The organism is Reyranella sp. CPCC 100927 (assembly GCF_007859315.1).
In the GTDB taxonomy this organism is placed as follows: Bacteria; Pseudomonadota; Alphaproteobacteria; order Reyranellales; family Reyranellaceae; genus Vineibacter.
Map to the genome: position 1 here is coordinate 57,672 of NZ_VOHA01000018.1, position 55,292 is coordinate 112,963.

56 protein-coding genes (2 of these 56 cut by a window edge) are annotated in these 55,292 nt (G+C 66.2%); 29 read left to right on the forward strand and 27 right to left on the reverse strand.

The genetic code is table 11. From position 1 onward, the window contains the following. Together FQU96_RS31810 and FQU96_RS31815 are read right to left on the reverse strand one after the other, a co-directional pair. Positions 1-106, reverse strand: the 5' end (the start) of a protein-coding gene (locus FQU96_RS31810; protein WP_146545420.1) for a hypothetical protein. 443 nt of this gene lie to the left of the window's left edge; only the first 106 of its 549 coding nucleotides appear in the window; it begins with the start codon at positions 104-106; the stop codon falls past the left edge of the window. Positions 107-255: 149 nt separating this feature from the next. After that, positions 256-783 carry a hypothetical protein gene (locus tag FQU96_RS31815; protein ID WP_146545421.1) on the reverse strand — a complete coding sequence of 176 codons (528 nt, stop codon included), beginning with the start codon at positions 781-783 and terminating at the stop codon, positions 256-258. 76 nt (positions 784-859) lie between these two features. Between FQU96_RS31815 and FQU96_RS42865 the strand changes: the two genes are divergently transcribed. After that, positions 860-991, forward strand: a complete 132-nt coding sequence (locus FQU96_RS42865) for a hypothetical protein (RefSeq protein ID WP_255468650.1) — start codon at positions 860-862, stop codon at positions 989-991. A gap of 142 nt (positions 992-1,133) precedes the next feature. Here FQU96_RS42865 and FQU96_RS31820 read toward each other — a convergent pair whose 3' ends face one another. From FQU96_RS31820 to FQU96_RS31830, 3 genes are all read right to left on the reverse strand, one after another. Then, on the reverse strand, positions 1,134-2,144 hold the full coding sequence (locus tag FQU96_RS31820; protein WP_146545422.1) for an AraC family transcriptional regulator: 1,011 nt from the start codon (positions 2,142-2,144) through the stop codon (positions 1,134-1,136). Between the two features lie 209 nt (positions 2,145-2,353). Beyond that, the gene (locus tag FQU96_RS31825) at positions 2,354-3,154 is read right to left on the reverse strand and encodes an MBL fold metallo-hydrolase (RefSeq protein WP_146545423.1); all 801 of its coding nucleotides are present in this window, start codon (positions 3,152-3,154) and stop codon (positions 2,354-2,356) included. 288 nt (positions 3,155-3,442) lie between these two features. After that, a complete protein-coding gene (locus FQU96_RS31830) occupies positions 3,443-4,813 on the reverse strand; it encodes a serine hydrolase (RefSeq protein WP_146545424.1) in 1,371 nt (456 codons plus the stop codon). 344 nt (positions 4,814-5,157) lie between these two features. On the opposite strand from FQU96_RS31830, the gene FQU96_RS31835 reads away from it, so the two are divergent. From FQU96_RS31835 to FQU96_RS31845, 3 genes are all read left to right on the forward strand, one after another. After that, the gene (locus tag FQU96_RS31835; protein WP_146545425.1) at positions 5,158-6,285 is read left to right on the forward strand and encodes a PcfJ domain-containing protein; all 1,128 of its coding nucleotides are present in this window, start codon (positions 5,158-5,160) and stop codon (positions 6,283-6,285) included. A 101-nt stretch (positions 6,286-6,386) separates the two neighbouring features. Then, complete coding sequence (locus FQU96_RS31840; RefSeq protein WP_146545426.1) at positions 6,387-6,716, forward strand: hypothetical protein; 330 nt, start codon at positions 6,387-6,389, stop codon at positions 6,714-6,716. Between the two features lie 102 nt (positions 6,717-6,818). Then, positions 6,819-7,772, forward strand: coding sequence for a hypothetical protein (locus FQU96_RS31845; protein ID WP_146545427.1), 954 nt, complete (start codon positions 6,819-6,821; stop codon positions 7,770-7,772). A gap of 55 nt (positions 7,773-7,827) precedes the next feature. On the opposite strand, the gene FQU96_RS31850 is transcribed toward FQU96_RS31845, so the two are convergent. Beyond that, on the reverse strand, positions 7,828-9,108 hold the full coding sequence (locus FQU96_RS31850; RefSeq protein WP_146545428.1) for an alkyl sulfatase dimerization domain-containing protein: 1,281 nt from the start codon (positions 9,106-9,108) through the stop codon (positions 7,828-7,830). A gap of 424 nt (positions 9,109-9,532) precedes the next feature. Beyond that, positions 9,533-10,219, reverse strand: coding sequence for a TetR/AcrR family transcriptional regulator (locus FQU96_RS31855; RefSeq protein ID WP_146545429.1), 687 nt, complete (start codon positions 10,217-10,219; stop codon positions 9,533-9,535). A gap of 81 nt (positions 10,220-10,300) precedes the next feature. Between FQU96_RS31855 and FQU96_RS31860 the strand changes: the two genes are divergently transcribed. From FQU96_RS31860 to FQU96_RS31875, 4 genes are all read left to right on the forward strand, one after another. After that, the gene (locus FQU96_RS31860; RefSeq protein ID WP_146545430.1) at positions 10,301-10,990 is read left to right on the forward strand and encodes an O-methyltransferase; all 690 of its coding nucleotides are present in this window, start codon (positions 10,301-10,303) and stop codon (positions 10,988-10,990) included. Between the two features lie 218 nt (positions 10,991-11,208). Then, positions 11,209-11,769, forward strand: a complete 561-nt coding sequence (locus FQU96_RS31865) for a hypothetical protein (RefSeq protein WP_146545431.1) — start codon at positions 11,209-11,211, stop codon at positions 11,767-11,769. A gap of 84 nt (positions 11,770-11,853) precedes the next feature. Beyond that, positions 11,854-12,846, forward strand: coding sequence for an OmpA family protein (locus FQU96_RS31870; RefSeq protein ID WP_146545432.1), 993 nt, complete (start codon positions 11,854-11,856; stop codon positions 12,844-12,846). An 18-nt stretch (positions 12,847-12,864) separates the two neighbouring features. Then, positions 12,865-13,380 carry a hypothetical protein gene (locus FQU96_RS31875; protein ID WP_146545433.1) on the forward strand — a complete coding sequence of 172 codons (516 nt, stop codon included), beginning with the start codon at positions 12,865-12,867 and terminating at the stop codon, positions 13,378-13,380. Positions 13,381-13,571: 191 nt separating this feature from the next. Here FQU96_RS31875 and FQU96_RS31880 read toward each other — a convergent pair whose 3' ends face one another. The 5 genes from FQU96_RS31880 to FQU96_RS31900 form a co-directional block, all read right to left on the reverse strand. After that, entirely contained in the window at positions 13,572-15,020 is a 1,449-nt protein-coding gene (locus FQU96_RS31880; protein ID WP_146545434.1) for a gamma-aminobutyraldehyde dehydrogenase, read from the reverse strand. A 29-nt stretch (positions 15,021-15,049) separates the two neighbouring features. After that, the gene (locus FQU96_RS31885; protein WP_146545435.1) at positions 15,050-15,871 is read right to left on the reverse strand and encodes an ABC transporter permease; all 822 of its coding nucleotides are present in this window, start codon (positions 15,869-15,871) and stop codon (positions 15,050-15,052) included. Next, positions 15,861-16,808, reverse strand: coding sequence for an ABC transporter permease (locus FQU96_RS31890; RefSeq protein ID WP_146545436.1), 948 nt, complete (start codon positions 16,806-16,808; stop codon positions 15,861-15,863). Before FQU96_RS31890 ends, FQU96_RS31885 begins: the two co-directional genes overlap by 11 nt. Further along, a complete protein-coding gene (locus FQU96_RS31895) occupies positions 16,805-17,809 on the reverse strand; it encodes an ABC transporter ATP-binding protein (RefSeq protein WP_146545437.1) in 1,005 nt (334 codons plus the stop codon). Before FQU96_RS31895 ends, FQU96_RS31890 begins: the two co-directional genes overlap by 4 nt. Before the next feature lie 180 nt (positions 17,810-17,989). Continuing rightward, entirely contained in the window at positions 17,990-19,150 is a 1,161-nt protein-coding gene (locus tag FQU96_RS31900; RefSeq protein ID WP_146545438.1) for an ABC transporter substrate-binding protein, read from the reverse strand. Positions 19,151-19,372: 222 nt separating this feature from the next. Here FQU96_RS31900 and FQU96_RS31905 point away from each other — a divergent pair, with 222 nt between their 5' ends. Both FQU96_RS31905 and FQU96_RS31910 read left to right on the forward strand, forming a co-directional pair. After that, positions 19,373-20,290, forward strand: coding sequence for a LysR family transcriptional regulator (locus tag FQU96_RS31905; protein WP_146545439.1), 918 nt, complete (start codon positions 19,373-19,375; stop codon positions 20,288-20,290). Between the two features lie 23 nt (positions 20,291-20,313). Beyond that, positions 20,314-21,219, forward strand: coding sequence for a phosphotransferase family protein (locus FQU96_RS31910; protein ID WP_146545440.1), 906 nt, complete (start codon positions 20,314-20,316; stop codon positions 21,217-21,219). Between the two features lie 7 nt (positions 21,220-21,226). Here the strand turns inward: FQU96_RS31910 and FQU96_RS31915 are convergent, their stop codons facing one another. Then, a complete protein-coding gene (locus FQU96_RS31915; RefSeq protein ID WP_146545441.1) occupies positions 21,227-22,867 on the reverse strand; it encodes an acetolactate synthase large subunit in 1,641 nt (546 codons plus the stop codon). 92 nt (positions 22,868-22,959) lie between these two features. Here FQU96_RS31915 and FQU96_RS31920 point away from each other — a divergent pair, with 92 nt between their 5' ends. After that, complete coding sequence (locus FQU96_RS31920; protein ID WP_146545442.1) at positions 22,960-23,463, forward strand: hypothetical protein; 504 nt, start codon at positions 22,960-22,962, stop codon at positions 23,461-23,463. Positions 23,464-23,647: 184 nt separating this feature from the next. Here FQU96_RS31920 and FQU96_RS31925 read toward each other — a convergent pair whose 3' ends face one another. Then, positions 23,648-24,769, reverse strand: coding sequence for a hypothetical protein (locus tag FQU96_RS31925; protein WP_146545443.1), 1,122 nt, complete (start codon positions 24,767-24,769; stop codon positions 23,648-23,650). Positions 24,770-25,064: 295 nt separating this feature from the next. On the opposite strand from FQU96_RS31925, the gene FQU96_RS31930 reads away from it, so the two are divergent. Together FQU96_RS31930 and FQU96_RS31935 are read left to right on the forward strand one after the other, a co-directional pair. Beyond that, positions 25,065-26,312 carry a sorbosone dehydrogenase family protein gene (locus tag FQU96_RS31930; protein ID WP_146545444.1) on the forward strand — a complete coding sequence of 416 codons (1,248 nt, stop codon included), beginning with the start codon at positions 25,065-25,067 and terminating at the stop codon, positions 26,310-26,312. 179 nt (positions 26,313-26,491) lie between these two features. Then, positions 26,492-27,088 carry a c-type cytochrome gene (locus FQU96_RS31935; RefSeq protein ID WP_146545445.1) on the forward strand — a complete coding sequence of 199 codons (597 nt, stop codon included), beginning with the start codon at positions 26,492-26,494 and terminating at the stop codon, positions 27,086-27,088. Positions 27,089-27,250: 162 nt separating this feature from the next. Here FQU96_RS31935 and FQU96_RS31940 read toward each other — a convergent pair whose 3' ends face one another. After that, positions 27,251-28,006: an SDR family NAD(P)-dependent oxidoreductase gene (locus FQU96_RS31940; protein ID WP_178130826.1), complete on the reverse strand. Its 756-nt coding sequence runs from the start codon at positions 28,004-28,006 to the stop codon at positions 27,251-27,253. Positions 28,007-28,153: 147 nt separating this feature from the next. Continuing rightward, on the reverse strand, positions 28,154-28,483 hold the full coding sequence (locus FQU96_RS31945; RefSeq protein ID WP_146545447.1) for an MmcQ/YjbR family DNA-binding protein: 330 nt from the start codon (positions 28,481-28,483) through the stop codon (positions 28,154-28,156). A gap of 66 nt (positions 28,484-28,549) precedes the next feature. Between FQU96_RS31945 and FQU96_RS31950 the strand changes: the two genes are divergently transcribed. Then, positions 28,550-29,356: a helix-turn-helix domain-containing protein gene (locus tag FQU96_RS31950; RefSeq protein WP_146545448.1), complete on the forward strand. Its 807-nt coding sequence runs from the start codon at positions 28,550-28,552 to the stop codon at positions 29,354-29,356. A gap of 53 nt (positions 29,357-29,409) precedes the next feature. Beyond that, positions 29,410-30,072, forward strand: coding sequence for a transglutaminase family protein (locus FQU96_RS31955; protein ID WP_146545449.1), 663 nt, complete (start codon positions 29,410-29,412; stop codon positions 30,070-30,072). A gap of 139 nt (positions 30,073-30,211) precedes the next feature. On the opposite strand, the gene FQU96_RS31960 is transcribed toward FQU96_RS31955, so the two are convergent. Both FQU96_RS31960 and FQU96_RS31965 read right to left on the reverse strand, forming a co-directional pair. After that, a complete protein-coding gene (locus FQU96_RS31960) occupies positions 30,212-30,622 on the reverse strand; it encodes a glyoxalase/bleomycin resistance/extradiol dioxygenase family protein (protein WP_146545450.1) in 411 nt (136 codons plus the stop codon). Between the two features lie 139 nt (positions 30,623-30,761). Next, positions 30,762-31,985, reverse strand: coding sequence for an MFS transporter (locus tag FQU96_RS31965; protein WP_146545451.1), 1,224 nt, complete (start codon positions 31,983-31,985; stop codon positions 30,762-30,764). Positions 31,986-32,085: 100 nt separating this feature from the next. Between FQU96_RS31965 and FQU96_RS31970 the strand changes: the two genes are divergently transcribed. Beyond that, entirely contained in the window at positions 32,086-32,817 is a 732-nt protein-coding gene (locus FQU96_RS31970) for a TetR/AcrR family transcriptional regulator (RefSeq protein ID WP_255468665.1), read from the forward strand. 49 nt (positions 32,818-32,866) lie between these two features. On the opposite strand, the gene FQU96_RS31975 is transcribed toward FQU96_RS31970, so the two are convergent. Further along, on the reverse strand, positions 32,867-33,844 hold the full coding sequence (locus tag FQU96_RS31975; RefSeq protein WP_146545452.1) for an NADPH:quinone oxidoreductase family protein: 978 nt from the start codon (positions 33,842-33,844) through the stop codon (positions 32,867-32,869). A 175-nt stretch (positions 33,845-34,019) separates the two neighbouring features. Here FQU96_RS31975 and cls point away from each other — a divergent pair, with 175 nt between their 5' ends. The 3 genes from cls to FQU96_RS31990 all read left to right on the forward strand — a co-directional run bounded on the left by cls (position 34,020) and on the right by FQU96_RS31990 (position 37,002). Next, the gene (gene cls / locus FQU96_RS31980) at positions 34,020-35,465 is read left to right on the forward strand and encodes a cardiolipin synthase (protein ID WP_218574956.1); all 1,446 of its coding nucleotides are present in this window, start codon (positions 34,020-34,022) and stop codon (positions 35,463-35,465) included. Continuing rightward, entirely contained in the window at positions 35,465-36,271 is an 807-nt protein-coding gene (locus tag FQU96_RS31985; protein WP_146545453.1) for an endonuclease/exonuclease/phosphatase family protein, read from the forward strand. Before cls ends, FQU96_RS31985 begins: the two co-directional genes overlap by 1 nt. A 77-nt stretch (positions 36,272-36,348) precedes the next feature. Beyond that, a complete protein-coding gene (locus FQU96_RS31990) occupies positions 36,349-37,002 on the forward strand; it encodes an exopolysaccharide biosynthesis protein (protein WP_178130827.1) in 654 nt (217 codons plus the stop codon). A gap of 6 nt (positions 37,003-37,008) precedes the next feature. Here the strand turns inward: FQU96_RS31990 and FQU96_RS31995 are convergent, their stop codons facing one another. Further along, positions 37,009-37,917 (reverse strand): alpha/beta fold hydrolase, encoded by a 909-nt coding sequence (locus FQU96_RS31995; protein ID WP_218574957.1) that lies wholly within the window; start codon positions 37,915-37,917, stop codon positions 37,009-37,011. 22 nt (positions 37,918-37,939) lie between these two features. Next, positions 37,940-38,329, reverse strand: a complete 390-nt coding sequence (locus FQU96_RS32000; protein WP_146545455.1) for a nuclear transport factor 2 family protein — start codon at positions 38,327-38,329, stop codon at positions 37,940-37,942. A 135-nt stretch (positions 38,330-38,464) separates the two neighbouring features. Between FQU96_RS32000 and FQU96_RS32005 the strand changes: the two genes are divergently transcribed. Next, the gene (locus tag FQU96_RS32005) at positions 38,465-39,085 is read left to right on the forward strand and encodes a TetR/AcrR family transcriptional regulator (protein WP_146545456.1); all 621 of its coding nucleotides are present in this window, start codon (positions 38,465-38,467) and stop codon (positions 39,083-39,085) included. Positions 39,086-39,093: 8 nt separating this feature from the next. On the opposite strand, the gene FQU96_RS32010 is transcribed toward FQU96_RS32005, so the two are convergent. Then, positions 39,094-39,291 carry a hypothetical protein gene (locus FQU96_RS32010; RefSeq protein WP_146545457.1) on the reverse strand — a complete coding sequence of 66 codons (198 nt, stop codon included), beginning with the start codon at positions 39,289-39,291 and terminating at the stop codon, positions 39,094-39,096. 99 nt (positions 39,292-39,390) lie between these two features. On the opposite strand from FQU96_RS32010, the gene FQU96_RS32015 reads away from it, so the two are divergent. From FQU96_RS32015 to FQU96_RS32030, 4 genes are all read left to right on the forward strand, one after another. Further along, complete coding sequence (locus tag FQU96_RS32015; RefSeq protein ID WP_146545458.1) at positions 39,391-39,972, forward strand: phosphoribosyltransferase; 582 nt, start codon at positions 39,391-39,393, stop codon at positions 39,970-39,972. Positions 39,973-40,099: 127 nt separating this feature from the next. Continuing rightward, positions 40,100-41,074, forward strand: a complete 975-nt coding sequence (locus FQU96_RS32020) for an aliphatic sulfonate ABC transporter substrate-binding protein (protein ID WP_255468666.1) — start codon at positions 40,100-40,102, stop codon at positions 41,072-41,074. Then, complete coding sequence (locus FQU96_RS32025; protein WP_146545459.1) at positions 41,071-41,904, forward strand: ABC transporter permease; 834 nt, start codon at positions 41,071-41,073, stop codon at positions 41,902-41,904. The genes FQU96_RS32020 and FQU96_RS32025 overlap by 4 nt, the downstream gene beginning before the upstream one ends. 2 nt (positions 41,905-41,906) lie before the next feature. Beyond that, positions 41,907-42,677: an ABC transporter ATP-binding protein gene (locus FQU96_RS32030; RefSeq protein WP_146545460.1), complete on the forward strand. Its 771-nt coding sequence runs from the start codon at positions 41,907-41,909 to the stop codon at positions 42,675-42,677. A 200-nt stretch (positions 42,678-42,877) separates the two neighbouring features. Here FQU96_RS32030 and FQU96_RS32035 read toward each other — a convergent pair whose 3' ends face one another. Continuing rightward, positions 42,878-44,065: an acyl-CoA dehydrogenase family protein gene (locus tag FQU96_RS32035; RefSeq protein WP_146545461.1), complete on the reverse strand. Its 1,188-nt coding sequence runs from the start codon at positions 44,063-44,065 to the stop codon at positions 42,878-42,880. Between the two features lie 89 nt (positions 44,066-44,154). After that, a complete protein-coding gene (locus FQU96_RS32040; protein WP_146545462.1) occupies positions 44,155-44,499 on the reverse strand; it encodes a helix-turn-helix domain-containing protein in 345 nt (114 codons plus the stop codon). A gap of 110 nt (positions 44,500-44,609) precedes the next feature. Here FQU96_RS32040 and FQU96_RS32045 point away from each other — a divergent pair, with 110 nt between their 5' ends. Next, complete coding sequence (locus FQU96_RS32045) at positions 44,610-45,326, forward strand: glutathione S-transferase family protein (RefSeq protein ID WP_146545463.1); 717 nt, start codon at positions 44,610-44,612, stop codon at positions 45,324-45,326. Between the two features lie 2 nt (positions 45,327-45,328). Here the strand turns inward: FQU96_RS32045 and FQU96_RS32050 are convergent, their stop codons facing one another. Both FQU96_RS32050 and FQU96_RS32055 read right to left on the reverse strand, forming a co-directional pair. Then, positions 45,329-46,255, reverse strand: coding sequence for a glutamate cyclase domain-containing protein (locus FQU96_RS32050; RefSeq protein WP_146545464.1), 927 nt, complete (start codon positions 46,253-46,255; stop codon positions 45,329-45,331). After that, positions 46,255-48,519, reverse strand: a complete 2,265-nt coding sequence (locus tag FQU96_RS32055) for a CHASE2 domain-containing protein (protein WP_178130828.1) — start codon at positions 48,517-48,519, stop codon at positions 46,255-46,257. The genes FQU96_RS32050 and FQU96_RS32055 overlap by 1 nt, the downstream gene beginning before the upstream one ends. A gap of 77 nt (positions 48,520-48,596) precedes the next feature. On the opposite strand from FQU96_RS32055, the gene FQU96_RS32060 reads away from it, so the two are divergent. From FQU96_RS32060 to FQU96_RS32070, 3 genes are all read left to right on the forward strand, one after another. Further along, positions 48,597-49,562 carry a DMT family transporter gene (locus FQU96_RS32060; protein ID WP_178130829.1) on the forward strand — a complete coding sequence of 322 codons (966 nt, stop codon included), beginning with the start codon at positions 48,597-48,599 and terminating at the stop codon, positions 49,560-49,562. Positions 49,563-49,964: 402 nt separating this feature from the next. After that, positions 49,965-51,263 carry a tetratricopeptide repeat protein gene (locus tag FQU96_RS32065; RefSeq protein ID WP_146545467.1) on the forward strand — a complete coding sequence of 433 codons (1,299 nt, stop codon included), beginning with the start codon at positions 49,965-49,967 and terminating at the stop codon, positions 51,261-51,263. Between the two features lie 26 nt (positions 51,264-51,289). Further along, complete coding sequence (locus FQU96_RS32070; RefSeq protein ID WP_146545468.1) at positions 51,290-54,118, forward strand: FecR domain-containing protein; 2,829 nt, start codon at positions 51,290-51,292, stop codon at positions 54,116-54,118. 43 nt (positions 54,119-54,161) lie between these two features. On the opposite strand, the gene FQU96_RS32075 is transcribed toward FQU96_RS32070, so the two are convergent. Further along, entirely contained in the window at positions 54,162-54,920 is a 759-nt protein-coding gene (locus FQU96_RS32075; RefSeq protein WP_218574958.1) for a SapC family protein, read from the reverse strand. A 187-nt stretch (positions 54,921-55,107) separates the two neighbouring features. On the opposite strand from FQU96_RS32075, the gene erpA reads away from it, so the two are divergent. Next, positions 55,108-55,292, forward strand: the 5' portion of a protein-coding gene (gene erpA / locus FQU96_RS32080) for an iron-sulfur cluster insertion protein ErpA (protein WP_146545469.1). Its footprint extends 163 nt past the window's final position; 185 of the gene's 348 nt are visible here — the first part of the coding sequence; its start codon is at positions 55,108-55,110; its stop codon lies off the right edge, out of view.

The window sequence follows — 55,292 nt, forward strand, 5'->3', positions numbered from 1 at the left end:
AGAGCAGAAAAGCGTCACACGCTGGGACGTAGTTCCCTTGCGCCGCCGGTGGCCCCCACTGCGCCTGACCAGAGCCAGCAAGGGTCATTGAAAGTGCGATTGCCAAGGAACGCACCGATCGACGTCGCATCTGTAACTCCCAGGGCAAGCAGCCTTGATCGTCTCAAAAGAGACGCTGCGGCTTGACCAGCACCAGGCTCGCCGCAACGCCGATGGCTTTTGTGGACAGCCGACGCTTCGCCTGAAGCCTTCAACTTAGGAAGGCTGCAGCGTGCTGGCTGGATAGACGGCGAAAAAGTAAGCAGAAAAGAAAAAGCTGTCCTTGATTTTCCAGTCATGCTTCGAGATTTCGGTCGACACAACCATCGACGCAACGACGGTTTCCACCGTCTGGTCGTTCACCGTATCCTGGGACTGCACGGATTGAATGTCGTTCGTACTGCCGATCGAACTTTCACCAATCACGCCCTTCAAGACGTCAATGGCGAGGCCGACGGCAGCAATGGCTGTTCTCGGATATTCACCGGCAATGGCGCTATTGATGGCGTCCTTGGCGCCTTCCTTGTACTCGTCCAGGACTGAATCGGACGCATACTGAACGGTCGTATCAAATTGAAAGTAGAGTGCTTCCTGTGCCGGTGGCATGTCTATTTTGAAATATGTTTTAAATGAATCAGTAATTTGCTGCTGGTATTTGGAAATCAGTTCATCAATCTTATGCTTGAGATCGTCCATTTTTGAAATTTCTTTTTCGATGTCTGCGTTCGAGTGCTTATCGGACATTGTCGGATCCTCCAACGAAGGTTGATGCGTTCTGAAGGGATCGATTGCCGAGAGACGACAGATTTGTGAAAGCTCGATGGACGTTCAGCGTTGGGCCAGTGCAGCAGCGCTGACCGTCGTGACCGCCCGTCTGTCGGGTCAGGTTGAGACCACCGGCGTTTCGCGCGACCTGCCGTCCATTCGCGAAGCCGCCGACACATCGTTATAAAAAATAAATGCGCGATTAAGTCGTTACGCGTCGTCAATAACACGCAACGTCTATTGGACGTTAGGCCGGCCGTCTCCGGAGACTGGTCTTAGCGTCTCAGGCAGCGGCGTGTCGGCGGTCGACCGAACATGTGAGTCTGCGCCTAAGAGGAGGCCCGCGCCCTCGCCATGTCGCGGCAGTCGCTCGGACTGATGCCAAAGCGGCGCCTGAATGCCTTGCCGAATGCGGACAAGTCGGTGTAGCCGGCATTGAAGGCAATCAGCCCGATCGGCTGTGACACCGCGGTCTCGAGCAGCATGCGGGCGCGCTGCAGGCGAACATCACGCAGAAAGCCAGCGACCGTCTGGCCGCGATGAGCAAACAGACGATAGAGATGCGCCCGCGAACACCCGATCGCAGAGGCAATCCTGTCCGCGGTCAGATCGTCTCGCCAGTAATGCGTTTCGACATAGTGTCGCGCCGAGTCGAAGAAACGGTCCTCGAGCCGCTCGCGCGCCTCGAGCGGCTTGCCCCCCAGTTTGGCCAGGAGCGTCATCGCGAGCGCGGTGGCGGCTTGCATGGCGGCCGCGCCCTCTCGTCGATCCAAAACCGAACCGTGTTTTGCCAGGGCACGCAGATACGCCAGCATGACTGGCGTCAGGCCGCCTTTCGGCAGGAGGCGCACCGGCATACCTGGCGCTGTGAGATCGCCGCTTCCCATCGCAGCCATCACTGTGGCGCGCGACAAGGCCAGATACGATATCTCCGTGACGGTAGAGGCGCAGGAGATCGCAGGACGGTCGCAATCAAACAGGACAAGGCCGCTGCGGGAGTCCAGGATGGTGGCCTCATCTCCATGGGAGAACTGGAAGGTGCCGCGGCGTATGCAGCCGACCAGGACGAGATCACTGTCGCGCTTGCCAAAGGTGCCTCGAACGGGGTCGTTGCGAAGGTTCGCGAAGACGGCGCCATGGCCGTCCGCGCAACCGACGATCTCGCCCCGGAAGTTCTGTCCCGCGTCCGACCCGGGCAGCCTGTCGATATAGGAGCCGACGAACAACTGCCGCCAGTAATCGAAGCGTTCTCCTGCCGCCACGGTGTCCGTTGTTATCCGGCTGAACTCAAGGGATTGCGGCGCCGGTTGCCGCGCCGGCTCTGGAGGAGAATGCTGCATGGCACTGTTCCCAAAGTCGGATGGTTGTCACCCAAACCTTGTGGTTGCCCCTGCCGCGAGGCGGCCGAAACGCGGCGCCCGCGGGTCGTCAACCACGGTCTTCTCCCCCGCCGGCCGTCGTTATAACAGATGCGCCGTGCGCCAGGAACGCTCCGGATACGGAACCGCCAGCACCGCCGCCAGCCATGGCCCGATTCGGGTACGGAAATTCAGATCGCCTGGAAGACGAACGCTTCGCCGTTGCGTGTCACCCGCCCTATGCCGGGAAAGTCCAGGTGCGCGCCCGCGACGAGATAGTTCGGCTGCACGGCACGCTCCATGAGCATCAACCGCGCTTCGCGCGCCTTCGACTGGTTGCTGTCGAACTCCCACGCGACTTCCGGACGTGCGAACTGAATGGAAGGGACATGCATGGTGTCGCCCCAGGCCAGCAGGCGTCCGGCGCCACTGTCGATCTCGTAGGCCGTATGTCCCGCCGAATGACCCGCGGCCTTGACCGCCGTGATGCGCGTGCTGACCTGAAACCTGTCGTCGATCGGCCGGGTGCGATCGCGCAGCGACGCCAATCGACCACGGAAAACCGACAGTTCTTCCTGCCCGACGAAGACGTGTTCCATGCGCGGAAACGCCGCCGAGCCGTCGGGGGCGATGAGTCCGTTCACATGGTCCTCATGCGTGTGGGTCAGCGCGACGTGCGTGACGCTGTGCCTGTCGATCCCCGCTTCCTGCATCGCCGCCAACAGCGCGCCCATGGTCGGCAGCCAGCTGTTCGACGCGCCGGTGTCGATCAGGACAGAGCGCTCCGCCTCGATGATCAGGAACGCATTGACCGACAGCCGCAGCTGGCCGCCCACCAGCGCAACCCCGGCCGGTACCGTCTTGAACGCCAGCCCGGACACCTGGCGCAGTCTCGTCGGGGGCATGTCCACGTAGCCATCGCGCAGCGCTACGACCTTCACGTCGCCGAACGCAAACGAGGCATGGTTAGGTCCGCTCGCAATCAATTTCATGGCGCCCTCGGTTTGAGACACGGCGAACCTGTCCGGCATAGCGCCGGCCATCATGGCGAGCCTCTGCGCGTGATGGCAACCTCTCCGCACAAAGCTGTAGAGCGCGTTGATGAAAGCGGGCTGCCGTCATCCTGAGCGCAGCGAAGGATCTTGCGGTGTTGGCATAATCGCCGTCGGCGCCGGTGATCACCAGAGCCGACGACCTTTGGACGGCCCACCGCGAGGTCCTTCGCTGCGCTCAGGACGACGGCAGCGGCGATTCCATTAAACGATGAACGTTCCTGCCGATCAGGGAACGCGCGGACAGTAGCGGTAACGCCCACCCTGGTGCCAGAGCAGGCGATCGACAACACCGTCCGTGTTGCGGAGAAAGGTGCCCTGCGCGTCGACGAAGCGCATGAAAAAGCGATTGTCGGCCTCGGCGAACAGTTCGTACTCGGGCTGTCCGCTGCCGCGCACGAACAACCGGCCCGCTTCGGCGCGGATCACCAGTGCGAATGCCGGGGTCATCCGGTAAGTGCCCTCGTACTGCGCGAGAAGGGCGGGATCGACGCTGACCTGAGGCGGGTATTCGGCGAGCGTGAAGGCCGGATTGGTCAGCCGCAGCCCGAGGTCGTTCACCGGGTTTGCGGCATTGGCGAGCACAATGGCACCGGCGCGACGACGCGTGGAGAACCCGGCGTAGGATGCGTAGCTGCCGGTGAGACCATCCTTCCAGACGATCTCGTCGCCATGGTCCGATGTCACCGCCCAGCCCAGGCCCGCCTTCGTGCTGGCGCGATCGGTTGCACGACGGGTCTGCAACAACAGATCGGCGGCGGCGCGCAGCGGGCTGGCGGCATCGGCAAAGCATGTTGCGCGCATGAACTTGAGAAGATCGTTCGCGGTCGAGCGCAGCGCACCGGCGCCGGCAAGGGCGGCGAAATCCCAGTTCGTTCCAGCCTTGAGATTGGAGAGATGCCCCCGGGCAAGGCGCTCCCGCATCGAACCCGTCAGCGTGATGCGCGTGTCGGCGAGCCCCAGCGGCACGCAGATGCGCGACACGACAAGATCCTCGTAGCGCGCGTTGGCCTTGAGCGACAGGACGTGGCCGAGCAGGCCGAAGCCCAGGTTGGAATATTCATAGTGCGCACCGGGATCGAAGCGCAGGGCATGCCCCGACAGGAAGGCATAGAGGTGCGCGGCCGCGTAGGCAGCATAGGGATTGCTGCCACCGTCCCGAAGGTTATCGGGGATGCGCGGCAAGCCTGACGTGTTCGTCGCGAGGTCCAGGAAGGTGATCTGCCTGCCGTTGCGGGTCGGCATCCTGACGTTGGCGGGAAGATCGTTTGCGACCGGATCGTCGAGCTTGACGTCGCCGCGCGTCACCATGTCGGCCAGCAACAGGGCCGTGAAGACCTTGGTGATCGAACCGATCTCGAACACGCTATCGCCATCCAGCGGGTGGCTGTCGGCGCCGCCGCCGGCACCATGGGCGACGATCTTGTGCTGGCTGGAATCGAATGAGCAGACGACCATGCCGACGCTCTGGCGGGCAAGGTCGATGCGATCCCGCAGGATCGCGCGCGTTTCATCCTCGGACACCGGATCGGCGTGCGCTTGCGTCGCGAACACCGCGCCGGCGGCCACTCCCAGAACAAGATCTCGACGGCGAAGCACGGGACAACCTGATGATCTGAACGGATCGGGCAACGCGTCGAGAGAGTAGGCAAGGTGCTTTTTGAAGACAAGCGCCGCTCCTGGATCCCCGTTACGCTCGCACGACCATTGCGACTCACGGTCCAGCGAGAGCCGGTATTGGTTGCGCCAACGCTGAAAATCAGCTATCAGCGCGCCCCCGCAACGCCATGATGGAGGCGGCCTTGTTTGCAACCGCGCGCTTCCCGGGTTCGATCCGCGACAACTGACGCGCGGCCCGGGGTTCGATCCCGGGCGAACCCACAACGCCCGACACCGCCTGCCCTGTCGCCAGGTCGCTGGACCTGCGTTTGCGGAATGCTGTCATGACCTCGTCTCTCTCGCGGGCCTCCCGCCCGGAGGCCGCGCGTTCGCGCCTGCTGGAACGCCAGCTCCGACGATACCAGAAGCCCTTTCAAAGTGCCGTGCGGGCGCTGGCCCGGCGGCACACGCGGCTGGCGGACCTTGCCGCAAGCTTTCCGGCGCTGCTGTTTGCGCTCGCCGTCCCGCGGCTGGGAGTCAAGCCCGAGCCCGCGATCGCGCGCGTGATCCAAGGTCAAAGCCTGGCCGAGATCGCCGCTGCGGCCGGCATACCGCTGTGGCTGCGCAAGCTGTCGCCCGAAGCGCTGGCCCGTCCGATCCGGAAACTGCCCGACGGCGCCCTGTTTCGCCGGCAGATCGTGAACCACCTACCACCCTCAACCAAGCTCGCGCCGGCGTGGCTGGAGGCCGTGACGGACGTGGCCACGTTCGCCCACGAGGCGGCGGCCGTGTGGATCGCACGCGAGTTCGTCCGCGAACCCAAGCACGTGGAACCGGCGCGACTGCGGCTCCTCAGTCTCTGGTTATGGTTTTCCTGCCAGCCGGAGACGTTCGGTTACACGTTGATCGACAAGCCATGGACCCTCGACATGCGCATCGGCACCGCATTTACCGCCGCGAATGCGTGGCACACGACCCTGGAGCTGCACCTCAACCTCGGCCACCAGCCGATTGCAGACGTATGGCTCCGCGCCGGCCGCGTGGGCGGGTACGACTTTCTGCCGCTGACCTCGATTGCGGCCATCATCGAAGAAGCCGCCGCCATGAGGAATTGCGTGCGCACCTATGGCAACAGCCTGGCGCACAATCGCTCACGGCTCTGGAGCCTGCGACGGGATGGCGAGCGCATCGCCACGCTATGCGTTGCCGCTCGCAACGAGCCGCTGCTGAACATCGTCGAGCTCAGAGGCCCGGGAAACGCCGAGGCGCCGATCGACTCGTGGTGGGCGGCACGTCAATGGTTGCACATGCACGATCTGCCCCAGATCAAGACGGGGCGACGTGAGTCGGCGCCGCTCGATCGCGCCACCTGGATCGCGCTGTGGCGCCCCTACTGGCTCGCCCAGCGCCGCATTCCGAACTGGCTGCCGATCGTGCCGTCGCGCACGGCGCTCGACGCGCTCGACGCGTGATCGGCGGCGCCTCAGGTGACGCTATCGTCGACCCGCCCTTGACAGTGAGTGTACACTCATATAATATGAGCGAACGATCACGATCGCGGACGGCTGTGCGCATGCGCTACACACCGAACGAGATTTCGCCGGGCAGACAGATCGCCGCCGTCGGCATGTCGGCCCTCTTCCTGGGCTGGGCGACGCATGGCGTGCTGATCGACGATCTGTTCATCCCCGCGGGGCGCGGCGGCGGCACGGGCTCGCACTTGCACGGCGGGGCCGCGTGGATCGTGTTCGCGGCCGTGGTGTGCGTTGCCGCGAAGTGGTTGTCCGTGGTGGTGGACCACTACGATACCCGTAACAACGAGGCCGCGTACCAGCGTTTCCAGACGTTCATGTGGGTCGCCGCCATTGGCCTGGTGGTCTTCGCGAGTCTGGCCCGCCGCTAGAGCGGAACCATGCTCCCGGAAGCGCGGGCGTTGCGCCGGCGCTGCCGCGGGTCCCACGCGCTTCGGGATCAACCCGTTGCCACACACAGGGAGATCGCCGTCATGATGCTTTCACTGTCGGTCGGAACCGTCGGACGCACGACGGTGGGTGCGGTGCGCATGGAGATCGACTGGGGCCGCCGGACCTGGTCGGTCGGCGCGCGGCAACCGGGCTGGACGCAGTCGCGGCTGCCGGAGCGCGGCCCGCTCGAAGTGCGGCCCACCGGCGCGCTGTGGCTGCTGGAGCCGATTGCCCGCGCGCTCATGATCACCATCGACAACGGACCGACGGGGCCGCTCGATAGCGCGCATCGGACCGGCAACGGGACCCTGTGCGATGTGACCAATCCCCAGTGGCCGGTGACCAAGCTGAGCTGGTCGCGCGAGGAAGCGAGCACGAGCGGTCCCGCCGCGTCCGCATCCGCGCCCATCCGCACGCAGGCCGTGGCCGTGTGCACGCGCAACCTGCCGGCATCAGGCGTGCAGGAGCCGGCGAACTGCGTCGAAAGCACGCCGGGCAAGAAGAAGGGTGCCGACGGCGCCACCGGTTGCGGCGGCTTTCCCGGCTGGATGATCAAGGAACTCGGCGCCGAGAAGTTCTCCAAGCAGACCATCACAGTCAAATGGACGGCGCCGGACGGTGCCCAGAAGCAGGCCACCATCGGCGTCACCTCGCCCACGATCGGTTGGGAACAGCTGGCGCTGGGAATCGAAAAGGCCCGCGGATCGCCGCCGGGCACATTGTGGAAGCTCTACACGCCGGGCGGCCCGCGTCCGCTGCCCGGCGACATCTACACCTTGAAGAAGCCCAGCGGCGCGTTCCGGCATGTCGGCGTGATCATCGACCCGACGGGATCGGCCTGGAAGACGGCCGACGGCGGCCAGGGCCTGGGCTTCGCGGTCGGCTTCCGCGCCCGCACGTTCGATCCCAGCACCGGGAAGCTGGAGGGCGAGGACAAACAGCCGGCGTTCCTCAAGGGCTGGGTCGACCTCGAAGCCCTGCTCGAAAAAACATGACAGGCGGAACAACGGAACGCTCACCTCTCGGCGTCGGGCGTCCCACAGTGCCGGCTCAGGTCGTCCGGGTCGATCGCCGCTGCCGCGCCTGCGCCTCGCGCTGATAGACGGCGAAGATCGCCCGTCCGATCAGCGACGTCTCGGCTTTCGCGCACTGTTCGTACACACGTGCCTGCGTCGCCTGGATCGCGTTGTCGCCTGGGGCTGCGGCACCGGCCAGCTCGGCAAGGTGGGCCGCCAGGCGCGTCCGGCCGCTGTCGGCCAGCGCCGCGGCGCGCGCCGCCAGCTTGCCGGCACCGCCCGCGAGCGCGGCAAGCTCGGCGGCCAGTTCGGCCTGCGGCGCCGGCTTGAGGTGCGCGGGATTGCCGTCGAACCAGCCGGCATGCAGATGCCACAGCGCGCGCACGACGAACTCCGGATCGTCGTACTTCGGCAACAGATAGGGCCTGGCGAGCAGATCGGCGGGCGCCGACACGGCCCGCAGGATCTCGTCCAGCGACCGGCCCTCGTTCATGAGGTTCAGGGTCTGACGGCTGAGGCTCTCCAGGACCAGGGCGCCATCGCCCAGGACCTGAGCCGCCCGGCTCTCGCCGAAGACGACGGGGCCGTGGCCGGGAATCAGCGCCGCCGGCTTCAACGCCTCCATACGACGCAGCGCTGCGGCCCAGTCCGGCGCGAAGCGCTGGACCTTGCGCGGATTGCCTGCGTTCGGGAACGCCCAGATCACGAAGTCGCCGCTGGCCAGCACGCGCTGCTGCGGCAGCCAGACGAAAGTGGCGTCGTCGGTCTCGCCGCGCCCGTGGAACAGCTCGATCCGTACGCCACCGATGGTGAGCACGAGGCTGTCGTCATAGACCGCATCGGGGCGACGGTGCTGGTCCGGGAAGGTGTAGCCCGGCTGGTTGAACTGGCGACCCATCACCAGGCTGTTCAGCCCATGCGTGGCATCGTAGCGGTCGAACCGGCGCAGCACGTTGCGGTGGGCGATGACATGCGGCCGCGCGATCCCTCTTGCGCTGGCCTCGTGATCAAAGAGCTTGGCACCCCAGCTGTGGTCGATATGGCCGTGCGTGTAGATCACGGTGTGAACCGGACTGTCGTCCCAGCGGCGCAGGGCGGCGAGCATCTGGTTCGCTGTCTCGCGGCTGCCGGTGTCGACGAGCACCAGACCTGAAGCGGTGCGAATCGCCGTCGTATTGCCGAAGAGATAGCCCGTATGGATGGCAATGACACCATCGGCAATCGGTATCGCGGCGCCGCCGGACACAGCCGCCGTCCATTCCTCCATCGCCGCGGTGCCGGCCCACAGCCGCTCGAACAGCTGGTCTTGATCCATGTGGTCGCCTCGTTGCTGCGGACTCGAGGCGTCTGTCTCCGCCTGGCGCGCAAGAGCCAGCTACACTAGCCCTCCTGACATCTGCTGTCAGGAGGATGGCGTGGCGTTTCAGTCGCCGCCACAAGCCCCTTCGCCGCGTTTGAGCGAGGGACCTTGCGGTGCGTCGATCAAAACGGCGCGGTGCGTTGAAGGCAGAACGGCTTCACCACAGAGGCACAGAGATCACAGAGAGGCACAGAGGGAAGAGATGGCGCGTCGAAGGCGCGCTTTTGACATTCTCTGTGTTCCTCCGCGCCCTCTGTGCCTCTGTGGTTCATCTTTCAGCAGAACGCACACGTTCCATCGTGTGCGATCAATGCACCGCAGGGTCCTTCGCTTCACTCGGGGCGACACTAAGCGCACCCGCATGCGATAGCCCTGCCCGTCAACCGGGACGGGTCGGGGTTTCCCGCGCCGCTGGCGTCACCGGCGTCGCCCTGCCGGTGAGATAGCCGAGCAGCATCCGCGTCACCTCCTGCGTCAGCGCGCCGGATTTCAGGTCGGACAGCCGCTCCGTGGCGGCGTTGTGGATGACCGCCTCGACCGCCCGCATCGCGACGTAGACGGCAAGGTCGAGATCGGGCACCACGATTTCAGACCGCCGCGCCGCGAACGCTGCCTTAACCTGCGCGGTCAGCCGCGCACCGAACGTCGCCTCCCAGTCGACCTTGCCCAGCGGCGGCGTCTCCGACAGCACGCGGTGCAATGCCGGATCGACGAGATGCGCGCACACGACCTGCTCGATGGCCGCCCGCACCACGTCTTCGAACGGCAGGTCCTGCGCCCGCGGCGCCACCTCCTCGATCCCGTCCTCGATCGCGTTCCTGTGGCGGCGGATCAGTTCGCCCAGCAGCGACTCCTTGTTCGGGAAATATTGATAGAGCGTGCCGACGCTGACGCCCGCCTTTGCCGCCACGTGGTTGGTCGTGAATCCGCCATAGCCATCGCGCGCCAGAATCCGAGCAGCGGCTTCGAGAATCGCCTCGACCGTGGCGCGCGAACGGTCCTGCTCGGGCCTTTTCCTCAGGATCGGCGGCGTTTTGCGGCGCTTGGCCATCGGCGTTCCGGGCATGCGAGTATTCAATCCGAGCAAAAGCTCATATGATCCGAGCAATAGCTCATATCACGCAATTCTGCAACGGAGACACGCACCATGCTGCCGACAACCTGCGGCACCGGCCTTGACGATCCGAGAGTGGCAGCGACGCTCAAGACGCTGCACACGCGCACCAGGCGCGATGGCTGGGTTTTCCTGCGTGCCCTGCCCGCCATCCTTCTCGCAAAGGCAACGGGACGGGACATCTCCAAGATCGTCGAGCCCTATCTCAAGGACGCCTACATCTCCGTCGATCCCAGCCAGGGAAAGCTGCTCTACATGACCGCGCGCGCGATCGATGCGCGCCTGATCGTGGAGTTCGGCACTTCATTCGCGATCTCGACCATCTACCTCGGCGCCGCGGCGCGCGCGAACAACGGCCGCGTCATCGGCACCGAGATGGAACCCGCGAAGGTCAGGGCCGCGCGAGCCAACGTCGCGGCAGCCGGACTGGCGCCGTTCGTGGACATCCGCGAGGGCGATGCCATGCGGACACTGGCAACAGTCGAAGGTCCGATCGACCTCCTTCTGCTCGACGGTTGGAAGGACGTCTATCTGCCGATGATCAAGATGCTGGCGCCGCGGATGCACGTGGGCACCGTGGTGCTGGCCGACAACATCTTCACCTACAAGAAGGCGCTGCGACCCTATGTCGAATACATGCAAGACCGCGCCAACGGCTTCGACTCTGTCACCCTGCCGATCGGGTTCGGCCACGGCATGGAGTATTCGGTGCGCCGGCGATGAGCGTGCTGGCCGCGACATCAGCAGCGCCGGCGTCTGCCACCCGATGGTTCGATATCTATCCTTAGTGCTTGACGTGTGACTTATTTGTGATTAAATACTCACATTCTTGGTTCGATGCTCAGGAGAGTCGTCGTGCCCCTGAAAATCCCGCTATTTCTCGCGGCATCCTCGCAGCAAGCCTGGACGTGACGGCGATGTCCCTCCGCCATGACGTCCTGATGCTGCTGCGCGGCCCGGTGATTTCCGCCATCAGGTTCAGATTCCCGATCGGCCCATTACCCGGGAATGAGGAGGCCGTCGTATCGACGTCGTACCACCGGGTCGCGGATGCCATTGACAGCGGCGCCGTGCGCCTCAAGGAGGCCACCAGTTTTCCGCCCGGGATTGCGGGCGAGTACACCAGCAACACCCTGCGCCTGTCTCCCGTACGCGATCCCGCTTCACGCGCCCTGGCCGTGCACGAATGTACGCACGCCTTCTTCGACATCGCCCGCAAACGCATCTCCGACCAGAACGACGAAGCCGCCGCTTATGCGGCCGGCATGCTCTATCTCGTTCTGTGCGGACTGGGAGGTTCACCGGTGTCGGGCCCCTATGATGCCGCCCGACCCGTTGCCGAAGGCCTCCTGCAAGCGTATCGCGCCGGCACGGCAGGGGCTCCCATGGTCGATCTTGCTGCGTGGCAGGCATTGCGCACGTACATCCGGGCGCATCCCAGCTACCGCCACCTGCGAGGCCGCTGGCCCGACGACACAAGGGGCTACCCGCATGACGGCTGACGCAGCCGATGACACGCGCAGCGATCGCGTCAGGCCTCTGGCGAAGTCCACATGACAAATCCACAACGATGGGAGGCCAAGCCGATGGGCAGGTTCGTTGCTTTCATCGCGTCACTGACCGTGCTGGTGGCGATCACGATGCAGGCACAGGCGCAGAGGCCGGCGGCACTACCGCCGACGGGCGATGTCCCGGGATCGTCAGATCACCCCCTCATTCCGCGCTACAAGGGTTCCGAGATCCGCCGGCACAGCGTCGATGCGTTCGACAGCTACACCCTGGCCACGGGCCGCATCCTGAAACGAGACAAGGCACCCGTGTCCCAGGTCGCCGAAAAATCCGTCGCGTTGGAAGGCAAGGTCACGAACCTGATCTACCGCGCGCCGGTGGACCGGTCGTCGCTGGAAGTCTTCCGCAACTACGAGGAGGCCCTGAAGAACGCCGGCTTCGAGACCCTGTTCACCTGCTCGCGCAGCGAATGCGGTCCGGGCTTCAACAGGGCGATGAATCCCGACGTCCACAACAGCCTGCTGTACGACGCCAACCAGCACTACCGCGCCGCCAAGCTGGCGCGGCCGCAGGGCGACGTCTATGTCGCGCTCTATGTCACCACCGACGAGCCCAGCAAGCGCGCCTACACCAAGCTCACCGTGGTCGCGGTCAAGCCCATGGAGCAGCGCATGGTGGTGGTGAGGGCCGACGAGATGGAACAGGCGATCGCGCGCGACGGCAGGATCGCGATCTACGGCATCCTGTTCGATTTCGACAAGGCCGACATCAAGCCCGAGTCCAAGCCGCAGATCGACCAGCTCGGCGAATTGCTGAAGAAGAACCCGAAGCTCGAGGTGCTGATCGTCGGCCATACCGACGGCCAGGGTGCCTTCGACTACAACCTCACGCTATCGCAGCGCCGGGCGCAGGCGATCGTGACCGCCCTTGTCGCGACGGGCATCGCGGCCAACCGCCTGACGCCGGCCGGCGCCGGCATGGTGGCGCCGGTCGCCTCCAACCGCACCGATGAGGGGCGCGCCCGCAACCGCCGCGTCGAGATCGTCGAACGCGTCAGCGGCGGACGGTAAGCTGGGAACCGACAAACCATGGACAAGGCAGCGACGAGACCGCTTTGGCGACAAGCCCTTGAAGACACAGACTGGTCCATGCTCTGTCACGCCTACGGCACTGCCGGCGATACACCGGCCCATCTCCACGCCTTGCTGGGTGAGAACCCCGACAAACGCACAGCCGCGGAATACCACCTGAACTCCGCCATCATTCACCAAGGCACGCCGTGGCCCGCGACGGCTCCCGTGACCACCATCGTTGCCGGCATGTTGATGGACACGGCGACGGCGCCGTTCATGCAGAAAAGCCGTCAGGCCCTGATCGATTTCCTGACCGAAGTTGACGAGTCTATCGGCCAAATGTCCGCAACAGACTGGCCGAAACTGGAAACCATGGCCGCTCATGACATCAGTCCCCTGCTGGTTGCAGCGGACTACGACGCCATCTACGGGGATGAAGACGCTGCGAATGCTCTCTTTGCGCAGTCCATGCTCGACCTGCGCAACATCGCACCGCTGATCCGTGCGGGCATCGCCGCACTCAGGCCCTAGGTCTCGGCAAGAATCATGAGCCCGCGTTGAGGCGGGCGCCCCACCCCGAGAAGCAGGCCGCAGGACCGCATCTCGCAACAGCGCAGACACCGCGGTCGCACGCTTGAAGACTCTGCCTGTAGCCCATCCTTCGAGACGGCCGCTGCGCGGTTTCCTCAGGGAGAGGTGGACGCCTGCGCTTCCTGGGGTTCCTACAGCTTCACCATCACGTGGCGGGGCACCGTGTAGTCTTCCAGGGCGTACATCGACATGTCCTTGCCGTAGCCCGAGGACTTCAGGCCGCCGTGCGGCATCTCGTTGGCCAGCATGAAGTGCGTATTGATCCAGGTGCAGCCGTATTGCAGCCGGCGGGCGACCTGCATGGCCACCGCGACGTCGCGCGTCCAGACGCTGGAGGCCAGCCCATATTCCGAGCTGTTGGCCCAGTCGATCACCTGCTCGACGTCGGTGAAGCGGGTGACGGACACGACGGGCCCGAACACCTCGCGCTGCACGATCTCGTCCTCCTGGCGGGCGCCGGCGATCACGGTGGGCTCGTAGAAGAAGCCGGCGCCGGCGGCGAGGCGACCACCGGTGGTCACCTCCATGTGGCCCTGCATCTGGGCGCGCTCGACGAAGCTGGCCACACGGTTGCGCTGGCGGTCCGAGATCAGCGGCCCCAGTTCGACGCCCTCCTCGTCCTGGGTGCCGATCTTGAGCGACGCGGCGGCGCTGGTGAGGTCGGCCACGACGCGGTCATAGGTCTTGGCGCCGGCATAGATGCGGCACGCGGCGGTGCAGTCCTGGCCGGCGTTGTAGTAGCCGAAGGTGCGCACGCCGGCCACCACCTCGGCGATGTCGGCATCGTCGAACACGATCACCGGCGCCTTGCCGCCCAGTTCGAGGTGGGTGCGCTTGAGCGTGGCCGACGCCGCCTGCAGGATCTTGCGGCCGGTCGACACGTCGCCGGTCAGCGACACCATGCGCACCTGGGGATGCTCGACCAGCGGCTGACCGACGCTGTTGCCGCGGCCGCACACGACGTTCAGCACGCCCTTGGGCAGCACGTCGGCGGCCAGCCGCGCGAACAGCAAGGCCGTGAGCGGCGTCTGCTCGCTGGGCTTGAGCACCACGGTGTTGCCGGCGGCGAGCGCCGGCGCCGTCTTCCAGGCTGCCATCATCAGCGGGTAGTTCCACGGCGCGATGGAGGCCACCACGCCGATCGGATCGCGGCGGATCATGCTGGTGTGGCCGGCCAGGTACTCGCCGGCGATCGAGCCCGTCATGCAGCGCGCGGCGCCGGCGAAATAGCGGAAGCAGTCGGCGATAGCGGGAATCTCGTCACCCAGAGCCCGGGCATAAGGCTTGCCGCAGTTCAGCGACTCCAGGCGCGCGAAGCGCTCGGCGTTAGCCTCGACGAGATCGGCCAGCCGCAGCAATGCCAGCGACCGCTCCGCCGGCGTCGTCTGCGACCAGCCGTCGAAGGCGCGGTGCGCCGCCGATACCGCGCGATTGACCTGTTCCTGGGAGGCTTCCGCCACCTCGCACAGCACGGCGCCGGTGGCGGGATTGAGGATCGGTTCGACCGGGCCCTCACCGGCGACAAGCTGCTGGTCGATCAGCAGTTCGGTCTGGAACGTCTGCTTGCGGTCACCGGCCATGTCCATCTCCATACGCTCGGTCGTCAAAGCTAGCGGGCGCTGCCGTCCTCGCCGCTGCGCGTCAGCCAGTACGCAGCCACGATCGGGATGAAAGTCAGCGCGATGATGAAGACCGCCACCACATTGGTGACCGGCCGCTGGCGCGGGCGGATGAGCTCCTGCACCATCCAGATCGGCAAGGTCGTCTGCTGGCCGGCGGTGAACGTGGTGACGATGACCTCGTCGAAGCTGAGCGCAAAGGCCAGCAGCCCGCCGGCCAGCAGGGCCGAGCCCAGCTGCGGCAGCAGCACGTAGCGGAACGTCTGGAAGGCGTTGGCGCCGAGGTCCATCGAGGCTTCGAGCAGCGACGGGCTGATGCGGCGCAGGCGCGCCACGGCGTTGTTGTAGACCACGACGACGCAGAACGTGGCGTGGCCGACCACGATGGTCCAGAAGCTGAACGGGATTTCGAGCGTGTGGTAGGCTGAGCGCAACGCGATGCCCGTGATCACGCCGGGCAGCGCCAGGGGCAGGATCAGCAGCAGCGAGATCGTTTCGCGGCCGAAGAACTGCCAGCGCGCCAGCGCACCGGCGGCCAGCGTCCCCAGCACGATGGCGATGGCGGTCGACAGCGCGGCAACCTGTACCGAGAGCGTCACGGCGGCCCACACGTCGGTGCGCCCCAGCGTCACGGCAAACCATTGCGTGGTCAGGCCCGGCGGCGGGAAGACGTAGCTCTTATCCTCGCTGCTGAAGGCATAGAGGATGATCAACGCCAGCGGCACGTGCAGGAACAGCACGCCGCCCCAGGTGGCGGTCTTGAGCAGCCACGAGGCGCCGGGGGCGGATCGCGGACGACGGCTAGAGGGCATCGAACGCCCCCTTGCGCTTGGCGAGCCACAAGTAGACGCCGATCACCACGATCGGCACCAGCGAGAAGGCGGCGGCGAACGGCAGGTTACCGGCGACGCCCTGCTGACGATAGACGACCTGCCCGATATAGAGCGTCGAATTGCCGATCACCTGCGGGATGATGTAGTCGCCCAGGGTCAGCGAGAACGAGAAGATCGAGCCGGCCGCGATGCCCGGCATCGCCAGCGGCACGATCACCTTGCGGAAGGTCTGTGCCGGGTGGGCGCCGAGGTCGGCCGACGCCTCCAGGCAGGAGGCCGGGATGCGCTCGATCGCCGCCTGGATCGGCAGGATCACGAACGGCAGCCACATGTAGACAAAAACGATGAAGGTGCCCAGCGGCGAAAAGCTGAGCGAGCTGCCGCCGACCACGGGCAACGACAGGACACCATCGAGCAGCCATTGCAGCCCCACCGCCTGCAGCACCCAGGAGATCGCGCCCTCCTTGGCCAGCAGCAGCTTCCAGGCATAGAGGCGCACCAGATAGCTCGACCACAGCGGCAGCATCACGGCGACGTACAACAAGGCCTTGCCGGTGCCGCGTGCATGGCGCGCCATGTAGTAGGCGATGGGAAAGCCGATGGCGATGCAGGCCGCGGTGACCGACAGCGACATGGCGGTGCTGCGCAGAGCGACATCGAGGTTGGTCGGGCTGAAGATCGCGACGAAGTTCCCGAAGCTGATGTCGCGCACGACGGCGCCCGAGAACTCGTCGATGCTGAAGAAGGCATTGGCCAGCAGGCTCAGCAGCGAGCCGAGATAGACGATACCGAACCACAAGAGCGGCGGCAGGATCAGCAGTCCGGGCAGCAGGCCACGGCGCGAGAAGATCAGCGTCGACAGCCGGTCCGACAGCGACGGCGCCAGGCGTGTCGCAGGAACGGCCGCCGTGCTCATGCGGCACCCAGGGCGTGAACGGCGCCGTCGTCCCAGTGCAGGAAGGTGTTCTGGCCGACAGCCGGCACGCCGGTCGCCGCCGGCACGTCCGCCAGCAGCCGGGCGCCGGCAGCCACCGCCACATGCAGGCGCCAGAAGGCGCCGAAATATTGAGTCTCGGCGACGGTGCCCCCGGTGCGCGCACCGGATTCGGTGCCCAGCCGGATCAGCTCGGGCCGGATCATGGCGCTGTCGTGACCGGTCAAGGTGCGTGCGCCCTCGCCGCTCAGCACGTTGGCGGCGCCGACGAACTCGGCGACAAAACGCGTCGCGGGACGCGCGTAGAGGTCCGCCGGCGTTGCGATCTGCTCGATGCGACCCTTGTTGAACACGCCGATGCGATCGCTCATCGACAGCGCTTCATGCTGGTCGTGGGTGACGAAGATGAAGCTGATGGCGAGTTCACGCTGCAGGCTCTTGAGCTCGCTCTGCATCTGCTCACGCAGCTTCAGATCCAGCGCACCCAACGGTTCATCGAGCAGCAGCACGCGCGGCTGGCTGATGAGGGCGCGCGCCAGGGCCACGCGCTGTCGCTGGCCGCCGGAGAGCTGGGCCGGCCGGCGCTGTGCCACGTCGGGCAGCCGCACCAGGTCGAGCAGTTCGCGGGCGCGCTTCTCGCGCACGGCACGCTCGACGCCGCGCACCATCTGGCTGTAGGCGACATTGTCGAGGATGCTCATGTGGGGGAAGAGCGCGTAGTCCTGAAACACAGTGTTCACCGGCCGCGCATAGGGCGGCTGGTGCGTCACGTCCTCGCCCTGGATCAGGATGGTGCCTTCGGTCGGCAGGGTGAAACCGCCGATCATGCGCAGGCAGGTCGTCTTGCCCGAACCGGACGGCCCCAGCAGGGTGAAGAATTCGCCGGCGCGGACCTCGAGATCGACCTGGTCGACGGCACGGAACGCCTTGCCGCCGGACTGGAAGACACACGACACCCGGTTCAGCGTGACGGCGCTCGACATCGCCTCCTCCCCTTCTTGCGCTCCTACCTTCCCCCGCTTGCGGGGGAAGGTGGCGCGTAGCGCCGGATGGGGGGTGCCTCAACAAAAATGATGCTTGCCATCAATGTTGACGCTGTTGGACCAACCCCCATCCGCCCTTCGGGCACCTTCCCCCGCAAGCGGGGGAAGGTAAAAGAATGGTTAGCGGCCGCCGAGGACCGCGATGTAGTCCGATGCCCACTTGTGATAGGGCACGCACTGATCCTTCTGGCTGGCGCATTTGGTCGTCGGCGTGCGCCAGAACGAGATCTTCTCGAACGATCCCAGGCCCTGGCGTTCGCATCCGCCATCGCCCAGCAGCTTGTTGCCCTTGCAGGCCGCGAGCACGACCGGCACCGAGCCGAACCAGGCGGACAGATCGCCCTGCAGCTTGGTGTTCAGCGAATGCTCGAGCCACATGTAGGCACAGTTCGGGTGCTTGGCCTCGCTGTGCATCATCGTGGTATCGGCCCACCCGGTGGCGCCCTCGACCGGCACCACCGTCGCCACGGGCTGCTTCTTGGAGCCCAGGATGTTGGCCTGGAACTGCCAGGAGCTCGAGGCCACGACGCCTTCGTTGGTGAAGTCGTCGATCTGCACGAACGCATCGTGCCAGTACTTGCCCACCAGCTTGCGCTGGCCGCGCAGCAGATCAAGCGCCGCCTTGTACTGCGTTTCGTTGAGCTCGTAGGGATCCTTGATGCCGAGCTCGGGCTTCTTCTTCATCAGATAGAGCGCTGCGTCGGCGATGTAGATCGGACCGTCGAAGGCCTGGATGCGACCCTTGTTCGACTTGCCGTCGGGCAAGGTCTGCTCTTCGAACACCGTGGCCCAGGAGTCCGGCTTTTTGTCGCCGAACACCTTGGTGTTGTACATCAGCACGTTCCAGCCCCACTGATAGGGCACACCGTAGTGCGTGCCGTTGACGAAGTGCCAGGGCGCCTTCTGCAGCCGCGGATCGATGGTGGCGTAGCTGGGGATCAGCGCGACGTTGATGGGCTGCACCCGCTTGCCGGCGATCAGCCGCATGGAGGCGTCGCCCGATGCCGTCACGAGGTCGAAGCCGCCTTCGTTCATCAGCGCGACCATCTCGTCGGACGTGCCGGCGGTTTTCACCGTGACCTTGCACGACGTCTTCTTCTCGAACTCCGTGACCCAGTCGAAATCCTTGTTGGTCGCGCCGCGCTCGATGTAGCCGGCCCAGGCCACGATATCGACCTGTCCCTCGCCCTTGCCGATGCTCTTGAGCGGTTGCTGCGCCAGGCTGGGCACACCGACGGCCAGCGCTGTCGTCAGAACGGCTGCCGTCTTGGCGATCCTCATGGCAAGCCTCCTATTCGACTTTGTTCAAGAAATGCCGCCGGTGCGTCGGTTTCTTGCAAACCGTGCCGGAAGCCAGCACAAAACTAACGTTGACGCCGGAGGTCGCCAAATTCAGTATAGGGTGGCTTCGCTATCGAAAAAAAAGATAGCTCGTGTAACGACGCGTTCTCCCCAGGCTTTCCAGCAGCTTGCACAGGCTTCTTGCCGTGCGCCCGAGGAGACATGGCCCGCCATTTCACCCTGAGGCAGTTCCGCTATTTCCTGGCCGTGGCCGAATCGGGCTCCGTCGCGGCCGCGGCGCGCATGATCAACATCGCGCAGTCGGCGCTGACCAAGAGCATCCTCGACCTCGAGGTCACCCTGGGCATGCCGCTGTTCGAGCGTACGTCGCGCGGCATGACCTTGACCCAGGCCGGCTACCGCTTCCAGGCCAGCGCCCGCAAGGTGATCTCGTCCGTCGCCGAGGCGGGCACCATCGGCCGCGGCCGACAGGAGGAACTCACCGGCCAGCTCGCCATCGGCGTCACCAGCCTGGTGGCCGGCTACTATCTCGCCGGCCTGCTGGCCCGCTTCCGCCGCTCGCATGCGTCGGTCCGCGTGACGGTGATCGAAGACAGCCCGCAGTTCCTCGAACACCTGCTGGTCAACGGCGAGATCGACCTCGCGATCATGATCGCCAATGCATTGGGTGATCCGCAGGCGCTGGTGGTCGAGATGCTGACCAGCTCGCCCAATCGCGTGTGGCTGGCGTCGAGCCATCCGCTGGCGGCACACGCCGAGCCGACGCTGGCGGAGTGCGCGCAGCACCAGCATATCGTGCTGGAAGCCGACCGCATCGAAAGCGTGCTGCGCGCCGTGTGGACACGGCACGGCCTGCGCCCGCAGGTCATGTTGCGCACGTCGTCGCTGGAAGCGGTGCGCTCGCTGGTCGGCGCCGGCACCGGCGTCACGGTGCTGCCGGACTTCCTCTATCGGCCATGGACCTTGGATTCGGACCATGTCGAGTCCCGCACGCTGCGCGAAAGCGTGCCCAACATCGACGTCGGCCTGGTGTGGCGCCGCGGCTCGCCCGTGCGCGCTGCGATGTCGGAGTTCATCGACCTGGCACGCGAGCAGTCGCGCGCCGGGCGCGCCCGCTGACGTCAACCGCGCGACGGATCACCATGGCAAAGCCGCGCGTGCCGCCGCCGCTGATCCAGTCGCATCTGATCGCGGCGTTCGGTGCCGTCACCGACTTCCAGTCGGTGTCGGAAGGCGAGGACTTGCAGGCTTTCGGCTTCGTACGCGGCCGCGATCGCTACATCGCGCGCATCAACGCGTCGGCGGCGGGGTTTCGAAAGGACGGCTTCGTCTCGCGACGTTTCGCCGGCATGCACCTTCCGATACCTGATGTGATCGCGATCGATCGCCTCCCGACCGGCCATGCGTGCTGCGTCTCGCGGCGCGCGCCCGGCGTCACGCTGCAAGACTTGGCAGCGCGCGATCTTGCCACCGTACTGGAACCGGTGGCCGGCGTGCTCGATGCGATGGCCGACTGCGACCTGCGGGGAACCCGAGGCTTCGGTACCTTCGACGACTCCGGCATCGGCGGCTTCGCGTGCTGGCGGGATTACCTGACCAGCATCCGCGATCATGGCCGCTACGACTGGCCGGCGGCGTACCGGCACGTCGCGCGCGATCGCATCGAGCGACTGTTCGAGCCGATGACCGCCCTGCTCGACCACTGCCCCGAAGAGCGCCACCTGGTGCACGGCGATTTCGGCTCGAACAACGTGCTGGCCGACGGCGGCCGCATCAGCGGCGTCATCGACTGGTCAGACGCCCTGTTCGGCGATCCGCTCTACGACGTCGCCAACATCCTGTTCTGGCGCCCCTGGCTCATGTGCATGGAACAGCAGGCACGCTTCCTCGAACAGCAGCAGCCCGACCGCCTCGCACCCGCGGCGCGACTGCGCTGCTACCAGCTGCGGATCGGTCTCAACGTCCTCTACGACGCCGCGATCGACCGCAACGGCCACGAGGTCGCCTGGGCGCTGGCCCGATGCAACGCCATCGCGGCTCAATCATGAGACGTCGCTACGCGGTCACCGGCAGGCGCTCGCGCAGTTCGTCGACCAGCACGCGGGTGTTCTCGCTGTAGTCGACCGGCACGACCACCAAGTGCACGCCGCCGCCGGCGAACGCCTGTTCCAGCGCCGGGATGAAATCGCCGATCGCCGTCACCCGCGTGCCCTTGGCACCGTAGGACTCGGCATAGCGCACGAAATCCGGGTTGTTGAAGGTCATGCCGAAGTCGGGGAAATGATCGACCGCCTGCTTCCAGCGGATCATGCCGTAGGCGCGGTCCTCGATCACCAGCACCACCAGATTCAGCTTCAGCCGCACGGCGGTCTCCAGCTCCTGGCTGTTCATCATGAAGCCGCCGTCGCCGCACACCGCCATCACGCGGCGCTGCGGATACAGCATCGCCGCCATCATCGCCGAGGGCAGGCCAGCACCCATGGTGGCAAGTGCATTGTCGAGCAGCAGCGTGTTGGCGACGCGGGTTCGGTAGTTGCGCGCGAACCAGATCTTGTACATGCCGTTGTCGAGCGCGAGGATGCCGTCGGCCGGCATGACCTGGCGGATATCGTGCACCAGGCGCTGCGGCGTGAAGCGGTCCTCGGTGGCGCGGTCGGCGATGCGCGCCAGGATGCCCTCGCGCAGCGGCAGCATGGCACCGGCGTTGGCGATGCGGCCCTCGATGCGATCGGCCAGCAGCCGCAATGACGGGCCGATATCGCCGATCACCTCGGCTTGCGGGAAATAGACCTGCTCGACGCTGGCGGGCTGATAGCCGACATGGATCACCTGCGGGCCCGCGGCGCCCATGATGAAGGGCGGCTTCTCGATGGTGTCATGGCCGATGGTGATGATCAGGTCGGCGCGCTCGATGGCTTCGTGCACGTAGTCGCGCTCCGACAGCGCGGCGGTGCCCATGTAGAGCTCGGTGCCGCCGGAGACGGTGCCCTTGCCCATCTGGGTGGTGAAGTACGGGATGCGGGTGCGCAGCACGAACTGCCCGAGGTCCGACGTGGAGCGCGGGCGCGACGCCGCCGCGCCCAGCATCACCAGCGGACGTTGGGCTGCCAGGATCATGCCGGCGGCGCGATCAAGCGCCGCAGCACCGGCCGCCGGCAATTCGACCGGATGCGGCGCGACCAGGGGGACCGATTCACCCGTCTCGGCGGCGATGTCCTCGGGCAGCTCCAGGTGAACGGGACCGGGGCGCTCCTCCTGCGCGATGCGAAAGGCCTCGCGCACCAGGGTCGGAATCATGGCCGGCGAGACGATCTGGCGCGAGAGCTTGGTCAGCGGCTTCATCGCGGCCACGACGTCGACCACCTGGAAACGGGCCTGACGTGAGGACAGGATGCCTTTCTGGCCGGTGATCATGATCATCGGCATGGCGCCCAGCAGCGCATAGGCAGCACCGGTGGTGAGATTGAGCGCACCCGGCCCCAGGGTGGTGATGCAGACACCGGGCTTGCCGGTGAGGCGGCCGTAGGTGGCGGCCATGAAGGCGGCCGCCTGCTCGTGACGGGTCAGTACCAGCTCGATCGACGAGCGGCGCAGCGACTCGACAACGTCGAGATTCTCCTCGCCCGGCACGCCGAAGATGCGATCGACACCCTCGTTTTCGAGAGCCGCCACCAGCAGATCGGATCCCTTGGCCATCGTGCCTCTCCAAGACCGCCACACTCGCGTCTTGATGTAGGACGATCATCCCGCATGCGCCACATCCTTCGGCGCGAACACGTCAGGAATCGATGCCATCAACAGAAACCGGACCGCGGCACGAACGCCGGCCCACATGCCGACGCCGGACGCTGGGCGGCGCGCTGCTGGCCACGTTGCTGGGCATGTCCTTGCCGTCGGCTGCCGCCCCTCTGCCGCCCGCCGGGCCTGTCAACCTGTGCGGCACCATCGTCAGCGCCAAGTGGCAGGCGGCGCAGACGGCGCGCGGCATCCCGGGCATGTCCGGCACCGCGGGGCATGATCGCACGTTTCCGGCGCAGTTCACGATCCTGCTCGAAGCGGTCAGCGGCGCCGATGCCGCTACTGCGCGCAACATCAACCTGGCGTTCGGCTTATCCGACAAGGACGCACATGAAACGCCGGCCGGACCACGACGCGTCCGCCTGGGATTGAACCACGACGATCCAAACTTTCTCGACGGCGCGGGTTCGCTCTGCATCGACGGGTACAGCGTTCGCGGCGACGAGGGCGGTACCTGGACCGAGCACAAGAGCGTTGCGGTGAAACGCCGCTGACGCCGGCCTAGTACCCGCTATCGCTCGAGTGTGACTAGAGCCTGTCATCCCGAGCGTAGCGAGGGATCTTTCGATGTTGGCGCACCTGTACGTCACTTGCAGAAGATCCCTCGCTGCGCTCGGGATGACCGCTGTATCAGCGACGAGTGCTTCCGGATACCAGCGATCACGACACCACTGGCATTCACCTGAACGCGAAGATCATCGTACCCGTGCCTTTGCCGCTGATCGTCACGTTCCTGAAACCGGCGCGCTCGAAGGCCTTCTTCACGATCTGTGCCTGAAAACCCTGGCACCAGATATTCATCTCGACCTTGCCGCCGACCTGCATAACCTTGGCGGCCGCCTGGGTCGCAGCCGTCCAGTCGACATCGACGAAGCGCAGGCGTGAGGACATCATGAACGTGACGGAGCGCGGCACGAAGATCTGGTCCATGTCCTCCATGTAGCCCCGGACGTGGTTGGAAATGCCGCTGCTGGGGCCACCGGACCCGGCCTTGATCGGGTTCAGGTTGGTCATGTGCGGCGTCTCGTGGCCACCGCCGACGTTGAGCTTGCCGTTGATTGGCTTGATGCGCGTGACCTGAGACCGGCGCGCCGTGGCGACGATGTTGGTCGAGAGCGACCGCAGGGTCGTGTTCATCGCCGTCATGCTGGCGCCGGTGCCGAGCATCGCGACCGTGCCCTCGATGACGAGCTTGAACACCGCGTCGTTGATGCGGCGCAGTTCGTCGCGGGCATCGGCCGGCGACATCTTCCGCTGCTCGACGAGCAGCCGCAGGTCGGCGTTGAACTGCGTATAGACGGACAGCAGCAGCCGGGCATCGCGGGCATTGCCGCCGGCCAGGCCGAGATAGAAGGCAATGTCCTGCGGATATTCCTGATAGGCCTCGACCTGCATGTAGGTGCCTTGCCGGATCCAGACCACGATGTCGCCCCACGGCTTGACACCGGTGAACCGGTGAACGCCGCTGGGCAGCTTGAAGGCGAGAATCTGCTCGCGAACATGGGCCGGCATCCAGGCCGGCAGAGTCGCCGGCGCCTTCGCCATGATCGGCTGGATCCGGCGCACATACTGGTTGGCCAGGCCGTGCCGCAGGCTGAACACGAGATCGAGGTCACTCTTGTCGATGAGGAACCGTCGCTGGGCGCCCGCCATCGGCCGCTCGCCGGGATCGGGGCGCAACGCGTCCCGCGATGCCGGCGGCTTGGTCCACAGGAAGGCCGATGCCTGCGGTGGCGTGATGGGCTGGCTGAAAACGAGCCGGCCGGAATCGCTGGGATCAATCGTCACGGAGAGCGCCATGTGTGCCTCCAGTCGGAAGGGCCGTATGCCCTCCTGCAATGGCATCACCCTAGCGATGGCGTGTATCGCCGCGATGTCGCCTGCGCGCGTGCGTGTATCGTTTGTATTTCATACGACAGGCGGTAGAGCTTCCGGTCTTTGACAAGTGACCAATCGGCGTGATGCCACTCCCTGCAGCGCTGTGCGCAAAGGCAAACGGTTGCATACCGTCCATACGGTCGTTGCGCGCTTCCGGCGCGATGCGTCAGACTGCGGCCACTCGGCGGAAAAACAGCCGCCCGAACAAGGGGGAAGGATGCGTTTCACAATCGCCCGACGCGGTTGGGTTGTGGCTGCCGCCGTCATGGCCGGCGCTGTCATGCCCGCCACCGCGCAGCAAACCGGCATGAGCCCGCTCGATCTGTCGAATCCGGCGGCCAGCCGGCAAGACGCCAACCTGCGCTCGTTTCCCGTGCCGCCGACGGTGACGCCGTTGGAGCGCTTGCCCGTGGGCAAGCTGAAGCTGCCGGCCGGCTTCAAGGCCGAGGTGTGGTCGCACGGCCATCCCGGCGCCCGCACGATGGTGATGGGCGACAAGGGTACGCTGTTCATGGGCACGCGCCTGATCGGGCGCGTCTATGCCATCACGACCAAGGACGGCAAGCGCGAGTCCAAGGTCCTGCTGCAGGGCCTGACCCAGCCCAACGGCCTCGCCTTCCGCAACGGCGCACTCTACGTGTTCGCGATCAACCGGGTGTTCCGTTACGACAACATCGAGGACAAGCTCGACAATCCCGGTGATCCGGTCGAACTGACGGACAAGTTCAACCTGCCCGACACCGTCCATCACGGCTGGAAGTACGTGGAATTCGGGCCGGACGGAAAGCTCTACGTACCGACCGGCGTCAACTGCAACATCTGCGAGGTCAACCCCGGTATCCACGGCCAGATCCGGCGCTATAACGCCGACGGCTCGGGCATGGAGATCATCGCTCGCGGCGTGCGCAACACGGTCGGCTTCGACTGGCATCCGGCGAGCAAGGAACTGTGGTTCACCGACAACGGTCGCGACTGGGCCGGCAATGAGGGTCCGCAGGACGAGCTCAACCGCGTGGCCAAGGGCATGGACGGCGCCAATTTCGGCTTCCCCTACTGCCACGCCAACGGCATCGCCGACATCGACATCCGCCGGCCCAACCCGTGCGCGGGTGTGGTGATGCCGGCGGCGCTGCTGGGGCCGCACTCGGCCGGACTCGGCATCAAGTTCTACACCGGCACGATGTTTCCCAAGACGTACCAGAATGCCGCCTTCATCGCGCGGCGCGGCTCGTGGAACCGCGAGAAGAAGTTCGGCTACGACGTGGTGGTGGCCCGCACGCAAGCCAACGGGACCGCCACGATCGAGCCGTTCATGACCGGACTGCTCGACGAGGCCAAGAACGAGTTCGCCGGCCGTCCCACCTACGTCCTGCAACTGAAGGATGGCTCGCTGCTGGTGTCGGACGAACAGAACGGCGCCATCTACCGCATCACCTATGCCGCACCCAAGGGCGGAAAGAACTGACCGCCCACAGCATGTCTCGATCGACGGCTTCTTCCGTCGTCTTGAGCGGAGCGAAGGACCTTGCGGTGCAGTATTCAAAGAGTGGCGACACCGGTGATCATCAGCGTCAACGGTGTGCTGATGTCAGCACCGCAGGATCCTTCGCGCCTGCCCTGAGGTCTGCCGAAGGGTCGCTCAGGATGACGGCAGTGGTCGCGCTCCAGCGATACGGGGTGTTGGCCGTCGGCGTGATCGCGATGGTCCTGGCCGCTAATAGTACGGGCGCCCAGACCATGCCGATTGCCGAGCGCATCGCCCAGTGCGGCAGCTGCCACGGCGAAGACGGCAATTCACGCCTGCCGGACGTGCCGTCGCTGGCCGGGCAGCCGGCGTTCTTCGTGATGAACCAGCTGTTCCTGATGCGCGAGGGCGTTCGCCGCATCGAGGTGATGACGCCGATCGTCAAGGAACTGACCGACGGTGATCTCGATGCGCTGTCGGCGCATTACGCCCAGCTCGCACCCAAGGCCAGCGACGAGACGATCGACCCGGCAATGGTCAAGCAAGGCGATGCACTGGCCCAGAAGCTGCGCTGCGCATCGTGCCATCTGCTGACTCTCGCCGGCCAGGACCAGATGCCGCGGCTGGCGCGGCAGCGCGTCGACTACCTGTTCAGCACGATGAAGGCGATGCGCGACAATCAGCGGCCCGGCACCGATACGCAGATGAGCAGCATCGTGGCCGGCCTCTCCGACGCCGACCTCACGGCACTGGCGCACTATTCAGCGTCACGGTAGCGCGCTCCTATACCTTCCTCCGCTTGCGGGGGAAGGTGGCGCGCAGCGCCGGATGGGGGGCGCTGGAACGCAGGTGCTGTCGATAGTGGCGCCAACTCCGCTGGAACATCCCCCATCCGCCCCTTCGGGGCACCTTCCCCCACAAGCGGGGGAAGGTAAAGGTTACGTCCGCAATGTCAGGCCGCCGTCGACGACCAGGCCGTGGCCGGTGATGAAGTCGGCTTCGTCGCTGGCCAGCAGCAGGGCGCCGCGGGCGATGTCGATCGGCTTGCCCAGCCGCCGCAGCGCCGCCTTCTTGGCCCAGATGGCCGCGATCTCGGGGTTGGCGAAGCTGGCCGCCGTCATGCCGGTCTCGATGGCGCCGGGACAGATGTAGTTGGCGGTGATCCGGAACTTGCCCAGTTCCAGAGCCAGCGTGTGCGTCAACCCGGCGACGCCGGCCTTCGACGCGCAATAGGCGGCAAGCCCATAGTCGGTGTCGAACGCCATCACCGACGCCGTGTTGATGATGCGGGCGCGGCCGGTGCTGGCGGCGCGCTCACGCAGCGCCGGGATCGCCTGCCGGCACAAGCGGAAAACGGCGGTCACGTTGACATCCAGGGTGCGCGACCATTGCGCATCGGTCATGACCTCGGCCAGCGCATTGGCACTGACGCCGGCGTTGTTGAACAGGATGTCGAGCCCGCCGAAGCGCTGCAGCGCCGCACCGATGATCGCGGCCGGCGCGTTTTCATCCGTGACGTCCTGGGCCAGCGGCACGATGGCGGCGTTGCCGGCATGCGCCGTCTCGATCGCCGACTGCGGCCGGTCGACGGCCAGAACGCGAGCGCCCTCGCTGGCGAACAGCTGCGCGCTGGCCGCGCCGATGCCCGACGCCGCACCGGTGACGATCGCGATCTTGTCCTTGAGCCTGGCCATGACACTCCTCCTCGGTTGAGGGGAGCGTACGCGGATCAATGCTGCGCGACGAAGCCCCTCCGCCTCAACGTTCCGCAGGGAGAGACACGCGTATCGCATCGCGCTTTGCCATGCAGTCCTTATGGCAGTGAGGTTGGCGTGCAATCCTCAGCGACGACGCGGCTTCTTCTTCGGCAGCGCGTGCGCCCATGCCATGTCGAGCGCGCTCTTGAGTTCCGCCGCGCTGAGCTTGGCCAAGGTCGCCGTGGTCCAGCCCTGTCGGCCCCAGCCGTTGGCGATCGCCGCAAACGCCGCCGGCGCCATCATGCACTTGAATTCCTGCTCGTCGGGCGTGAACTTGAAATTGGCGGATTTGCCGTCGGCGGCCAGCGTCACATAGGTGCGCGCGACCTTGAACGCCGCACGATCGAAGTGCGGCGCCTCCGTGGTGCCATCCAGTGCCAGCGCCATGCGGCGCAGATCGCTGCCCGTCGCCATCGGCGCCAGTATGCCGTAATCTGGCACTGCAACCCACACAAGTCAGCGGCCGCGGCACAAAATCCCATGGCTGTCCCTCTCAACACCGACGCAACGATGCGGCCGACCACCACGGGCCAGCCATCGGGCGCACGCTCGCGCTACCGGACGTTCAAGCCCACCGATCCAGCGACAGTAATGGCGATCGCCTGTACATGGGAGGGGCATGCCGGGTGGACGCGTCCGTTGCGCTTGTTGCCGGACGGCTGTGTCGATCTGGTCTGGGATGGCACCGTGCTGATCGCCTGGGCCCCGCGTCCGGTTGCCTGGCGCGGCGCCTTGCAAGCGGATAGCCGCAACGTCGGTGTGAGAGTCACGTGTGGCGCAGCCGGGACCCTTCTTGGCCTGCCCGTCGACCGCCTGGCGCCAGGCGGTCTGCGGCTGCGGGACATCTGGGGGACGCTGGCCCTGGATGCCGAGATCTGTCTGGCACGGACGCCGGCACCCGACGCGCAGCGCGCGCGGCTGGAGCGCCTGGTGGTCGACCGCCTGAACGATGGCCATCGACCGGATGCATCGATCATCGACGCCGCCCGCCGCCTGGCCGCGCCCGCGGCCACCACCGTCGCGATGGTGGCGCAGGCATCCGGGCTGGGACCGCGTGAACTCCACCGTCGCTTCCGACGACACGTCGGCTACGGCCCGAAGGTATTGCAGCGCATCTTCCGGTTCGGCCACGTCATTCGATCGCTTCCCGCGGTCGCCAATGGCCGCCTGTCACTGGCGTCCCTTGCCGTGGACCTGGGCTACGCCGATCAGGCCCATCTCAGCCGCGATTGCCGGCTGATCGCGGGATCCGCGCCGGGTGCCCTGCTCCGAAGCTGGCGGCAATAGAGCGCGCCGAAACGTTCAAGACAGTCCTCCGCGTTACGGCGCAGCATCACGCCATGACCGACATCATCACCGAAACGAACCGTGTGTTCCTCGCGCCCGCCGACTATGTCGACAGCGATCACCCGCGGGTGGAACAAGCGGCGACGCACCTGACGGCGGGCGCCGTCGACGCTGCATCCATCGCGCGCCACCTGTATGTGGCGGTTCGCGAGATCCCCTATGGCGCGCCGGATTTCGATCGGCTCGAGTCGTTCAAGGCCAGCACCGTCCTGGCGGAAGGCCGTGGCTATTGCGTCGCCAAGGCATCGACGTTCGCGGCGCTCTGCCGAGCGGCCGGCGTGCCGGCGCGGCTGGGTTTTGCCGATGTCAGCAACCACCTCGCAACGGCCCGGGTGCTCGATCTGATGGGCGGCGAGCTCTTTGCCTGGCACGGTTATGCCGAGGTCCTGCTCGACGGCCGCTGGGTGAAGGTGAGCCCGACCTTCGACTCCGCGCTGTGTGCCAGAATGGGAGTCCCGCCCCTGGCGTTCGATGGCTCAAACGACGCCCACTTGCAGCCGTTCGACCGACTGGGGCGGACATTCATGCGCTACGAAAAGACGCACGGGACTTTTCACGACGTGCCAGCCCGGTTCCTGGCGACTGAAATGAGGCGCCTCTATCCCCGGGCCCATGCCGCCATCAGCGCTGGCGAATTTCGGTCGCCGGCGCCCTAGCGGCTATCGCTCGAGTGTGAGTCGCGACGGTCATTCCGAACGTAACGAGGGATCCAGGAACGGCGCCTGGATCCCTCGCCCCGCTCGGGATGACAGCTGAATCAGTGACCCGCGATTGCAGGTATCAGCATCTGAGCAATCAAAGCGGCTGGTTGAGCGCCCAGAGCACGCCGAACGGATCACGCACCTGGGCATAGCGGGCGCCCCAGAACATCTCGGAAATCGGCAGCACCGACGTCGCGCCGGCCTCGATGGCGCGCTTCCACCAGGCGTCGATATCGTTGACATGCAAGGTCATGGTGAATCCCTGCGGCTTCTCCAGCGGATGCCCATGCTCGGGGTACGCATCGGCCAGCATCAGCGAGCTGCCGTTGACATAGAGATGCACGTGCATCGTGCGGCCCTTGTCATCCGGCGGATGCGCGCCGGCCAGTTCGGCACCGAAGGCGCGCTGGTAGAAATCGGCGGCCTTCATCGCACCATCGACCTGCAGATAGGCCGTGAGCCCACCCTTCACGTCCGGCTGGGGCGCCTGCGTTTGCGTTTCCATGACGATCTCCTTTCAACCGGTCCTTCGTGCCCGCCGTGAATGGCTAAGCCTCGAAGCAAGGACGAAGCAGGAGATCGCCAACCGACAACACGGCAGAAATTTTTTGATCTCTCGACCGGCCGCCCCAGGCCGGGCCGCGCTATCGCGTCACCGGCTGCGCCGGACGCGGCAGCGCGAACATCACCTGCAGCGCGCCGGCCGCCAGGCCCATCCCGACACCCAGCCGCCACGCCAGGTCGTAAGACCCCAGCGCATCGAACAGCAGGCCGCCGCCGAAAGCGCCGAGGAAGCTGCCGACCTGGTGGCTCATGAAGGCGATGCCCTGGATCATCGCCTGCCAGCGCAGACCGAACATCTCGGCGACCGCGCCGGCAATCAACGGCCCGACGCCCAGCCACAAGAAACCCATCAGGGCAGCGAACAGCAGGGTGCTGGCCGGCGTCGGCGCTGTCATGAAAAACCATGCCAGCACCAGCGAGCGGCACACATACATCGTGCCCAGCAGCGTCTGCTTGGACCAGCGGCCGCCGGCCCAACCGAAGAACAGGCTGCCCAGCACATTGAAGCCGCCGATCACCGCCAGCGCCTCGGCACTCAACATCGGATCCATGCCGCACAGCGCCAGGTAGGACGGCAGATGCGTACTGATGAAGATCAGCTGCATGCCGCATACAAAATAGGCACCGGTCATGATCAGAAACGCCGGTCGCGTGAGCGCGGCCCGCACCGCCGCGCCGGCCGACCGGTCGTCCAGCGCGTCGCCCACGGGTGCCCGAAGCGTCACGCGATCGACCCGGCCAGCCGCCCACGCCGCCGGCAGCATGCCGATCGCCAGCACCGCGAAGCCCAGTACGCCGGCGCGCCAGCCATAACCCTCGGCCAGCATCTGGCCCAGCGGCGCCGCCACCAGAGAGCCGATCGAGCCCGCCGCCGAGACCAGGCCGAGCACTAGGCTGCGCTGCGCCGGCGGCACGGCACGCGACGCCACCGCCATGGCAATCGCCGTCGCGGTACAGGCCAGCGCCAGGCCGACCAGCACGCCGGCACCCAGCGTGACGGTGATCACGCCCTGGGCGTGGGCCATCACCAGCAGGCCGGCGACATAGAACACGGCGCCCGCCAGCATGACGGGCCGGAAACCGACGCGCACCGCCAAGGCGCCGGCGATCGGTTGCAGGAAGCCCCAGGCCAGGTTCTGGACGGCGATCGCCAGAGTGAAGTCGGCGACGGCGATCGACAGATCGCGCGTGAGCGGCGGCATGAAGAGCCCGAAGCTCTGGCGCAATCCCATGCCCAGGCTGAGCATGACCGCAGCACCGACAAGGATCGGCAGCGCTGGCCGCAACGCCTTGATGTCGCGCATGGTCGTGCCCTCCGCCGCGCCTTGAATTACACCGATCTGTGTAATTGACCTTGTGCTAGGCTTGACCGCACGTCAAGCGAGATTTACACAGGTCTGTGTAATGGAAACACGCTCCTCGCCATCGGCGTCCGACGGTGCCGTCTCGGCCAAGGACGCCATGCGCCAGCGCATCCTCGAGACCACCGACCGGCTGTTCTACGGCCACGGCATCCGTGCCGTTGGCGTCGATACGGTCGCGGCCGAAATCGGCATCAGCAAGCGCACGCTCTACAATTACTTTCCGTCGAAGGACGCGCTGATCGTCGCCTACCTGTCGCGCCGCCTGCGGCCGGCACCGTTCACCGACGCGCCGCCGGCCGAACAGATCCTGGGCGATTTCGACCGGATGGAACGAAACTTCGCGCGACCGGGCTATCGCGGCTGTCCGTTCGTGAATGCCGTCGCCGAGATGGGTGATCCGGCGCACGGCGCCAACAAGATCGCCGTCGCGTTCAAGGAGCAGCGGCGCCTGTGGTTCCGCGACCTGCTGCGCCGGCTGGAGGTCGCCGATCCGGACGGGCTGTCGATGCAGCTGATGCTGCTGGTCGACGGCGCCATCGCCGCCGCCCTGGTGCGCGGCGATCCGCGCATGGCCCGCGCCGCGCGCGAGGCGGCGCGCGTCCTGCTGGCGGCGGCGGGGGTGGATGTTGGGAGTACAAACGCTGGGGGCGCGTCACTGCGTGACGCGTCGGCGCGCAGCGCCGATCCCTTACCAGTTCAAAGCAACCCAGCGCGCAGCAACCGAAGAAAGAAGACGCGCCACGGAGCGGCGCGCCCCCAGCACCCTGCATAACCACCCAGGGCACCTCAAACGCCCGCGTACTGCCCGCCACTCGGAAAAATCACCGCGTGGTGATCACCACCTTGCCGGTGGCCTGGCGTGACAGCAGGGCGTTCATCGCCTCGGGCGCCTTCTCGAGCGGAAAGCGCATCGAGATGTGCGGCTTCAGCTTGCCCTGGCGGAACCAGGCGAACATCTCGTCGAAGTTCTTGCGCGCCTCGGCCGGCTCGCGGCCGCGCCAGGCGCCGTAGAAGACGCCGCGCACGTCGCAGCTCTTGAGCAGCGCCAGGTTGGCGGGCAGCGACGGAATACGGCCCGACGCGAAGCCGATGACCAGCAGACGACCGTACCAGGCGATGCAGCGGACCGACTCGTCGAAGGCATCGCCGCCCACCGGATCGTAGATCACGTCGGCACCGTTGCCGCCGGTCAGTTCCTTCACCTTGTCGCGCAGCTTGTCCTTGGCGTAGTTCACGAACATCGTGGCGCCGTGCTTGCGGCAGATCTCCATCTTCTCGTCCGACCCGACCGCGGCGATCACCTTGGCGCCCATCACGGCGCCCAGCTCGACGGCCGTCAGGCCGACGCCGCCGGCGGCGCCCAGCACCAGCAAGGTCTCGCCCGGCTTCAGATCGCCCCGCTGCTTCAGCGCGTAGTAGCTGGTGCCATACGTCATCGTGAAGGCGGCACCCTCCTCGAACGACATGTTGTCAGGCATCGGCAGCAGGTTGTTCTGGTCGACCACCGCCTCGTCGGCGTAGCCACCGTGGCCGATCATGCCGATGACCCGGTCGCCCTGCTTGTAGCCCTGGACACCCTCGCCGACCTCGGCCACGACACCACCGACCTCGTGACCCGGCGCGAACGGCCGCGGCGGCTTGAACTGGTACTTGTCGGCGATGATCAGGGTGTCGGGAAAGTTCACGCCGGCAGCATGAACGGCCACCCGCACCTGCCCCTTGCCCACAGGCGCCGACGGCAGCTCCTTGAGCACCAGGCTCTCCGGACCGCCGACTTTCTCGCTGATCATCGCCCGCATGGCGTCGTCTCCTCTTCGATCGATGCCATCATTGATAGCCGTTGGCCCGGCGCAGGCAAAGGCCGCACTGTTTCGCGTGTCGAGAACGCGCGGTAGCCTGGGAGGACTGGAACACCGCCCCTGCTGGGACGTTATCAGGCAGCGCACGGCACTGTGGTGGTGTAGAGGATGCTCGGTGGACGCAACGCCTTCTACGATCTCCTGGATGGTCGTCGCGCTGGCCCTGCTGCACCTGGTGGGGCTGGGAACCGCCATGCGCGCCCTGATGTTCGGCCGCACGGCCCAGGGAACCGTCGCCTGGATGATCGCCTTGACGCTGGTACCCTACGTGGCGCTGCCGCTGTACGTCGTATTCGGCCACGGCAAGTTCCAGGGCTATGTGCGGGCCCGCCGCACGCGCAACGGCCAGCTCAACGACCTGATGCGCGCCGTGCGACCGCTGCGCGCCTCGGAACGGGCACTGGATCGCGATACCGAACCGCCGGAGCTGTTGGCGCTGGAGCGTCTGGCCGAACTCCCCTTCACCCGCGGCAACAAGGCTGAGCTTTTGATCAACGGCGAACAGACCTTCCGTTCGATCTTCGCCGGCATCGCCGAGGCACGGCGCTACCTGCTGGTGCAATTCTACACCATCCATTGCGACGGCGTCGGCACGCACCTGAAGAAGGCCCTGATCGAGCGCGCCCAGGCCGGTGTCGCGGTGTACGTGCTCTATGACGAGATCGGCTGCGAGGATATGCCGCGCAGCTATGTCGACGAGCTGCGCCAACACGGCATCTTCATCAGCGCCTTCAACGAATCCAAGAGCTGGTTCGCCCGTCACTCGCGGATCAACTACCGCAATCACCGCAAGATCGTGGTCGTCGACGGGCACACCGCCTGGGTCGGCGGTCTCAACATCGGCGACGAATACCTGGGCAAGGATCCGGCGCTGGGCGCCTGGCGCGACACCCATGTGCGGGTGACCGGCCCCTCGGTGCAGGGCTGTCAGCTCAGCTTCGTCGAGGACTGGCACTGGGCCACCGGCGAGATGCTGACGCTCGACTGGCGGGCGTATCACGCCGAGCCCGACGGGCTGCCGGTGCTGGTGCTGCCGACCGGTCCGGCCGACACGGTCGAGACCTGCGCGCTGGCGTTCGGGCAGATGATCGCCGCCGCCCGCCGGCGGATCTGGATCGCCAACCCCTATTTCGTGCCCGATTCGCACATCCAGGCCGCCCTGCAGCTGGCGGCGTTCCGCGGTGTCGATGTGCGGGTGATGATCCCCGGCAAGCCCGATCACCGTACGACCTGGCTGGCGAGCCTGTCGTACCTGCCCGACATGACCGCCGCCGGCGTCAAGGTCTATCTCTACGAGGCCGCCGTGCTGCACCAGAAGGTTTGCGTGTTCGACGACCGACTGGCGACCATCGGCACGGCCAACTTCGACAATCGCTCGTTCCGCCTCAATTTTGAGATTACACTCGCCTTTCTGGACGCCCGCTTCACCCGGGAGGTGGCCGACATGCTGGCGCGCGACTTTCAGGAAAGCCGCGAGGTCGACGCCGACCTGCTCGCGTCGCGCTCGCTGGCGTTCCGCGTGGCCGTGCAGGGTGCCCGCCTGCTGGCACCGGTGCTGTGATGCGACGCGACGAACACAACGTCGCGCATCTGCCGGCCTCGATGCTGGATGTCGATGCATCGCAACCGGTCGACGCGGTCGTCAACGACCGGCTGGCACTGCGCACGCCGCCGTCGGCGACCTGCCGCGTGATGACCTACAACGTCCATTCCTGCATCGGCGCCGACCGCAAGTACGATCCCCATCGCATCCTCGATATCGTGCGGCGTATCGACGCCGATGTGGTGGCGCTGCAGGAGATGCGGGCCTATTCGGCCGTGGACGACCAGTTCCACCTGTTCCAGGAAAGCCTCAAGCCGATGGCGGCAGTGTTCGGCACGACCTTCCGCCGCACGCGGTTCAAGTTCGGCAACGCCCTGTTCGTGCGCGGCGACATCCTGGAGACGCGGCTGCTTGACCTCAGCGTGGCGCCGTTCGAGGAGCGTGGTGCCATCGACTGCACCGTGCGCGTGCGCGGCCGGCGCGTGCGCTTCATCGCCGCCCACCTGGGCCTGTTCCGGCGCGAGCGGGCCGAGCAGCTGACGCGCCTGGCGACCGCGCTGAAGCATCACGGCGAAGACACCACGGTGATCCTGGGCGACTTCAACATCTTCGGCGCCGAGCGGCGGCGGCTGCGCGCGGTCGGCGCCCCGGCGGCCCTGCCCCGCATCCGCACCTTTCCGTCGTTCCAGCCCATCATGTCGCTGGACCGGGTGTGGACCATCCCCAACGACCGGCTCGTGCGCCTGGCCCGCCACCGCGAAACCCCGGCAAAATGGGCTTCCGACCATCTGCCGCTGGTCGGCGACGTGGCGCTGACGGAATAGGAACAGATCCTTGTGGAAAGCCCCTTGGGAGCGCGGGCGTCCCGGCCGCACTCCCAGGCCACAATAGGCTGCATGTGATGCCCCACGACCGTCCCGAAGCCGAGCGCGAGTCGCTGATCGACCTGCTGCAGCAACTGTTCGCCGGGCCGCGCGAGGCGCGCGTGACGGTGGCGCAGTTGATGGACGACATGAAGGGGCGCGCTTACCCCCTGGTGGTGGTCGTCTTCGACATTCCCAACTGCATTCCCACCGGCATTCCCTGGCTGTCGACCATCACCGGCATTCCCATCGTGATCCTGCTGCTCCAGATGCTGATGGGCTACGAGGCGCCGTCCCTGCCGGCCTTCATCGGCACCAAGTCGATGCCGCGCGGCCGGCTGCAGGATTTCCTGGTCCGCGCCCGCCGCTGGATCGTGCGGCTGGAGAACGCCGTCCATCCGCGCCTCTCCGGCTGGACCACGGGCGCGGCCGGGTTCTGGCTGTCCATCGGGTTGTTGTTCAACGCCGTGATCCTGGCGCTGCCGATCCCGTTCGACAATTTCCCGCCGGCCTGGGCTGTCATGTTCTTCGCCCTGGCGTTGCTGGAACGCGACGGCTTGATGGCACTGGCCGGCTGGGTCGCGACACTGGTCACCGTGGCATGGACGGCGCTGCTGCTGATCTTCTACAGCGAGGTCATGGCCCTGGTGCCGACCTTCGGGCGCCAGATCAAGGACGCGGTGTTCGGGTGACTCGTGTCACCCTCTTCTCGAACCGGCCTGCCAGAAAGCGCGCAAAGGGCGCACGAGATCTTCCGGCCGTTCCTCCGGAAAGAACAGCTTGGCGCCCTGAACTTCGATGACGTCGCGGCAACCGGGGATCGTGTCGCGCAGCCAGTAAGCCCACTTCAATGGAAAGAAGATATCGTCAGTTCCCCACACGACCAGACTGGGGGCCTCGAGGCGCCGCAGCAGCGGTTCGACCGCAACCGTCTGATTGCAATCGAGTTTGAAGAATCGCTCCAGGTCGCGAACCCGGTCGGGGTTGGCAAACAGCGGTGCGAGGTAGGTTCGAAAGGTCTCCTCCGAAACGCTTTCGGGATGCTCCAGGCCGACGCCGAAGAACTTCCGTGCAAACGTGACGTCATTCAACATGCCGCGACCGATGCTGCCAAGCCGGCCATCGTCGACGGCCTTCATCAATGGCAGCAACGGCGCCGGCGGATAGTTGTCGTGCACATCGCAGTTGGTGAGGGTGAGGCTGCGGATCCGCGATGGATGGCGCGCGGCAAAGATCTGCGCGATCCCACCCCCGGAATCATTGGCGACGACGTCGACCTGGTCCAGGTTCAGCGCTTGGCAGACCTCCTCCAGCATCCTGGCCTGGGCGTCGAAAGAAACATCCTGGTCACCGGTGATGCGTGTGGCGCCATGGGCCAGCAGGTCGACGGCCACACATCGCCGAAGATCGCTGACCTGCGCCATCACGTGACGCCAAAGGTGGCTGTTGAGAAAGACGCCATGGACGAACAGCGCCGTCGCGCCATCGCCACGATCGACATATGCGATATCGCCGCTGGGCGTTTTTGCATACCTCATCGTGTCTGGTGCCATCTCGGTTCCCTCCACGAACGGGCCTGAGCGGGAAGAACAGCGGCTGCCCTGCATTGAACGGCAGCCGCCTTTCGCCTCACGCCCGCGTCACGTGCGCCGATACGCAAAGCCAGCGGCCGTTGCGCCGGGCCCAGACATCGGTGTAGCGGCCATTGCCCTGCTTGCCGTCGGACAGCCCATAGCTGGTGCGGGCGTGGATGATGGCGAAGTCGCCCATGATGCGGATCATCACGTCGAGAGCCTGGATGTTCGTGATCGTGACCGGCCGTGCCGTCTGCTTCAGAAAGGCGGCGCGGTCGATCAGGGTCCCGTCCGGATTGGAACAGTAGAAGTCGTCGGCCAGCATCTCGTCGAACCACTTGACGTCGGAATGCTGCACCGAGCGGATATAGTTGCTGTTGAGCGCCAGCAGTTGGTCGTGATCGGACGTCGCCTGCGTCCGGGGGGCTGCTTCGGCTGCGGCCATGGTTTCCTCCTGAAGGACCGCCGTGCGTCTGGACAACACCGCGATCCCGATGCATTGCCAAACCGATTCCAGACTGACAGTCTGTCATGTGATACAAACCGACTGTCGGTCTGTCAACAGGCGTGAGGCGCGGCAGTGGATCAAAAATCGGCCAAGGGCCAGGCGACACGGGCGCAGATCGTCGGTGTCGCCACCGAGCTGTTCTCGACGGCAGGCTACGAGGCGACCTCGATCGAGACCGTGCTGGCGAAATCCGGCGTCAGCCGCGGCGCGCTCTACCATCACTTCGAGAACAAGGAAGCGCTGTTCGTGGCTGTGTTCGAGACGATGGAAGCCCGGATCGCGCAGGCCACGGTCGACGCCTCGCGCGGCATCGCCGACCGGGTCGAGGCGATGCGCGTCGGCACCGAAGCCTTCCTCGACCTCAGCCGCGAACCGGCCATCCGGCAGATCGTGCTCACCGACGCGCCGGCCGTGCTGGGCTGGCAAAAATGGCGCGAGATCGATGCCCGTTTCGGTTTCGGCCTGCTGAAGGGATCGCTCAAGGCCGCCGCGGCGGCCGGCCGGCTGCAGCCGGATCTCGTGGACGTCTACGCCCACATCCTGCTGGCGGCGATGCTGGAAGTGGCGCTGATCATCGCCCGGGCCGACCATCCGGCCGACGCCGCCCGGCGCGGGCGCACGGCCCTGAACGACCTCATCGACAAGATGCTGGGCTCACCATCGCCCCGCCCTGCCCGGCGGAAGTCACAGTAGCCGGCGGCTCACCCGCAGGCGCTTTGGGCCAGCCGGGCGTCGTCAGGGTCGTCGAATTCGATCTCCAGGGCACGCGGCGGGCCCACGATCTCACGGCTGATCCGCCAGCTGGCCTTGAATTTCAGCCGGTCCAGGCATGCCAGTACGTCGGCCGATACCTGCAGGATCGGCCCGTAACGGATGGGAAAACGGATCGCTGTCGCCATTGCCTCACGCCCCACGCGAGAGAAAATCGTGTGATCCTATATTGAAGAGATCGCCGCCGCGTTGAAAATCTCTGCCGGATTCAATCGGACACCGATTTCATGCCGCCGGACACCATCGAACACAATGTGCTGCAGGCCGCAAGACGCGGCCATTTCCGCTACGAGTCGGGCCACCACGGCGATCTGTGGCTCGACCTCGATGCCCTGCTCGCCGACGCGCGGCGGACACGGCAATGGGCCACCGCGCTGGCCACGCGCGCGGCCGCCTGTCGCCCGGACGCCGTCTGTGGGCCGCTGACCGGCGGCGCATTCGTCGCCCAGTTCATCGCGGCGGAGATCGGTATCGAATTCGCCTTCGCCGAACGCCAGATCGATGCATCGGGCACCGCGCGCTATAGCATCCCGGCAGCGCGGCGGGCCGCGCTGAGCGGCCGGCGCGTCCTGCTGGTCGACGATGCGGTCAATGCCGGTTCCGCCTTGCTGGCGACGGCGGCGGACCTGGTGGCCTGCGGTGCCGACGTGGCCGGCTTCGCCAGCCTGATCGCGCTCGGCGATGCCGCACCACGCCTCTCGGCGCAGCGCGGTGTGCCCTTCTTTACGCTGGCATCGCTGGAACGACAGATGTGGCTGTCCCAGGATTGTCCCTTGTGCCGGGCGCAGGTGCCACTTGAACACGGCTAGAGGCCCGCGGCGGCGTCTACCAGCCGCCGCATAGTATTTCTAACAATCACGCTTAGAAAAACTAACAACCACCGACCAACCCTATCCCCTAGATGTGGCCGCCAGCTGCTCGCCCCATGGAGATCCAATGCCTGCGCCAATGCTTGCCCGGCGGAAGTTGATCGCGATCGCCGGCCTCTCGGTGCTGTCGGCCCGCCCCGCCGCCGCCGCGCCGCCGAAGGAGATCGCCATCGACTGGGCGACCTACAACCCGGTGTCGCTGATCCTCCGGGACAAGCGGATCCTGGAGGATGCGTTTGCGAAAGACGGCATCGCCATTCGCTGGGTTCAGTCCGCGGGATCGAACAAGGCACTGGAGTTCCTGAATGCGGGTTCGCTGGATTTCGGCTCGACCGCGGGTGCCGCGGCCCTGATCGGCCGCATCAACGGCAACCGTATCAAGTCCGTCTATGTCTACTCGCAGCCTGAATGGACGGCGCTGGTGACGCGGCCCGATACGGGCATCAAGGCCCCGGCCGACCTGAAGGGCCGGCGCGTCGCCGTCACCCGCGGCACCGATCCGCACATCTTCCTGGTGCGCGCCTTGGCCAATGCCGGCCTGACCGAGAAGGACGTGCGGCTGGTGCTGCTGCAGCATGCCGACGGCCGATTGGCGTTGCAGCGCAAGGACGTCGATGCCTGGGCCGGTCTCGATCCGATGATGGCGTCGGCCGAGATCGACGACGGCGCCACGCTGTTCTTCCGCGATCCGGCCGCCAATACCTGGGGCGTCCTGAATGTGCGCGAGGAATTCGCCGCCCAGAATCCCGAGATCGTAAGCCGGGTGCTGGCGGCCTATGAACAGGCGCGCCGCTTTGCCGTCGACAACCCCAAGGCACTCGCCGCCGCCCTGGTCGCCGCCACCAAGCTGCCCGAGGCGGTGATCGCCCGCCAGCTCGAGCGGACCAGCATCACCCACGGACCAATCGGCGCCGCGCAGCGCGACAGCATCCTGGCGGCGGGCATCGCCCTGCAGCGGGCGGGAGTCGTGACCGCCGACACCGACGTCGCGGCGCAGGTCAACGGCTTGCTGGACGGCCGGTTCCTCGCAGCGACGCAATGACCCCTGTGAGCGTTGCCCAGACATCGGAACCGGCGCTGGACACACCAGCCGCCCCGCCGCCGCGCCCCTTCCGCTGGCGTCTGCTGCTGGGCTTCGTGCTGCCGATCGGTGCGGCCGTCCTGTGGGAAGCCGCGGTCCGCAGCGGCCTCGCCGAGGGGCGCCTGATGCCGCCGCCCAGCCGCATCCTGGCCACGCTCGTCGATCTCGCCCGCGGCGGCGAGCTGTGGTGGCACGCGCAGGCAACCCTGGCCCGGGTCGCCGCCGGCTTCGCGCTGGGAGTTGCGGCGGGCACGGCGCTCGGCGCCCTGGCCGGCGCCTCCGGCCTGTGGCGCGCGCTGCTCGATCCCACGCTGCAGGGATTGCGCGCCATTCCGTCGATCGCCTGGGTGCCGCTGTTCATCCTCTGGCTCGGCATCTTCGAGGCCTCCAAGATCGCGCTGATCGCCGTGGGCGTCTCCTTCCCCGTCTATCTCGGCACGCTGGGCGCGATCCTCTCGATCGACCGCAAGACCATCGAGGTCGGCCGCATCTTCCGTCTGTCGGGACCGGCGCTGGTCGGCCGCATCATGCTGCCCGCCGTTCTGCCCCACTACGTCATCGCCCTGCGCTCGGGCCTGGGACTGGGCTGGATGTTCGTGGTCGCAGCGGAGTTCATGGGTGCATCCGAAGGACTGGGCTACCTGCTGGTCGACGGCCAGCAGCTGGGCAAGCCGGCGCAGATCATTTCCGCCATCGCGATCTTCGCCATCCTGGGCAAGATCACCGATGCCATTCTGGTTGCCCTGACGGCGCCGCTGTTGCGCTGGCAGGACGTGGCCGGCAGGTCCTAGCCATGCTCGCGCTGAACGCCGTCTCCAAACGCTATCCCAACGGCACACGGGCGCTGGCCGACATCTCGCTGGCCGTCGACGCCGGTGAGATCCTGGCCATCGTCGGTGGATCGGGCTGCGGCAAGAGCACCTTGCTGCGGCTGGCCGCCGGCCTCGAAGCGCCAACGACCGGAGAGGTCCAGGTCGATGGCGAACGCATCGCAGGCCCGCACCCGGCGGTCGGCCTGGTGTTCCAGGAACCGCGGCTGCTGCCCTGGCTGACGGTGGCGGGCAATGTCGGCTTCGGGCTGGCGGCGCTGGCGCCAACGGAGCGAGCAGCGAAAGTAAACGCCGCGTTGGCACGCGTCGGCCTGGCTGATTATGCCGCGCGATGGCCGCGCGAGCTGTCCGGCGGCCAAGCCCAGCGCGTCGCACTCGCCCGCGCGCTGGTCACCAATCCGCGGGTGCTGCTGCTGGATGAGCCGTTCTCGGCGCTCGACGCCTTCACGCGCGTGGACTTGCAGGACCACCTGCTCGACCTGTGGGCCGACACGCGGCCGACCCTGGTTCTGGTCACGCACGACATCGAGGAGGCGCTGGTCCTGGCCGACCGGGTGATGGTCATGCGGGCCCATCCCGGCCGGATCGCCGGTGTCCTGACGCTCGAGGCGCCGCGGCCGCGCGATCGGCAGTCCGGCACGTTCGAGCGCGCCAAGCGCCAGTTACTGGCCGACCTGGGGCGCGCCGGCACCTACCGATCGGGCGAAGAAGCGTTTCCGACGGCGGCGATTTGAGCTTTGTCCCTCTCCGCCCACGCAGTGGGGGGAGAGGGAGGGGCCCATCGCGTTAGCGATGGGAGGGTGAGGTAGGTGTTGAAGACGGACGTGATCTCATTCCAGAAATCGCGTGCGTTCTGACCACCCACCTCACCCTCCCACGCTGCGCGTGGGCCCCTCCCTCTCCCCCCGCTACGCGGGCGGAGAGGGGTTCTCATCTAATACGAGCGTGGCAGTTCCAGCACGTGTTCGGCGACGAAGTTCAGCACCATGTTGGTCGAGATCGGCGCCACGGTGTAGAGCCGTGCCTCGCGGAACTTGCGCTCGACATCGAACTCCTCGGCGAAACCGAAGCCGCCATGTGTCTGCACACAGGACTCGGCCGCCTGCCATGACGCTTCCGACGCCAGCAGCTTGGCGACGTTGGCTTCCTCGCCGCAGTTGATGCCGCTCTCATAGAGGCTCGCCGCCTTGCGCACCATGAGCTCGGCCGCCTGCAGCGCGACGTAGGCGCGCGCGATGGGATACTGAACGCCCTGGTTCTGGCCGATCGGGCGACCGAACAGGTTGCGCTCCTTGGCGTAGTTCGTCGCCTTGTCGATGAACCAGCGGCCATCGCCCAGACACTCGGCGGCGATCAGGATACGCTCGGCGTTCATGCCCGACAGGATGTAGCGGAAACCCTGCCCTTCCTCGCCGATCAGGTTCTCGGCCGGCACTTCCATGTTGTCGAAGAACACTTCGGTGCTGTTGTGGTTCATCATGGTGCGGATCGGCCGGATGGTGAGGCCCTTGCCCTTGGCCTCCTGCATGTCGACCAGGAACACCGACAGCCCGTCGGTGCGCTTCTTCACCTGGTCGCGCGGCGTCGTGCGCGCCAGCAGCAGCATCAGGTCGGAGTGCTCGGCGCGGCTGGTCCAGATCTTCTGGCCGTTCACGATGTAGCGGCTGTTGTCCTTCTTCACCGCCTGGGTGCGCAGGCTGAGCGTGTCGGTGCCGCTGGAGGGCTCGGTGACGCCGAAGGCCTGCAGGCGCAGCTCGCCGCTGGCGATCTTGGGCAGGTAGCGCGCCTTCTGCGCGGCGTTGCCGTGCCGCAGCACGGTGCCCATGGTGTACATCTGCGCATGGCAGGCGGCGGCGTTGCAGCCCGCGGCGTGGATCTCCTCGAGCACGGCGGCGGCGGCCGAAATCCCCAGCCCCGAACCACCGAATTCCTCCGGGATCAGGATCGACAGCCAGCCGGCCTCGGTCAGCGCCCGCACGAAGTCGGTCGGATAGGCCCGCTCGCGGTCGAGCCCACGCCAATAGGCGCCGTCGAACTTGCCGCAGAGCTGGGCCACGGCATCGCGGATCTCGGGATGGGTACGGGCGTACGGATGATCGCTCGGGATTACGGTCGCGGCCATGGGCTTTCCATCAGATCAAGGACTCAAGCCCGTTAGCAGACGCAACCAGGGAAGACGAGCCGGTTTTCGTCAGGGCAGCCAGCGGCGCCTCACGCAGCGGAACGCCGGCCGTCCGCAGCGATGTCCCGACGCGTCTGCTGCCACCATGCGCTGAGCGCGTTGATCAACGGCACGAGCTTGTGGCCATGCGCGGTGAGATCATAGTCGACGCGCAGTGGATAGCCGGCATGCACCGTCCGCCGCACGATGCCGGCCGCCTCCAGCTTGCGCAGTTCCAAGGTCAGGATCCGATGCGACACCGTGGGATTGTCACGTCGGAGGTCGCTGAAGCGCTTGGTTCCGTCGCGCAGGTAGTAAAGCAACAGCGTCGGCCAGCGACCGCTGAGCACCTGCATGACCTGCTCGATCGGGCAGTGCGAAACGACGTTCTTCATAGGTCCCGCCTGGTTACAGATTTGTGCGTAATTTACATGGGAACGGCAGCAACTACATTCCAGTTCGCTGCGCAGCGCGATCCCTCGGCCCTCAACACTCGGAATGTGACATGGAACCGATCCTACTCTACGGCTTCCCGCTGGGAAGCTCGATGGGACTCGTCGCTGCGCTGGAGCAGCTGGGACAACCCTATCGCCTGAGCCGCGTCGACATGCTGGTCGACATGGCAACCGACGCGTACGGCCGCATCAACGACCGCCGCGAAACACCCGTGCTGATCACCGACGATGGTCGCGTGCTGACCGAGACCATGGCCATCGCCGGCTGGCTGGAGGCACGCGACACGCAACGGCGCATCAGCTACGCGCCGGGCACACCGGACGCCGATCGCATGCACCAGATCATGGCCTTCGTGAATACCGGCTTCACCGGGTCTTTCAGCCCGCTGTGGACGGCGCTGGAAATGAAGAATCCGGACCCGGCGACGCTGGAGATCCTGCGCGCCCACGGCCGCAAGTCGGTGATCAGCCGTCACGCGCGCCTGGAGGCGATGATCGCCGACACGCCTTTCCTCGTCGGCAACAAGCTGACATTGGCCGACACTACCCTGATCGGCGTGGCGCGCTGGGCGGAATTCCACGATGCCGTCGATCCGGCCGCCTATCCCAAGCTGACGGCGCTGCGGCGGCGGATCGAGGCGGAACCGGCCGTGCGCTTCGCGCAGGCGATCGAGGATGGCCAGACGCCAGCGGGATCCGGTGCCTGCAAGGGCCATGTGCCTCTGGCCGAGGTGATCGAGCGCTTCGGCGCCCGGCGCGCGGCCTGAGATCACCCGCGCGCGGCAGCGAGCACAGTCTCGATCACTGTGCCGTGTACGGGGTGCGCGAAGCCGTCGACCGAGGCGGCGCGCACCCCGGCGACCGGATCGGCCGATGGCCCGTCGCGCACGAGGGTTTCGAGGATCTGCAGGTCGATCTGCGGCGTCACGGTCGCCAGCAGCGATGCGGCCTTCGCCGGCAACAGCAGCGACAACGCCGCCAGAAATGCGTAGGCGCCCCAGTTGGAAACGCCGCAGACCACGAGATGATCGGCCGGCGTGACGCAGGCGATCTTCTCGCCGTTGGGCACCGAGCCTGCGATCAGATCGCGCGGCAGGCTGCCCATGCCGACCTCGTTGCCGCCGTCGCCGATCGCGATGCGCACCCAGGGGCCTGCCGTGAACAGGTCATCCAGCGGCGCGGTGGTCGCCGACACGTCGATCCCGCGCATCGTATAGCAGCCGCCATCGGCGGCCCGGCCGCAGCGCTCGATGGCGATGACATGCGTCACCCCCGCCGTGCGCCAACGATCGACCAGGCTTGCAATCGCCTCGGCCTGTGCCGGCCCGGTCGGCACGACATCCAGCCCGATCCGCGCGTCGATGGCCTGGCCGGTGCCGCGCAGCGCGGCACTGACGGCACCGGCGCACGGCGTGTCGGTCGCCACGCGTACACCCCAGCCGCAGTTGGCGAAACCGATGGCAAGATGGGCGGCGCCCACCGGGCCGTCGGTCTCCGCCATCGGCGGATCGAGAGTCGGCACGAAAAAGCCGGTGATGATGCCGATGGTGGGCTGGGCGACAGCCACGATCGCACGCGCCGCGCGGGCCAGCCCGCCCTGCGTGGCCGCCATCAGCGGTGCCGCGCCGCGCCCGACCTCGCGGCAGACAACCGCTTCGATGGCGGCCAGCCGCGCATCGACATCGACCTGTTCCATCACTTCTCCTCAGCCTCATAAACGCCATCCCAGATGGCAGGCGGTTGGGCAACAAGAGTTTTCAGCCGGACGTTCATGCGCTCGTAGTATCCCGAGCCCCAATCCGCCACGTCAGCACAGGCCTTCGCCTGTTCAGCCTTGAGCCTTGCCGCCGCGAAATCACCGGCACGATATGCCACTAGGAACGCCCCGTGTGCGGCCTCCCAGGCGCGGAACGCCTCGGTATCGCGCAGGGTGGCATCGCCGATCAGGGCGAAGATGCGTTCCGGCTCGCTCCTGCCCTTCACCTTGACCAGATCGAGCTCGATGCAGGCAAAGTCCGGCGCCGACCGCCGGGTGTCCTCGCCGACGATGATCGCCACGCCATAGACCTTGCACTGACCTTCCAGGCGTGAGGCCAGATTGACGTCATCGCCCAGCACCGAATAGGTGAAGCGCTGGTCGGACCCGAAGTTGCCGACAGACGCCGGACCCGTATTGAGGCCGATTCCGATCGCCACCGGGATGTGGTTGCGCCCCTCGTCGTGCGCCTGGCTGCGCCATTCGATATTCAAGTCCTTCAGGCGCGACTGCATGGCCAGCGCCGCGCGACAGGCCCGCGCCGCATGGTCCGGCACATCGAGTGGCGCGTTCCAGAATGCCATGATCGAGTCGCCCATGTACTTGTCGATCGTGCCGCGTTCGGAAAGGATGATGTTGGTCATGGGTGTCAGGAAGCGATTCATGAACCGCGTCAGGCCCGGCGGATCGAACTGCTCGGAAATCGTCGTGAAACCGCGCACGTCGGTGAACATCACCGTCAGGATCCGCTCCTCGCCGCCGAGTTGCAGGCGCGCGGGATTGCGCGCCAGTTCCTCGACCACATCCGGTGACAGGTAGAGGCCAAAGGCACCGCGGATCTGCGCCCGCTCGCGCTCGGTCAGCATGAAACTCGACGCCGAACTGGCGGCGTAGATCAGCGCCAGCATTGCAGGTGCATAGATGGGATCGACCAGCACGCGTTCGGTGACAAAGAGAAGCCACGGTGCCCCCAGGCCGACGGCCACGCCGACAATCGCCAGCACGCCCTTCCAACCGGCCGAGACGCGCGGCATGACGAACACGAAGAGCAAACCCGCCACCAGCAGGAAGCCGGTCTCCAGCGCGCCGGCATAGAACGGCCGCGCCAGGTAGGTCTCCGTGAAGATCTGCTCGACGAGCTGGGCATGGATCTCGACGCCGGGAATGGCGCTGTCCACCGGTGTGTTGCGGATGTCCTTGAGACCGGCGGCGCTGGTGCCGACGAAGATAATACTGCCCGCGATCTTCTCCTTGTCGACCCGATCCTCCATCACGTCACGGGCGGAGATGAACCGCTCCTGGCGGTGGCCGCTGTCGTACAGCACCAGGTTGCCATGGCGGTCGGTCGGTACGATGCGATCGCCGACCCGAACGGACTGCACACCGTCCTGGAATGCCGACAGCGTTCGCGCCAGCCACCCCAGATCGCCGCCCGATGTCGCGCCGCGCACGACATATGTCGAGGCCTGCACGGCGATGCGCACCGCCTCCAGGGAAAGCGCCGGATAAACATGCGACTGCGTCTCGAGCCGCAGCAACAGGGGAACGCGGCGGATCACGGTGATGTCGTGGTCGGGCGTGATACCGCCGTTGCCCTTGGCGCCGGCTTCCAGCAACTCCAAGGTGGAAACCACGCTGGCATAGCGGTTCAGGTACAGCAGCGGATCCTCGCCACTGATCGCGTAGCCGTGTTTCAGACCTGGTGGCCGGCTCTGGCGCGTCGCGGTATCGAAGGCATAGGCCGTCACCACATTGGCATGGGCGAAGGCATCGGCCAGCAGGCGGTCGTTATCCTGCACGGCGGCGGCAATGCGCTGCACGGTCTCAGGATCGACATAGGCAATCAGCTCGCGCACCCGGCGATGCCACGACGAAGCGTCGGGCTCGGCAAACAACACGTCGAAGGCAACAACGGCCGCTCCCTGCTCACTGAGCTTGTCGACCAGCTTGGCAAGCCGATCGCGCGGCCAGGGCCACTGGCCATAGGCTGCCAGCGTTGCTTCGTCGATATCGACGATGCGCACGTTCCATTGCGGATCATAGTCACGCGGCTTCAGACGCTGGAACGCATCGAACGCGAAGTCACGCAGCTGGTTGACGCTGGGTGGGTCGGCGACGCGCAGCGCCAGCGCCGCCAACAGGACCATGAACGGCGCCACGATCGGCAAGCGCCTGCCCCATCGCCTTGCCAGCCACCCGATCATTCGCCCTTCCCCCCGGCACGACATTACGGTCAGCCGCGCCGGCCGTCCATGTCATGCCTTCCCCGCCGAGCCCCCCGATGCTATCTCCGCGTGCGATGTCGAGTTTCCCCTCTCCCGGTTCGTTGTCCGATTCCGTCGGCGGTATCTACAGCAAGGTCGTGGCGCTCGCGCTGCTGTCCACTATGGATGCCATGGTGAAGGCGCTCGGTGCGCGCTATCCGACCCTACAAATCGTCTTCTGCCGCAGCGTGTTTTCGGTACTGCCGCTTCTGTGGCTGATCCAGGCCGCCGGCGGCTGGCAAACGCTTGCCACGCGCCAGCCCCTGCTGCAGTTCGGCCGCGTGGTCGTATCGTTCCTGTCGATGTTCGGCTTCTTCTACCTCTTCCCGTTGATGCCGCTGGCGGAACTGTATGCGATCTCGTTCGCCTCGCCGTTCTTCATGACCGTCCTGGGTGTCCTGCTGCTGGGCGAGCAGGTCGGCTGGCGCCGCTGGTGTGCGGTGATCGTCGGCTTCATCGGCGTACTGATCATCGTGCAGCCGGGAACGGCAGCATTCCATCCGCTGTCGCTGGCGGTGCTGGGCACCACGTTCTGCTACGCGCTCTCGATGATCTGCGTGCGCCGCCTCAGCCGGACCGACAGCGACCAGACCATCCTGTGCTATTCCATCGCGTCGATCACCGTGAGCGGCCTGATCATCAGCGGCAACGAGATTGCCGGGCAACCGTTGGGTACCGCTTGGATCTGGCCGACATTCACCGACTGGCTATGGCTGGCCGCGATCGGTTTGACCGGCGGCTTTGGGCAGATCCTCATGACGCGCGCCTGGCGGCTGGCCCCTGCTGCCGTGCTGGCGCCGTTCGACTACGTCTCGATCGTGTTCGCGCTGAGCTACGGCTGGTTGTTCTGGCGCGAGGTGCCGACCGTCTGGTTGTGGCTGGGCCTGCCGCTGATCATCGGCTCCGGCCTCTACATGCTGCATCGTGAGCGCGTGCGTGCGCGTCAGAGGCGGTCGGGGTCCGATGACAATTCGACCGCATGATATTGCACAACAGTGACTTTTAATGTACAAGACATTGGTAAATATCGTCGATCAGGTTGAGTAGTCATCGATATCCGTCAACCTGATCAAGATCGCTCGGCTCTCGGTATGGAGGGGCGCCGGGCCACAAACAGATCACACATGCCGATGCTGCCGCATGTGTAACTAATCCTACAGCATATTGCTGCGCGTTTCGCTTTTGCGTCGCACATGTTCAGGTCCCAGGGCCTGCAAGCTATTTCATTTGGGGGTTCGAGAACGGTTTCGCCTGCGTACACGCGGACTCGCTGCGGCGACGTCCAACGCGTGACGAGGAGGTGCGCCGTAAACGCGTCAGTGTCGACCGAGGGGGATCGGTTGAACGGGCCAGGGTGGTTGCGCGCAGGTCTGCTCTCGATCTGCATGACGTTCGGGGGTCAGCACGAGTCGAACGCCCAGACGCCGCCGGCGTCAGCGGATCGCGCTGCCTATGACAGCGCATTCAAGGAGATGATCGGCGATCCCGGCAATCTTCAGAAGGCGTTCACCTTCGTCGAACGCGCGATCAAGGTCGGCGATCTGGAAGGCGCTGTCGCCGCGCTGGAACGCATGCTGATTCTCGCCCCGAACCTGCCGCGCGTACGCCTGGAGCTCGGCGTTCTCTACTATCGACTTGGTTCGTATCAAATCGCCCGGCGGTACATCGCCGAGGTACTCGCCCTGCCCGATGTGCCGCCGCCCGTGCGCCAACGCGCCGAGGCTTTTCAGGAAGAGATCGATCGCCAGATCAATCCGCACAAATTCTCCGGCACTCTGCTCTTCGGTTTCCGTTATCAATCGAACGCCAATGCCGCACCGACAGCCGGCAACGTGCGGTTCGGCGGCCTGGATGCCCAGCTCGACCGCCAGTTCACGGCCAAGAAAGACGGCAACGCCTTCGTCATCGGCAGCTTCCAGCACCTCTGGGACTTCGGCCTGCAAGGCGGCGAGTCGCTGGACACACAGGCGACGATCTACGCGGCGCGGCAGTTCAAGGCCACCGCTGTCGATCTGCTCTACGCCAGCGTCACAAGCGGCCCCCGCATGTGGCTGCTGCCCTCGCAGCTACCGCAGGTCAGCATCCGGCCTTATGTCGGGATCGACTATGTGATCCTGGGAACGTCGACGGAGTATTGGGCGCCGGGTGTCGGCGTCAATCTCGACAAGAAGTGGTCCGACGTTGCCGTGAGTTTCGTCGCCGAGGTCCGTCGCCGCGACTATCACAACAGCAAGAAGCGCCCGTTCAACGATTTCCGCACCGGCTGGGAGACGTTCGGACGCATATCCGCCGACTGGCAGGTATTGCCCTGGCTGTCGCTGGGCGCATGGGCCGGCGCCGGCCGTTTCGACGCCAAGAAACGCTTCGAAAGCTACAACGAATGGCTGCTGGGTGTCGGCGCACAGGCCATGCTCGGCCAACCGGCGTGGGCACCTGGTGAGCAGATCACGCTGACGTTGTCGGCGGCGCGCCTGTGGGACAACTACGACGCACCGGATCCCGCTCTCGATCCGGGAACGACGCGGCGCGACCGCGAGTGGCGCCTGTCGCTGACACTGCAGGTCCCGATCGCCGAGCGCCTCGCCATCGTGCTGCAGGCGGCGCGCAACGCACGGTCATCATCGCTGCCCAACTTCGACTACACGAACTACATCGGTATGGCCGGCCTGACCTGGCGCTTCTAGGCAGTGCGGCCGCCAAGGAGAGACGCATGAAGACGATCTCCATTCATCACACTCTCTCTCTCGCGATCCTGACGCTGCTCTGTATCCACGGCAGCGCGGCGGCGAAAGTCGGCGTGACCAGCTCGGCCACCGGCGAGCCCATCGGCACCCCGCCGGCGCAGCGCGAGCGCATCCTGCACGTCGGCACCGACGTCTTCGCCAACGAAGCGATTCGCACGGCGGCCAACGACCGGGCCCATCTGCTGTTCAACGATGGCACGGCGCTGACGATCGGCCCCAACAGCCAGGTGGCCATCGACCGCTACGTCTACGATCCGGACAAACGCACCGGCGACATCGCCGTGACCGTCACCAAGGGCGTGTTCCGGCTGGTCGGTGGCAACATCACCAAATCCTCGGAAGCCGTGGTCAAGACACCCTCGGCGACTATCGGCATCCGGGGCGGCATTACCGTCATCGACGCGACGGTGCCCGATGCGGTGAAGGCGTACTTCCTGTTCGGCGAACGCATGCGGGTCACCAACAACAATGGCGAACAGATCGCCCGGCGTCCCGGCAGCATCATCGAGATCGCCTTGGGACAGCGGCCGGCGGACCCGCGTCTTGCCACACGCACCGAGCTTGCAGCGCCCAAAGGGGCCTTGGAAGCGTCGTCGGCGGCACCGTCGCCGCCGGGAACGCGCGGCAGCAGCATACCCAGCGCGACCACGATCGAGCAGGGCCTGGCGCAATCCGGCGTCGGCAGCACCAATTCAAACTTGCCGCCGGAGTCCATCGCACCCCCGGGCGCCAACACGGCGCAAGGCGGTTCGGCTGCCGCCGTGGCGCAGGCCAACGCCGCCGGCACGGATGCGACCAGCCGCGCCATGCAGCGCGCGCTGGTCCAGATGACGGGGCCGGAATCAACCCCGCCAGGCCCGACGCAGCAGATCCCACCGCCGCAACAGACAACGGCACCACCGCCGCCGCCGCCGCCTCCACCGCCACAAACAACGGCACCACCGCCCCCACCGCCGCCAAGCGTGGTGACGCTCGGTAGTCAGGGGCGCTTTGTTGCCGACCCACCGTACATGGGCTTCAACAACGCGACCCTGGCCGCGCCGCGTGATCCGAGCAACAACACAGCGCTCGCCAGCGCCACCGTCACCGACAACAGCCGGCTGACGCTCACGACCCAATCGGGTGCTTCCTTCATCCTGCCTTGGAGTCCCGGCGCCGGTGCCGTGCTGTCGGCTTCCAACACCAGTTCGACCTTCGGCCCGCTCTCCGGCATCGGCCTGATTGCACCGGCAGGCGACTTCTTTGCATACGTCTTCGCACCCGACAGCGCGCCCGAAAGGGCCGGCGGAGTCTTCGGCGGCACACCGACGCCGACCGCCAGCCTGCCGACTGCCGGGTTCGCCTCCCACGTTCTCGTCGGCATCCAATCGGCAACGTCGATCTCGGCCAGTCCCTTCGTGCCGGAAGCCGACGCCCTGCGGCCGGCGATCCTGACGGCGTTCAATTCGCCGCTGCTGTCCCGTTATTCGGCGAATGCGCACGTATCGCAGATCGGTAGTGCGCCCGATCCCAACCAGCGCGCCGTTGCCATGCAAGCGTCCCTGGGCATCGTCGGCCAGGGTGCCGCACAGTCGTCCTATATGGGTCTCATCCTGGCCACCTACATCACCGACTACACCAAGCCCGACGCCATCGTGTTGTCAGGTTCGTACAACGGCTCGCTGCGTGCGTCGGCAATGGCGCGCACGGTGCGCTTCGGCGCCGCCGCCTCGACGATGGAAACACAGACGGGCACGGCGATCTATGGGCCGCAGGCGGACTACATGGTGCTGGGGCCGGACAGCCATGTGACGTCGGGCGTCGGCGACAGCGTGCGCATCGAGCAGGCCGCCTTGCGACAGCCGCATGAGAGCCCGAGCGCGACGAGCAGCTACTACCCGGTGGCGATCGCATTGCCCGCGCCAGTCCCCGACGGGCTGGGTACGCGGCGAACCACCCGGACGATGAACGGCTACGCCGGCGCCAACGTCGAGACCAGCAGCGCCGCCGGCGTGTTCTCGGAATACAGCCTGCGCAACACCCGACCGACCGACATCAGCATCACGACCGACGCCTCGAGCAACCGCGTCGAGGCCTCGCTGCGGATGAAAAGATCGGACAGCTACCACAGCGACCTGACGCTGCAGCTGGGTGGCCTGACCGGCAACAGCCGGTCGCGGTCGGCGTTCATCGACGACGGCAATTTCGCCATGACGCAGAACGCCAACGTGAGTTCGACCTACAATGACGGCAACCCGGCCAATGCGCGCGTGTTCGCCGTGACGCAGTCGACCGTGCCGGTGCACAACCTGCTGCCCGCCGGTGTGGGCTTCTGCGACTGCGCATACCTGTCCTGGGGCTATTGGGCGGGCGACGTGCGCTACGACAGCGGGCCGCGCATCAACGAGCGCGATCGCATGCACCTGGGCACCTGGGTCGCCGGCGAGTTGGCCAGCAAGTCGCAAATTCCCGTCTACGGCACCGCCACCTATAACGGCCATATCATCGGCAACGTCACCAACGGCAACAACCGCTACCTGGCGGCGGGTGCATTCCAGCACGGCTGGAACTTCGGCAGCCGCAGCGGAACGGTGACGATCACAAACTTCGATGGCGCCAACTACAGCGGCACGTCATCCGCTGCCGCGTGGACACCGCAGAATTTCGCGGCCTCGATCGCGGGCGCAGGGCGGACGGGTTCGCTGAACGGCTCCTTCTTCAGGAGCCCGGCAGACCCGGTCGCCTATCAGGCCGGGAGCTTCGCCATCAACGGCGCGGGATACAGGGCGACCGGCATCTTTGCCGGCAAACGGTGACGTCCGGGAAGGCAGGCTTGCGGCCGGCGCCCACGGACGACCGCTACGCGGCCTTCTTGCGGTCGGCGGCCAGGTTGGCGAGGGCGTTCCAGCCGCCGAACGACAGCAGGTGGGCATAGGTCCAGCCCAGCCAGCCCTTGTCGCGCCAGGTCTCGAGGGTCGCGATCGGCAGCTTGTTGAAGCGCGCCTCGTCGACCACCTTGAAGCCGGCCAGCGACAGCCGCTCGGTGCCGGCGATGGTGGCCTGGGCCTGGTTGTCGACCAGCAGGTCGGCAGCCTGCAAGGCCTCGACGTACTCGGCGGTCGCCTTGTGATTGCCCTGGTAGGCGGCACAGAACTGCAGGGCGCTGTTCACCAGTTCGGTCGGCTTTCCGGCGCCATCGAACAGCGGCAGCTTGCTGCCATCGACGACGAACCCACCGCCCTCGTCGACGGCCAGAATGAGCTGACCGCCCGTGGCCTCAATAAACACGAACGGGTAGCGGCGCACATAGGCCGGGATATAGGTCTGCGGCAGCCACGTGCCGTCGCCGCTCACGAACAGGTTTTCGTCAGCCCGCAGACCCAGCACCGCCACCGGGATCGGCACCCCCTGGCCGGAGAACACGATCGGGTAATGGCGCTGGGCCAGCGCAAACTCGGCCCCGCTCACCGGCACCGAATTGGTCCGGGCGGAAAAACCGAACCCGGGATTGTCGCGCAGCGACTTGCCCTTGTGGCGATTGGCGTCGACCGGCACCGGCTGGGTGTAGAACAGCGGCATGGGCGGTGGGGATGACGTTTGGCCGTTGGCAGTGGACACGACAAAGCCCCGTTTTCTGTACGGTTACTGGATCTTCCTGCAGTCTAATCGCCAGAACGCCTCCTGGGCCATTGTTTTTGGTCCATCAACGAATGCCGGATTCCGCATCTTGTTGACAGTTTCGCTCCCAGCACCACATTAGAAGTGAGGTGGGCCGGACGCGGCCCGGAAATCAGGGTCCAGGACCATGTCGGATCTCGTCATCGATGCGCCCCAGGTCACGCTGAGCGACAGTGCCGCCCAGCGCATTGCCTTCCTGCTGTCGCGCGAAACGGCCGAGGCCAAGCTGCGGGTCGCGGTCAACGGCGGCGGCTGCTCGGGCTTCCAGTACGTCTTCGACTTCGACACCAAGGCCGCCGACGATGATTTCGT

Bases quoted from the DNA above. Each gene is read 5' to 3' on its own strand.
- FQU96_RS31815 (WP_146545421.1), bottom strand. From the start codon at position 783: ATGTCCGATAAGCACTCGAACGCAGACATCGAAAAAGAAATTTCAAAA.
- FQU96_RS42865 (WP_255468650.1), top strand. From the start codon at position 860: ATGGACGTTCAGCGTTGGGCCAGTGCAGCAGCGCTGACCGTCGTGACC.
- FQU96_RS31820 (WP_146545422.1), bottom strand. From the start codon at position 2,144: ATGCAGCATTCTCCTCCAGAGCCGGCGCGGCAACCGGCGCCGCAATCC.
- FQU96_RS31825 (WP_146545423.1), bottom strand. From the start codon at position 3,154: ATGAAATTGATTGCGAGCGGACCTAACCATGCCTCGTTTGCGTTCGGC.
- FQU96_RS31835 (WP_146545425.1), top strand. From the start codon at position 5,158: ATGACCTCGTCTCTCTCGCGGGCCTCCCGCCCGGAGGCCGCGCGTTCG.
- FQU96_RS31840 (WP_146545426.1), top strand. From the start codon at position 6,387: ATGCGCTACACACCGAACGAGATTTCGCCGGGCAGACAGATCGCCGCC.
- FQU96_RS31845 (WP_146545427.1), top strand. From the start codon at position 6,819: ATGATGCTTTCACTGTCGGTCGGAACCGTCGGACGCACGACGGTGGGT.
- FQU96_RS31850 (WP_146545428.1), bottom strand. From the start codon at position 9,108: ATGGATCAAGACCAGCTGTTCGAGCGGCTGTGGGCCGGCACCGCGGCG.
- FQU96_RS31855 (WP_146545429.1), bottom strand. From the start codon at position 10,219: ATGCCCGGAACGCCGATGGCCAAGCGCCGCAAAACGCCGCCGATCCTG.
- FQU96_RS31860 (WP_146545430.1), top strand. From the start codon at position 10,301: ATGCTGCCGACAACCTGCGGCACCGGCCTTGACGATCCGAGAGTGGCA.
- FQU96_RS31865 (WP_146545431.1), top strand. From the start codon at position 11,209: ATGCTGCTGCGCGGCCCGGTGATTTCCGCCATCAGGTTCAGATTCCCG.
- FQU96_RS31870 (WP_146545432.1), top strand. From the start codon at position 11,854: ATGGGCAGGTTCGTTGCTTTCATCGCGTCACTGACCGTGCTGGTGGCG.
- FQU96_RS31875 (WP_146545433.1), top strand. From the start codon at position 12,865: ATGGACAAGGCAGCGACGAGACCGCTTTGGCGACAAGCCCTTGAAGAC.
- FQU96_RS31880 (WP_146545434.1), bottom strand. From the start codon at position 15,020: ATGGCCGGTGACCGCAAGCAGACGTTCCAGACCGAACTGCTGATCGAC.
- FQU96_RS31885 (WP_146545435.1), bottom strand. From the start codon at position 15,871: ATGCCCTCTAGCCGTCGTCCGCGATCCGCCCCCGGCGCCTCGTGGCTG.
- FQU96_RS31890 (WP_146545436.1), bottom strand. From the start codon at position 16,808: ATGAGCACGGCGGCCGTTCCTGCGACACGCCTGGCGCCGTCGCTGTCG.
- FQU96_RS31895 (WP_146545437.1), bottom strand. From the start codon at position 17,809: ATGTCGAGCGCCGTCACGCTGAACCGGGTGTCGTGTGTCTTCCAGTCC.
- FQU96_RS31900 (WP_146545438.1), bottom strand. From the start codon at position 19,150: ATGAGGATCGCCAAGACGGCAGCCGTTCTGACGACAGCGCTGGCCGTC.
- FQU96_RS31905 (WP_146545439.1), top strand. From the start codon at position 19,373: ATGGCCCGCCATTTCACCCTGAGGCAGTTCCGCTATTTCCTGGCCGTG.
- FQU96_RS31910 (WP_146545440.1), top strand. From the start codon at position 20,314: ATGGCAAAGCCGCGCGTGCCGCCGCCGCTGATCCAGTCGCATCTGATC.
- FQU96_RS31915 (WP_146545441.1), bottom strand. From the start codon at position 22,867: ATGGCCAAGGGATCCGATCTGCTGGTGGCGGCTCTCGAAAACGAGGGT.
- FQU96_RS31920 (WP_146545442.1), top strand. From the start codon at position 22,960: ATGCCATCAACAGAAACCGGACCGCGGCACGAACGCCGGCCCACATGC.
- FQU96_RS31925 (WP_146545443.1), bottom strand. From the start codon at position 24,769: ATGGCGCTCTCCGTGACGATTGATCCCAGCGATTCCGGCCGGCTCGTT.
- FQU96_RS31930 (WP_146545444.1), top strand. From the start codon at position 25,065: ATGCGTTTCACAATCGCCCGACGCGGTTGGGTTGTGGCTGCCGCCGTC.
- FQU96_RS31935 (WP_146545445.1), top strand. From the start codon at position 26,492: ATGACGGCAGTGGTCGCGCTCCAGCGATACGGGGTGTTGGCCGTCGGC.
- FQU96_RS31940 (WP_178130826.1), bottom strand. From the start codon at position 28,006: ATGGCCAGGCTCAAGGACAAGATCGCGATCGTCACCGGTGCGGCGTCG.
- FQU96_RS31945 (WP_146545447.1), bottom strand. From the start codon at position 28,483: ATGGCGACGGGCAGCGATCTGCGCCGCATGGCGCTGGCACTGGATGGC.
- FQU96_RS31950 (WP_146545448.1), top strand. From the start codon at position 28,550: ATGGCTGTCCCTCTCAACACCGACGCAACGATGCGGCCGACCACCACG.
- FQU96_RS31955 (WP_146545449.1), top strand. From the start codon at position 29,410: ATGACCGACATCATCACCGAAACGAACCGTGTGTTCCTCGCGCCCGCC.
- FQU96_RS31960 (WP_146545450.1), bottom strand. From the start codon at position 30,622: ATGGAAACGCAAACGCAGGCGCCCCAGCCGGACGTGAAGGGTGGGCTC.
- FQU96_RS31965 (WP_146545451.1), bottom strand. From the start codon at position 31,985: ATGCGCGACATCAAGGCGTTGCGGCCAGCGCTGCCGATCCTTGTCGGT.
- FQU96_RS31970 (WP_255468665.1), top strand. From the start codon at position 32,086: ATGGAAACACGCTCCTCGCCATCGGCGTCCGACGGTGCCGTCTCGGCC.
- FQU96_RS31975 (WP_146545452.1), bottom strand. From the start codon at position 33,844: ATGCGGGCGATGATCAGCGAGAAAGTCGGCGGTCCGGAGAGCCTGGTG.
- FQU96_RS31985 (WP_146545453.1), top strand. From the start codon at position 35,465: ATGCGACGCGACGAACACAACGTCGCGCATCTGCCGGCCTCGATGCTG.
- FQU96_RS31990 (WP_178130827.1), top strand. From the start codon at position 36,349: ATGCCCCACGACCGTCCCGAAGCCGAGCGCGAGTCGCTGATCGACCTG.
- FQU96_RS31995 (WP_218574957.1), bottom strand. From the start codon at position 37,917: ATGCAGGGCAGCCGCTGTTCTTCCCGCTCAGGCCCGTTCGTGGAGGGA.
- FQU96_RS32000 (WP_146545455.1), bottom strand. From the start codon at position 38,329: ATGGCCGCAGCCGAAGCAGCCCCCCGGACGCAGGCGACGTCCGATCAC.
- FQU96_RS32010 (WP_146545457.1), bottom strand. From the start codon at position 39,291: ATGGCGACAGCGATCCGTTTTCCCATCCGTTACGGGCCGATCCTGCAG.
- FQU96_RS32015 (WP_146545458.1), top strand. From the start codon at position 39,391: ATGCCGCCGGACACCATCGAACACAATGTGCTGCAGGCCGCAAGACGC.
- FQU96_RS32020 (WP_255468666.1), top strand. From the start codon at position 40,100: ATGCCTGCGCCAATGCTTGCCCGGCGGAAGTTGATCGCGATCGCCGGC.
- FQU96_RS32025 (WP_146545459.1), top strand. From the start codon at position 41,071: ATGACCCCTGTGAGCGTTGCCCAGACATCGGAACCGGCGCTGGACACA.
- FQU96_RS32030 (WP_146545460.1), top strand. From the start codon at position 41,907: ATGCTCGCGCTGAACGCCGTCTCCAAACGCTATCCCAACGGCACACGG.
- FQU96_RS32035 (WP_146545461.1), bottom strand. From the start codon at position 44,065: ATGGCCGCGACCGTAATCCCGAGCGATCATCCGTACGCCCGTACCCAT.
- FQU96_RS32040 (WP_146545462.1), bottom strand. From the start codon at position 44,499: ATGAAGAACGTCGTTTCGCACTGCCCGATCGAGCAGGTCATGCAGGTG.
- FQU96_RS32045 (WP_146545463.1), top strand. From the start codon at position 44,610: ATGGAACCGATCCTACTCTACGGCTTCCCGCTGGGAAGCTCGATGGGA.
- FQU96_RS32050 (WP_146545464.1), bottom strand. From the start codon at position 46,255: ATGGAACAGGTCGATGTCGATGCGCGGCTGGCCGCCATCGAAGCGGTT.
- FQU96_RS32055 (WP_178130828.1), bottom strand. From the start codon at position 48,519: ATGATCGGGTGGCTGGCAAGGCGATGGGGCAGGCGCTTGCCGATCGTG.
- FQU96_RS32060 (WP_178130829.1), top strand. From the start codon at position 48,597: ATGCTATCTCCGCGTGCGATGTCGAGTTTCCCCTCTCCCGGTTCGTTG.
- FQU96_RS32065 (WP_146545467.1), top strand. From the start codon at position 49,965: ATGACGTTCGGGGGTCAGCACGAGTCGAACGCCCAGACGCCGCCGGCG.
- FQU96_RS32070 (WP_146545468.1), top strand. From the start codon at position 51,290: ATGAAGACGATCTCCATTCATCACACTCTCTCTCTCGCGATCCTGACG.